Raw genomic sequence first — 57,671 nt, forward strand, 5'->3', positions numbered from 1 at the left:
CGATACGACAAGCGTGGCTACGTCTTCCTCGGCACCGCAACAGCAGCAGCCCTCACCATCTGGCTCCGCACATGATCGACCGGACAAGTCCTAGGCGAGGAAACCAGGCGAGAACGCCCAGGCGAGAACGGCCACGGCGTCGTGCGAAAGCCCCGGCACCCTTCACGGGTGCCGGGGCTTTCGCGTTCGGCCATCGGCCATCGGCCATCGACCGGTGACCGGCCTCGGGCTCTACCGCAGCTCCGGCGGCGGTGTGCGGTTCTTGTCGACCTTGTCCGTACGGACCAGCTCGGCCCAGACGATGTAGCGGTAGTCCGAGGTGTAGACCGGCGTGCAGGTCGTCAGGGTGAGATAGCGGCCCGGCTTGGTCTTCCCGGATTCCTTGGGGACGGGGCTGAGCACTTCCACGTTGTACTTCGAGGTCTTCGGAAGCTCCTTGTAGACCTTGTAGACGAACCAGGTGTCCCGGGTCTCGAAGACCACCGGATCACCGGTCTTGATCCTGTGGATGTTGTGGAACCGCGCGCCGTGGCCGTCCCGGTGCGCGGCCAGCGTGAAGTTGCCCTTCTTGTCCCAGGGCAGGGCGGACTTGACCGGGTCCGTGTAGTAGCCGGCGACCCCGTCGTTCAGCAGCGAGGTGCTCGTGCCCTTCTTGACCAGGATCTCCCCGCCGCCCAGGGCCGGGACATGGAGGAAGCCGATCCCGTCCTCCGAGTCGAAGGTCGGGGGGCCGCCGGCCTCGGGGTCCTCCCGCGCCCAGTTGTGGCGTACGTCATCGCCCTGGCGGGCGGCCTCGCGGTCGGCCAGGACGTTCGTCCACCACAGCGAGTAGGCGACGAACAGGCCGAGTACGACGCCCGCGGTGATGAGCAGCTCGCCGCAGACGCTGACCACCGCCGCGAGGGGGCTGCGGCGCCTACGGACGGGCGCCGCGGCGGACACCGGAGCCGCAGGCGCCGGAGCCCCGGACGCCGACGCCTCCGACGCCAAGGCCTCGGACGCCGGAGCCGGATCCTGGCCCGCGCCCCGGTCCGGCTTGTCCGGACCCGTGCCCTGGTCCTGGCCCCGGCCCCGGCCCTGCGGCGGCGGCGTTCCCGTCTGCTCACCGTTCTCGGTACTCGCTGCCACCGCGCCCGCCCCCGTCCCTGTCGCCCGACGTTGCCTGGCCCTGTCGTGATCCCGAGCGGCCTCAGCCGACGAGAGCGTCGGGCTTGCCCTCGCTGCGTGGCCGTTCTTCGACCATCTTGCCCCACACGATCATGCGGTACGTACTGGTGAATTCGGGCGTACAGGTCGTCAGCGTGATGTAGCGTCCCGGCGCCCTGAACCCGGACCCCGGCGGCACCGGACCGATCACGCTCACGTTCGAGGGTGAGGTCTGCGGCAGGATGCTGGTCATGTCGTACGTGTAGTACGCGTCCCGTGTCTCGACGATGATCTCGTCACCGGGCTGGAGCTGGTTGATGTAGCGGAACGGCTCCCCGTGGGTGTTGCGGTGCCCCGCCACCGCGAAGTTGCCCTGCTTCTCGGAGGGCATCGCGGTCTTCAGACCGCCCTCCGCGTAATGACCGACCATGCCGCGGTCGAGGACCTTCGCCTTGCTGATGCCCTCGGCGATCGGGACGACGACATCCAGCTTCGGGATATGCATGATGGCGAAGCCCTGCCCCGGCTCGAAGGCCCCGGGCTGCCGGTCCTTCGTCCAGCTCTCCTGGATCTTGTTCGTCTCCTTGCCCGCGTACTGGTCGGCCCGGATGTTCGTCCACCAGAGCTGATAGGTGACGAACAGGAGCATCAGCACGCCGAAGGTGATGAACAGCTCACCGACCGCCCGGCTCGCGACGACGGCCAGACTGTCCTTGGCGGCGCGCGCGGCCCGGCGGGCCTCGACGCGGGAGAGCGGCCGGGCGGGCGCCGGACCACCGGAACCCCCCTGCTCGGACCTGGCGGATCCGGTGGACCCGGCGGACCCGTCAGATCCGGCCGGCATGGCTGACGCGGCCGACGCGGTCTCGGGGCGCCTGCGGCCCCGCCCGCCCCTCGCCGCGGCCTTACGGCGCTCCGCACGGCCGCCCGTGAGGGATACGGACTCCTCCTGCCGGAACGGGGCCGTGGCGCCCTCCCCGCCCCCTGGCTCCGGCTCGGCCGCGCGACGTGTGTCCGCCGTACGCAGACCGACCGTCTCGTCGTCCCGCGCCGGGCCGGGACCGACCCCGGATATCGGCGCCGAAGGCGAGGGCGGCACCGACGGCGAGGGAGCCGGGCCGGGGGCAGTGCCGGGCGAAGAGGACCGGGACGGAGACGGAGAAGACGGAGCCGCAATCGGGGGCAGAGGGGCCGTCTGCGCGTCCGCGTAGTACGGCGGCGTACCCGGCCACTCGCCCTGCGGCCCCCGGGCCGCGGGCGGGGTCTCCGCCGCGTACTGCCGGTAGTAGTCGCCGGACCACTCCGACTCCGGGTCGGCCGGGGGTCCGGCGGCGGGTCCGGCGGGACGGGTCAACGGCTGCCGCGGTCCCTGGTCCGGCGATTCCTCCGCCGGTCGGCCCCGCCGCCGTCCCCGCCCCTGCTCCTGAACCGGCCCCCGCTGCCCCGGAAGCGGATCGTTCAGCGGGTCCGCCAGTCCCTCCACCGCCGCCTCGAACGCGGTCGCCTCGAACGCACCGGAGTTGTCGTACGCTCCCTGTTCGTACGGGCCTCCGTGACCGGCCTCGTGCTCGGGGCGGAGTGCGGTCACGCGAGCGCCTTGCCCACCACCGGCGCGAGGCCGGCCGACCGGTCCACCGCCCCCGGATCACCGCACCGCGCGAGCCAGTTGGCCAGCATCAGATGGCCGTGCTCGGTGAGCACCGACTCGGGATGGAACTGCACGCCCTCGACGGGCAGTTCGCGGTGGCGCAGGCCCATGATGATGCCGTCGGCCGTCCGCGCCGTGACCTCCAGCTCGGCCGGCAGCTCCGCGGGCTCCGCCGCGAGCGAGTGGTAACGGGTCGCGGTGAACGGCGAAGGCAGCCCCGCGAACACGCCCTTGCCCTCGTGCGTGACGAGGGACGTCTTTCCGTGCAGCAGCTCGGGGGCCCTGTCCACGACACCGCCGTACGCCACCGCCATCGACTGCATCCCGAGGCAGACGCCGAACACGGGCACCCCGGTCGTCGCGCAGTGACGCACCATCTCCACACAGATACCGGCCTGTTCGGGGGTGCCGGGGCCGGGGGAGAGCAGGACGCCGTCGAAGCCGTCCTGGGCGTGGGAGGTGGTCACCTCGTCGTTGCGCAGCACCTCGCACTCCGCACCGAGCTGGTACAGGTACTGGACGAGGTTGAAGACGAAGCTGTCGTAGTTGTCGACGACGAGGATCCGCGCGCTCATCCGGCCGCCCCCGATCCGTCGACCGTCACATCGTTGAAGGGCAGCAGCGGCTCCGCCCAGGGGAAGACGTACTGGAACAGCGCGTAGACGACCGCCAGCGCCAGCACGAGCGAGATCGCCGCGCGCAGCCACACGTTGCCCGGCAGATGACGCCAGATCCAGCCGTACATGCTGTCCCTTCCGTTCGGTACCGCCGCCGGGCGGTACGGCACCAGACTAAAGGGCGGCAGGGACACATGGGCGGCGCATGGGGCAGGTGTACAGAGGTTCGGGGTTGCTCTTCGTCACAGGCGTCACGCCCGTACCCTCGCCCGGAGACCCGGAGACCGCGGCCGTCCGGCCCTCGTCCGCCCCCGTCCCGCATCGCCGGGCGCCCGTTCCCGCTACTCGACCGGCTCCGCGTAGTGCAGCTCCACCGTGCCCGTGTACCCCGGAAGTGTCTCCTCGCCGTGCTCGTCGACCTTCCAGCCGAGCCCGTACGCCTTCACGTAGAGCTGGTAGTTCTGGATCGTCGGCGAGTCGGTGAGAGCCTTGCGCAGCCTGTCCTGGTCACCGACAGCGGTGATCTTGTACGGCGGGGAGTAGACACGGCCCTGGAGGATCAGCGTATTACCGACACAGCGCACCGCACTGGTGGATATCAGCCGCTGGTCCATCACACGGATGCCCTCGGCACCGCCCTGCCATAGGGCGTTGACGACGGCCTGGAGGTCCTGCTGGTGGATGACGAGGTCATTGGGCTGGGGCTCGGGATAGCCGGGGTTGGCGGTGGCGTTCGGCGGGGCGTCGTCGAGGGTGACGGTGAGGGCCCGCCCGGTGAGCTTCTTGGTGCCCGCCGCCTCCTCCAGGGCCCGCAGCCTGGCGTTCTCCGCCTCGGAGGAGCCGTCGTCACGGCTGACGAGCGCGTCGATCTCGCGCCGTACCGCCGCGGTCGTGTCGCCCAGTTCGGCGTTCTTCCCGTCCCGCTCGTGGATCAGGTCGGAGAGCTTCAACAGTGAGGCGTCCGTGCGGATGTTGGTGCCCTTGGCCGTGTTGAAACTGGTGACGAAGATGAGTCCCGCGAGCGCGAAGACGGCAGCCGTGAGCAGCCGGACGGGCCGTCGTCCCGGCCGGCGGACCGGCCCTGGGGGAAAGTCGGCAGAATTGCTCAACGTACCCTTATCTCCTTAGGCGCCGCGGAAGCACTACGCTAACGGACGCCCGGGAGCGGCGGTGTTCCCCCTGCTCTCCGCCCCGGCACCCCGTTACAGTTCCCTGCGCGGTCACGCAGCGCATCGACAGGAGAGTCCCTCGTGCCGAAGTCACGTATCCGCAAGAAGGCCGACTTCACGCCGCCTCCGGCCGCGAAGCAGGCGACGAACATAAGGCTGACCAACCGGAGCTGGGTGGCCCCGGTCATGCTGGCCATGTTCCTGATCGGACTGGCCTGGATCGTGGTCTTCTATGTGACCGAGGGCGATCTCCCGCTGGAGAGCTTCGGAAACTGGAACATCGTGGTCGGGTTCGGCTTCATCGCCGCCGGCTTCGGTGTCTCCACGCAGTGGAAGTAGCGGGTCCACCACCCGGTCGTCAAGCTCTGCCCCTACTTATCCACAGCGTTGTCCACAGCAGGGGAAAAGGTCAGACGATCTGTGGATAACTCCACGGTCCGTTGACACCGGTGTGATCGCGTCCACCCTTCCGATGACGTGCTCGCCCCTTGTCTCCGCTGGTCAGACCCACACCGGCGACAAGGGGCACGCATGTTCCCCACAGGATGCACAAGATCCGGCACACTCTGTGGACAACTGTGGAGTACGGGGCGTCCCCAGGGCGTCACGCTCGGCGCGGACAGCGGGTTCCCCTGAGACAGCGCAGGACAGGGCAGGACACCCCTGAAACGCCCGGACAGCCCGGGCTCAGCCCGGACAGCCCGGATCAGCCCTAAGAGCCCGGATCAGCCCAGGAGATCAGAACACCGGCGGCAGCGAGGCCGTCCTCGCCACGACCGTCAGGACCGTCGCGACCAGCACCAGCGCACAGGTGCCGTACTGCACCAGCGCCCGGCGCTCACGAGGCGCGTGCACCATCGCCACGGCGATCACCGTGCCCGCCACCAGACCGCCGACATGTGCCTCCCAGGCGATGCCGGACCAGGTGAAGGTGAAGAGCAGGTTCAGCGCGAGCAGCGCGAAGACCGGCCGCATGTCGTAGTTGAGCCGGCGCATCAGTACGGCGGTGGCGCCGAGCAGTCCGAAGATGGCGCCCGAGGCCCCCAGCGAGCCCTGGTTCGGCGCCGCGATGAGATAGGTGAAGGCGCTTCCCGCGAGTCCGGAGAGCAGATAGAGCGCCAGGAAGCGCACCCGCCCCAGCGCCGCCTCCAGCGGGCCGCCGAGCCACCACAGGCCCAGCATGTTGAAGCCGATGTGCCAGACCGCCTGGTGCAGGAAGATCGAGGTCAGCAGGCGGTACCACTGACCGTCCGCGACACCGACGAGCTGACCGGTCGCGGGATCGTAGGCACGGCCCACCAGATCGAGATCGTCCACGAGCCGGTACTGATCGCCCACGGCGAGCACCGCGATGAAGACCGCGACATTGATCCCCAGCAGAATCTTGGTGATCAGCCGGGGATCGGCCGCGATCGTGCCGCCCGCGAGCGTACGCGGCTGATGGGGCGCCGGACCGCGTCCAGGACCGGACCCCTGCCGGACGCACTCGGGGCACTGGAATCCGACGGAGGCGTCGACCATGCACTCGGGGCAGATGGGCCGCTCGCAGCGGGTGCAGCGTATGCCCGTCTCCCGGCCCGGATGCCGGTAGCAGTCGGGCAGGCCCTCGCTGACGGCGGGCTGGTCCTGGCCTCCGTGGCCGCCTGGCGGGTGGTCCATCGATCCCCTCGGGTCCTCGTGACGCGGGCGGCGGGCGGTGCACAGCGCACCGCCCCGCCCGTCCGGTATGTAACCACTACGGACGGGCAGGGCGGGAAGGTTCCCGGGAACCCCGGAACCATGCGGTCCGTGGGGGTCAGCGGGTCTCCACGACGACCGACTCGATCACCACGTCCTGCACGGGACGGTCGGTGCGCGGGTTGGTCTGGGTGCCGATGATGGAGTCCACGACCTTCTTGCCCGCCTCGGTGCTGACCTCGCCGAAGATGGTGTGCTTCCGGGTCAGCCAGGCGGTCGGCGCCACGGTGATGAAGAACTGCGAGCCGTTGGTCCCCGGGCCGGCGTTCGCCATGGCCAGCAGGTACGGCTTGTCGAAGGCCAGGTCCGGGTGGAACTCGTCCTCGAACTCGTAGCCGGGACCACCGGTGCCGTTGCCCAGCGGGTCCCCGCCCTGGATCATGAAGCCGCTGATCACACGGTGGAAGACGGTGCCGTCGTACAGCCGGTCCGTGGTCTTCTTGCCGGTCTCCGGGTGGGTCCACTCCCGCTCGCCCTGGGCGAGTTCGACGAAGTTCTTGACCGTCTTCGGCGCGTGGTTCGGCAGGAGCCGGATCTCGATGTCGCCGTGGTTGGTCTTCAGGGTGGCGTAAAGCTGCTCGGCCACGATCTGCCTTCCGTAAGTCTGCTCTGACTCTCACGATCCTCGCACGGAAGACCCGCGGGATGCCCGGCCGCTGCCCAGGAAAGGGGTTTGCGCCCGTCTTGGGGCGATTTCGGGGCCGGATGGAGGCAGGATGGAAGAAGGCATGCGAAAGTACGCCGGCTCAGGACACGAGCACGACGCGACAGGCCCGGCGGTACGTCACGCCGGGAGGGGAAGACGCTTGGGCAGCGCGTGGCACGGCCGTCCACAGACCCTGTGGACCGCACTCACGTCGCTCTCATGACCCGGATGCGCGCAGCGCATGCCGAGACCCGGTACAGCAGGCATGATCTCGAAAAGGGTGGACAGGCGACATACGGAACGCCACCGAGGAGGATGATCCCGTGACCCGCATGGACAGCGTGCGCGCCGCTACCGGTTCGGCGAAGGAGAGCGTGCAGCACGCCGCGGAAGTGGTGGCTCCCTACGCCGGTACGGCCAAGGAGCAGGCCGCTCTCTACGCACACGAGGCGCGCGTGAAGCTCGCCCCGGCAATGTCGAAGGCCGCTCAGCAGGCTCGGACTCAGTACGGCGCCCATGTGGCGCCCAGGGTGCCCCCAAAGGTCGATGTGGCGGCTCACCGGGCCGCTTTGCGGACCCGCCAGGCCGCCCGTCAGGCGGCGGACTTCACGGTGCCGAAGGTCGGGCACGCGGTGGCCACCGCACAGCCGGTCGCCGAGCAGGCCGCGGCACGTTCAGCGGCCGCCCTGGCGGCCCTGCGCGGGCAGATCACCGCGAAAGACATCCAGAAACTGGTGAGAAGGCGTGAGCGGCGGGCCCGGGCCGGACGGCTCGCCAAGGGCCTGGCGGCTCTCGGTGTGCTGGCCGGTGGCGCTTTCGCCGCCTGGAAGTGGTGGGACAAGCAGGCGAATCCGGACTGGCTGGTGGAGCCTCCGGCGGCCACCGAGGTCTCGGAGCGCGGCCCGCTGACGTCCGTCGACGGCAGCCATGTGGTCGATCCGCTCGATCCCGAGGTCCAGGAGAAGGCCCGGCAGGCCGAGGAGGAGGCCGAGGCGCGTCGGCGCGGCGACCGTCCCTGATCACATGGGCGGGCTGACCGCCCCGGATCACGCGGCCGGTCCGCGTGCCGTGCTCGCCGGTCCTGTCGGTGGGCCCGTGGTGACCGTTCTCGCTCCGGCTCGTGTCGCTCCGGGCACCCCACAGGTGTGCCGGGTGCGGCGGGTGCCGGGAGAGCGCGGGAACGCCGCAGGCTCACGCGGCGACGAGTGCGGCGTTCGCGGCATGCGCGGCGAATGTGTTCCCGCGCGACGCTTCGAGGTCGGCCGCGCTCGGCATGCCCTCGGGCAGATGACGGACCGACGGGGAGGAACCGTGCGCCTCGGCGTTGATCCGCTGCTTGATCGTGGGCGGCAGCGACCGGTCGCGTGGTGCCGTGGTCGCCCTGGGCACGGTGGTCCGTGGCGGGGCGGCCTCCGCCGCGTCGACGGGCTGCGCGGCGGCGGGCGCCGGCACGGGCTGCTCGGCCGGCTGCTGCACGGCGGTACCGGTGGCGGCGGCCGGGCTGGTGAGCCCCAGGGAGGCGAGCACCGCGAAGAACGCGGTGATGAAAACAGTCCACAGCTTCTTGACCTTGAAGGCGGCCATGACCCCTCGCTTTCGGGTTGGGCGATCTACATACCTTCCTCATGATGTGTACGCATCTCGAGAATCCGCGGAGCGACGCCGTTCTCGCGTAGCTCTTCGGATGAACACCACTCGTACGGTCCAACCGGTCCCGTAACACCCCGTCATGGGCGGACCGCGATCACCGGGCGAGAACGCCGAAAAGGGCGCCCCGACCTGCTTCAACAGGTCGGGGCGCCCTTGAGGTTGTGGAGCCTAGGGGAGTCGAACCCCTGACATCTGCCATGCAAAGACAGCGCTCTACCAACTGAGCTAAGGCCCCCGGAACGGGTCGGGTACGGCCGAGCGGCTGAGCACGGCTCGTCCATCACCGGGAACCAGAGTACCGGGTGTTCCCCGGGATCCCGCAAAAGGTTGGGACTCCCCGTGCGCGACCACGCTCCGTAAGATGCCCCACGAGGTTCGCAGCAGCGAAGCTGCCGCGATGGGGAAGCGATGGGGAGACGCACATGGACGCCGCACAGCAGGAAACGACTGCCAGAGCCAGAGAACTCCAGAGAAGCTGGTACGGAGAGCCATTGGGGGCGCTCTTCCGCCGGCTCATCGACGATCTTGGCCTGAACCAGGCCAGGCTCGCCGCCGTCCTCGGTCTCTCCGCGCCGATGCTGTCCCAGTTGATGAGCGGTCAACGCGCGAAGATCGGCAATCCGGCGGTGGTCCAGCGGGTCCAGGCGTTGCAGGATCTGGCCGGTCAGGTCGCCGACGGCAGCGTCAGCGCGGGGGAGGCCACCGACCGGATGGAGGAGATCAAGAAGTCGCAGGGCGGCTCGGTCCTCACCGGCACCAGCCAGACGACGAACAGTTCGGGAGCCCCGACCGTGCGCCGGGTGGTCCGCGAGATCCAGTCCCTGCTGCGCTCGGTCGCGGCGGCCGGCGACATCATAGACGCGGCGGACTCCCTCGCCCCGACCCAGCCCGAACTGGCAGAGTTCCTCAGGGTCTACGGCGCCGGGCGCACCGCGGAGGCGGTCGCCCACTACGAGGCGCACCAGAGCTGAGAGCCGGGGCCGGGAACCGGGGCTGAGAACCGGGACCGGGAAGCCGGGGAGCTGAGAAGCCGGAGCGGGAGCCGGGGGCGGCGGGCCGCCGGACGGGACGACTGGGAGCGAGCGCGGCGCAATGGGTGAGATCTTCGCGGGGCGGTACGAGCTGATCGACCCGGTCGGACGCGGCGGTGTCGGCGCCGTGTGGCGTGCCTGGGACCACCGGCGCCGGCGCTATGTGGCGGCGAAGGTCCTCCAGCAGAGCGACGCGCACACACTTCTCCGCTTCGTCCGGGAACAGGCGCTCAGGATCGATCACCCCCATGTCCTCGCCCCGGCGAGCTGGGCCGCCGACGACGACAAGGTGCTGTTCACCATGGATCTGGTGAGCGGCGGATCGCTGGCGCATCTCATCGGCGACTACGGACCGCTGCCGCCCCGCTTCGTCTGCACCCTGCTCGACCAACTGCTGTCCGGGCTGGCCGCGGTGCACGCGGAGGGGGTCGTGCACCGCGACATCAAGCCGGCCAACATCCTGCTGGAGGCCACCGGTACGGCCCGGCCCCATCTGCGGCTCTCCGACTTCGGCATCTCCATGCGCAAGGGCGAGCCGCGGCTGACGGAGACCAACTACGTGGTGGGCACACCGGGTTATTTCGCGCCCGAGCAGCTCGCGGGCGCCGAGCCCGACTTCTCCGCCGATCTCTTCGCGGTCGGTCTCGTCGCGCTCTATCTGCTCCAGGGTCAGAAGCCGGACTCCCGGGCCCTGGTCGAGCTTTTCCTCGCCCATGGCACCCCGGGGGCGCCCCAGGGCATCCCCGAGCCCCTCTGGCAGGTCCTGGCGGGCCTGCTCCAGCCCGACCCGCACGCGCGGTTCCGTACGGCCACGGGCGCGCGCAAGGCCCTGACGTCGGCCGTGGAACTGCTGCCCGAGCAGGACATCGACGACGAACTGGTCGAGGTCTTCGACCAGATCGGCCCGCTCCCCGCCACGTTCGGTCCCGATGGGCCCCTCATGGCATCGCCGTCGGCCGGCCGGCCACAGACCCGGCGGCCGGCGGACCCTCCGTACACCGGGACGGAGCCGTCGTACACCGGCCCGCGGACCGGTCCCCCGTCCGATCCGCACTCCGGCCCGCACGCCGATCCGTCCACCGACCCCCGTACGGCCTCTCCGACCGGCGGCGGGGCCTCCGTAGCGCAGCCGCCCGCCTCCCAGCCCATCACTCCGACCCCCACCCCCACCTCCATGTCGGAGACCGGCAGCTTCCATCTCCCCCCACCGCCCGGCCGGCGTGAACAGCCCCAGCCCCAGCAGCCGGAGCTGGAGCCGGGCCGGCCCGAGCCGAGCCGGCAGGCTCCGGCCCCTTCGCACCCGGTGCAGCCGTCGGCTCCCCCCGCCTCCCCGCCGGCGCATCAGGTCTCCCCCTACTCCCCGCCCCACACACCGCCGCCCGACCTGTCCCAGGCCCCGACCGCGGCGGCCCGGTACGAACAGCCCCACACCCGTCCGTATACCGCCCAGAGCCCCCAGGTCCCTCTTCAGCCGCAGCCGCAGCCGGTTCCGCACGCGCCGGCGGCGGTGCGCGCCCCGGCCCACCACGCGCCCAGGAAACGGCCGGGACCGCCCCCGAAGGTGACGGTCCCGGTTCTGCTGCTGGCCCTGGCCTGTTTCGCCGTGGGCTTCTGGGCGCTGACCCGGATCTGACCCCGGCTGCCCTGTCCCCCGGCTGTCCTGTTCTTCGCGGATCCGCTGTTCCCCGCGGCTCGTTACCAGGCCGAGGGCGGCCCGTACGAGCGCGTCGGCTGGGTGGGCGGCGTGGTCTGGGTCGGCATCTCCACCGTGCCCGTGCCCGTGCCCGGACCGCGTCCCCGTCGCCGCTCCGCCCGCCGTGCGAGCAGCGTCCAGACGCCGAGCCCCAGCACCAGCACCGTGCCCGCGCCGATCCCGCCCGCCGCGACCAGCGCCATCGTGCCGCCGTCCCCGCTCACGCCGCCCGGATCCCCCGGACCGCCGCCGCTCACCGCGAAGTCGCCCGCGGGCCCGTCGTACCCCGGACCGGCGGTGGCCCGCCCCTCGACGTTCACCTGCATCGTCAGCCCGTACGGCTTGTCACCGAACTCCTCGCCCACCTGGGGATTGAGACTGACCCTCAGGTAGTACCAGCCGGCGAAGCGCATCTCCTTGTCGCCCGTGCGGGAGCCGAAGCGGTTCTCGTACGCCACCGGCGGCAGCGGATCGAGCGCCGTCGTCTTCTGCTTGCCGTTGTACGACATGGAGCCGGTGCTGTCGACGAGTCCCCGCGCCGGGTTGTAGAGGGACATGGTCAGAGCGCCGCTCACAAAACCCCTGCCGTCGGAGCTGCCCAGATCCGCGCCGGCGAAGAGCTGCTGTCCCCAGTCCACCGGCACCTTGTAGAAGAGCGATTCACCCGGCTCGATCCGTGCCGTCCACTCGCCGTCGGCCAGTGCCTCGGCGTCGAAGAAGCTGGTGCCGCCCTCCCGCTCCCTCGGCGTGCCCCCGGCCGGGGCGGGGGAGGCGCTCGGCCACTCGGAAGGCGCCTCGGACGGGCCGCTCGCCGTGAGCCCCGGCTCCGTGACATGGCGGATCTCCAGCTCCCACGGCTCGGGCGTGGAGGTGTTCTCACCGGTCCGCTCGACGACGACGTAGTACGGACCGGCCTCCTGGCAGGAGCGCGCGCCGTTCTCGATCGTCCGGTACGCGTAGGCCGCGAGCGGCCGGGGGAACCGCCCGGCCGAGCCGAACTGCGCGTCGTTGGAGCTGCAGTCGCCGCCCCGGCGGTCCTGGAGCGAGACCTTGATCCGGTCCCCGTAGGCGACCGTCGTACCGAGCGGGGGCACGGCCACCGCCGAAACATAGGCGTTCGCCGTGGCGTCGAGATCCAGCCGGTAGACCAGCGTGCCGCCGGGCTCGATCGAGTCCCGGTAGGTGGCGCCCGAGTCCAGCGGACGCGCGTCACTCGTGGTCGCCGCTCCCTCGATCCGCCGCGCCTCCGGGTCGAAGACATAGGGACTGGGCTCCGCCGCCCAGGCCCGCTCCGGCACCGCCACCACGGCGCAGAGCGCCGCCACCGCGCACATCGCCGCCGCCCCGGCCGACGCCACCCGGCCCCTGCTGCGCTGCCACTTCACGCGCTTCCCCTCGCCCTCTCGGCCGCTCCGCGCCGCGGCGGGCGCGGCGCCCGTCCATCCTGCCCCGGCGGTCGCGCCGCTGTCCCCCCACACCCGCCCACCCACACGCTTTGCTCACGCAAGCGATCAATTCGCGCCAGTGAACCAATCGGCGGGCCCGAGCGGCACGAAGCCCCGGCCGCTCGGCGGCCGGGGCTTTCGTCTCAGGACTGTTGGGTCTTACACACCCGAACCTGCGGGCACGGAGTCGGTCGCCTCCGTCCACAGATCCTGCTCGGCGCGATCCGCCTGGATCTGGCGGTACACGAGGAGCCCGCCAATGGCGGCCAGTGCGATCAGGAGAAGCTTCTTCACCGCGCGACCTCGTCTTTCCTTGACGTAGGGGACTTCTGCCGCCCGACTATACACACCGACCGATACCGATCGGTGACCTGCCCGCAACCCAACTCCGGCCTTCATCGGGCAGAAAGAACAGCCGATCGGAAGAACCGCCAAATGCAATCGGCTCGTACGGATGTCTTCCGTACGAGCCGATTGTCGCGGTGGGGCTAACAGGATTTGAACCTGTGGCCTCATCCTTATCAGGGATGCGCTCTAACCAACTGAGCTATAGCCCCGCGCTGCCCCTGAAGATTAGCGCACTTCAGGGCCAGCCCCAAAATCGATACCCGCTGCTCACTCGTCCTCGGCGAGCGTGAGCTCCACACCGCCCACGAAGCCGGCCGACAGGTTGTAGATGAAGGCTCCGAGCGTCGCCAGCGCCGTCGCCAGAACCACGTCGATCACCGCGATGACCGACGTGAAGATGAGCACCCGCGGGAGCGACAGGAACGACTGGAGGTCGAAACCGTTGCTCTCGTTGGAACCCGTGGCCTCGCTGATCGTGCCGCCGACCGTCGAGAAGACGCCCATGGCGTCCATGACCATCCACAGCACCGCAGCGGCGACGACCGTGCAGACGCCCAGTGCGATGGAGAGCAGGAAGCTCACCTTCATCACGGACCACGGATCGGCCTTCGCCACCCGCAGCCGCGCCTTGCGCGTCCGCGGAGTCGTCCGCGCGCCCGTCCTCGGCCTGCGTACGGCCGAGGCCGCGGCACCGGCCGCGGGTGCGGCACCGGCCACGCCCTGCGGGGACCCCGGCTGTCCGGCCTGGGTCCCCCCGCCCGGCGAGGGATACGCCTGCGGCGGGTGATACGGCTGCGCGGCCGACTGCGACTGCTCAGCGCCATACGTTTCGTACGGGGGCTTGTGCCCCCGGGTATCGGTCACCGTTACCCCCTGGGAGTCCGTGGCAGGGCCACGGGCACCGTTCGCTCCGGAAGCGGCCGATCCGGCGCCCGTGGCTCCACTCACGCTCTACTCCTCGTGCTCCCCGGCCGAGGGCGGATTGCCCTCGGCGACGACCTCGGCCGTACCCGCCTCGTCGGTCCCCGGGTCATCGGTCCCGTCGACCTCTTCCGCTTCACGGCCGGCCTCGGCATTGCGAGCGATACCGACGACGGCATCGCGCTTGCCCAGATTGATCAGTTGGACGCCCATGGTGTCACGGCCCGTCTCCCTGACTTCGTTGACTCGCGTGCGAATCACACCGCCGCCGAGGGTGATGGCAAGGATCTCATCCGTTTCCTCGACCACCAGCGCGCCGACGAGCGATCCGCGGTCCTCCACAATCTTGGCGGCCTTGATACCGAGGCCACCACGACCTTGGACGCGATACTCGTCGACCGCGGTTCGCTTCGCGTACCCGCCATCCGTAGCAGTGAAGACGAACGTACCGGGCCTGACGACATTCATCGACAGCAGTTCGTCCCCTTCGCGGAAACTCATCCCCTTGACACCCGATGTGGCTCGTCCCATCGGACGCAGGGCGTCGTCCGTGGCGGTGAACCGGATCGACTGGGCCTTCCTGCTGATGAGCAGCAGGTCGTCCTCGGCCGACACCAGCTCGGCGCCGATCAGCTCGTCGTCGGCGCCCGCCTCCGTCTCCCGGAGGTTGATCGCGATGACACCGCCCGCCCTCGGCGAGTCGTAGTCCTTCAGCGGGGTCTTCTTCACCAGACCCGCCTTGGTCGCCAGGACCAGATAGGGGACGGCGTCGTAGTCCCGGATCGCCAGGATCTCCGCGATCTGCTCGTCCGGCTGGAAGGCGAGGAGATTGGCCACGTGCTGGCCCCGGGCGTCGCGGCCCGCGTCCGGCAGCTCGTACGCCTTCGCCCGGTAGACCCGGCCCTTGTTCGTGAAGAACAGCAGCCAGTGGTGCGTGGTCGAGACGAAGAAGTGGTCGACGATGTCGTCCTCCTTCAGCTTCGTACCCCGCACGCCCTTGCCGCCGCGCTTCTGCGAGCGGTAGTCGTCCGTCTTCGTGCGCTTCACATAGCCGCCACGCGTGATGGTGACGACGATGTCCTCCTCGGCGATCAGGTCCTCGATGGACATGTCACCGTCGAAGGGCACCAGCTTGGAGCGCCGGTCGTCGCCGAATTTGTCGACGATGACGGCCAGTTCCTCGCTGACGATCTGACGCTGCTTCTCCGGCGACGCCAGGATCGCGTTGTACTCGTTGATCTTCTGCTGGAGCTCGTCGTGCTCCGCGACGATCTTCTGCCGCTCCAGGGCCGCCAGCCGGCGGAGCTGCATCTCCAGGATCGCGTTCGCCTGGATCTCGTCGATCGCGAGCAGCCCCATCAGGCCCGTACGCGCGGTCTCGACCGTGTCGCTGCGCCGGATGAGCGCGATGACCTCGTCGATCGCGTCGAGCGCCTTGAGCAGACCGCGCAGGATGTGCGCCCGCTCCTCGGCCTTGCGCAGCCGGAACTTCGTCCGGCGGACGATGACCTCGATCTGGTGCGTCACCCAGTGGCGGATGAACGCGTCCAGGGAGAGCGTGCGCGGCACGCCGTCGACCAGCGCCAGCATGTTCGCGCCGAAGTTGGTCTGCAGATCGGTGTGCTTGTACAGGTTGTTCAGCACGACCTTGGCGACCGCGTCCCGCTTCAGGACGACGACCAGCCGCTGGCCGGTGCGGGAGGACGTCTCGTCGCGGACGTCCGCGATACCGCCGATCTTTCCGTCCTTGACGAGATCGGCGATCTTCTGAGCGAGGTTGTCCGGGTTGGTCTGGTACGGAAGCTCCGTGACCACCAGGCACTGGCGGTTCTGGATCTCCTCGACCTCGACCACCGCGCGCATCGTGATCGAGCCGCGGCCCGTGCGGTACGCGTCCTCGATGCCCTTGCGGCCCACCACCAGCGCGCCGGTCGGGAAGTCGGGGCCCTTGATCCGCTCGATCAGCGCGTCGAGCAGCTCCTCGTGCGTGGCCTCCGGGTGCTCCAGCGCCCACTGCGCGCCCGCCGCCACCTCCCGCAGATTGTGCGGGGGGATGTTCGTCGCCATCCCGACGGCGATGCCGGCCGAGCCGTTGATCAGCAGATTCGGGAACCGCGCCGGCAGGACCGTCGGCTCCTGGTTGCGGCCGTCGTAGTTGTCCGTGAAGTCGACGGTCTCCTCGTCGATGTCCCGGAGCATCTCCATCGACAGCGGCATCATCTTGCACTCGGTGTACCGCATGGCCGCGGCCGGGTCGTTGCCCGGAGAACCGAAGTTGCCGTTGGAGTCCACCAGCGGCATCCGCATCGACCACGGCTGCGCCAGGCGGACCAGGGCGTCGTAGATCGAGGAGTCGCCGTGCGGGTGGTACGTACCCATGACGTCACCGACGACACGGGCGCACTTGTAGAAGCCCTTCTCGGGCCGGTAGCCGCCGTCGTACATCGCGTACAGCACACGCCGGTGGACCGGCTTGAGACCGTCCCGTACGTCCGGCAGCGCGCGCGACACGATGACGGACATCGCGTAGTCGAGATACGAGCGCTGCATTTCCGTCTCGAGCCCGACGGGCTCGACGCGCGACGGGCCCTCCACGGCGGTGGCGGTCTCCGGGGTACCGGGATCGGGGACGGGTGTGTCAGGTGTGTCAGGGGTGTTCTCGTCGGCCATTGCTGGTCAGAGTTCCTTTCGGCCTTTTCGAATCCGTGAGCTGAGATCCGTCGGCTGTGACCGACTCAGATGTCGAGGAAGCGGACGTCCTTGGCGTTGCGCTGGATGAAGGACCGCCGCGCCTCGACGTCCTCGCCCATCAGCACCGAGAACAGGTCGTCGGCCTGGGCGGCGTCGTCCAGCGTGACCTGGCCGAGCACCCGGTGGTCGATGTCCATCGTGGTGATCCGCAGTTCCTCGGCGTTCATCTCGCCCAGGCCCTTGAAGCGCTGGATCGAGTCCTCGCGGATGCGCTTGCCGTTCTGCTTGCCCAGCTCGACCAGGGCGTCGCGCTCCCGGTCGGAGTACGCGTACTCGAAGTCGTCCCGGCCCCATTTGATCTTGTAGAGCGGCGGCCGCGACAGATAGACGTGCCCGGCCTCGACCAGCGGACGCATGAAGCGGAACAGGAACGTCAGCAGCAGCGTGTTGATGTGCTGGCCGTCGACGTCGGCGTCCGCCATCAGGATGATCTTGTGATAGCGGAGCTTCTCGATGTCGAAGTCCTCGTGCACACCCGTGCCGAACGCCGAGATCAGCGCCTGCACCTCGGTGTTCTGGAGGATCTTGTCGATCCGCGCCTTCTCGACGTTCAGGATCTTGCCGCGGATCGGCAGGATCGCCTGGTACATCGGGTTGCGGCCCGACTTCGCGGAACCGCCGGCGGAGTCACCCTCGACGATGAAGATCTCGCACTTGGACGGGTCGTTCGACTGGCAGTCGCTCAGCTTGCCCGGCAGCGACGCGCTCTCCAGCAGTCCCTTGCGCCGGGTGAGGTCACGCGCCTTGCGGGCGGCGACCCGGGCCGTGGCGGCCTGGATCGACTTGCGGATGATGTCCGCGGCCTCGTTCGGATTGCGGTCGAACCAGTCCGTGAGGTGCTCGTGGACGACCTTCTGGACGAAGGTCTTCGCCTCGGTGTTGCCGAGCTTGGTCTTCGTCTGGCCCTCGAACTGGGGCTCGCCCAGCTTCACCGAGATGATCGCCGTCAGACCCTCACGGATGTCCTCACCGGTGAGATTGTCGTCCTTCTCCCGCAGCAGCTTCTTCTCGCGCGCGTACCGGTTGACCAGACCCGTCAGAGCGGCCCGGAACCCCTCTTCGTGCGTACCGCCCTCGTGCGTGTGGATCGTGTTCGCGAACGAGTACACGCCCTCGCTGTACTGGGCGTTCCACTGCATCGCGATCTCGACGGAGAGCAGCCGCTCCTTGTCCTCGGCCTCCACGTCGATGACCGTCGGGTGGATCAGCTCGCCCTTGCGCGAGTTGAGGTACTTCACGAAGTCGACGATGCCGCCCTCGTAGTAGTACGTGACCGTACGGGCCGGCTCCTCCGCGGTGCCCTCGGTGACGTCCGCGCCCGCGACATCGGCGCCGACGACGGCCTTGGCCGACTCGCGCTCGTCCGTCAGGGTCAGGGTCAGGCCCTTGTTGAGGAAGGCCATCTCCTGGAAGCGGCGGGAGAGCGTCTCGAAGGAGTACTCCGTCGTCTCGAAGATGTCCGGGTCGGCCCAGAAGGTGACCGACGTGCCGGAGTCGCCCGTCTCCTCGTTGCGGAGCAGCGGAGCCGTCGGCACACCGAGCTTGTAGTCCTGCGTCCAGCGGTGACCGTCCCGCTTGACCTCGACCGCGACCTTCGAGGACAGGGCGTTGACGACCGAGACACCGACGCCGTGCAGACCGCCGGAGACGGCGTAGCCGCCGCCGCCGAACTTGCCGCCCGCGTGCAGCACCGTGAGCACGACCTCGATGGCCGGCTTGTTCTCGGACGGAACGATGTCCACCGGGATACCGCGGCCGTTGTCGATCACGCGCACCCCGCCGTCGGCGAGGATGGTGACGTCGATGGTGTCCGCGTGCCCCGCCAGGGCCTCGTCGACGGAGTTGTCGACGACCTCGTACACCAAGTGATGCAGTCCACGCTCACCGGTCGAGCCGATGTACATACCGGGCCGCTTGCGGACCGCGTCAAGGCCTTCGAGAACGGTGATGGCACTGCCGTCGTACGAGGCGGTCACCTCGCCGTTCTCCCCGGTGGTGGGGGACGGAGTCTTCTCATTGGGGTTGCCGGAATCGGCCACGAAGCGCCCTTTCTGGCACAGCACAGGCCGTTCTCCGAGCTAGCGGGAGCGGCTGCGTCGTTCGGCTTGTGTCGACGTGTCCCGCAAGCACAGCGGGATTTCCCATCAGTCTACCGGTAGCGCCGACCCGAATGGGGGTTTGCCGGTACCTGAGTCCGCATGTGCCGCCCTGAATGAGCGCCTGCCGACTCCCCATATTCGGGAAGGGGCTACAGGAGGCTCACACGGGCATTGAGCGCTTCGGGCTGTCAACCTCCCGCTACGGTGAGGGACAGCTCGGTCCCGGCGCACGCTCCCGCAGGTCACCGGGGTGTTCGGCGGGGATCGGAACCTGCGGGGAAGCCGGACGGGAGCGGGGGGCCGGGGCCCGGGCGATGGCGGGGCCGGGGGACGGAACGGAAGGCGTGGGGCGGCTGGGGCGGGGCCTGGGCGGGGTCGGGGGTGTCCTCCGTCACGGCGGATCGGCCCCCGGGTCAAGGCGGCTCCGCACACCCACCCGTACGGGTGCGGGCGGGTGCCGGCTCCCCGGTGCGCTCGCCTCCCCGTACGGTGACTTCCTGTGCGGGGGTTTCCTGTGCGGGAGCCTGTACGGGAGCTGTACGAGCCGCTGGCGCGCGGCGTACGGCCGGTCCCGGGACGCCGTCCCCCCCGGCCGTAAGGGTTCTCAGCCGTAGGTGTCGCCCGGCCCCTTGCTTCCCGGTGCGCGCAGACGGCCGTACCGCTGCGGTGGGCCACCGGGCCCGAGGACCTTGATCATCCGTACGGTGCCATGGCCCAGGTCCTCGTTCAGCCGGGCCACCAGCCGGGGCGCCAGCAGCCGCAACTGTGTCGCCCAGGCCGTCGAGTCGCACTGCACCGTCAGGACCCGCTCGTCCTTGCCCTCGTCGTACCGCTGCGGCACACAGTGCTTCGCCACGTCCTCACCGACGATCTGCGGCCAGCGGCCCATCACCCCGCCCACGGCGGCCGGTGTCTCCCAGCCCCGCTCCGTGATCAGCCGGTTGATCGCCGCGCCGAGGGGCAGGGGATCGCGTCCGTCCGCCCCCGCGCCCGAGCGCAGCCCGCCGCCCCGTCTCGCCTGTTTCCTCTGCTGTACGGCGGCCCCGCGCGCCCGCGCCTGCTCCTTGGCCGCGCGCAGCGCGACCCGCGCCAGATCCACACCGGAGGACTCGGGCACCGGAGGCCGCTCGGCGCCGGGCGGCCTGGGCGGCTCCGCGGGCTGCCCTGCCCCTGCGAGGCCGGTCATACGCGCTCCACCGCGCCGTCGGCCACCAGGAATCGGGCCCCCGCCAGCACTCCGGGCACATCGTCGTCCACCGCCGCGGTCACCAGCACCTGCTCGCCCGGAACCACCAGTTCCGCGAGCCGCTCCCGCCGTCGCGCGTCCAGCTCGGCGAACACGTCGTCCAGCACCAGTACCGGCTCGTTGCCCTCGGCGCGCAGCAGATCGTACGAGGCCAGCCGGAGCGCCAGCGCGTACGACCAGGACTCGCCATGGCTGGCGTACCCCTTCGCGGGCATCCGGCCCAGATTCAGGACCAGGTCGTCGCGGTGCGGACCGACCAGGGTCACGCCCCGCTCGATCTCCTGCTTGCGCACCCCGGCCAGGGCGGCCAGAAGCTGTGCGTACAGCTCGTCGCGCGTATGCGCGGACGCCGACGCGTCGGCGTGCCCGTCCGCGCCCGGGAGGCCGGCCGCGGAGGTGTCGGGGACGACGGCGTCCAGGGCGGAGGAGCGGTACTCCAGCGCCACCGGGCCGCCGCCGGGCGCCAGTTGCTCGTACGCCTTGTCCGTGAGCGGCTGGAGGACCGCGATCAGATCGATCCGCTGCGCCAGCAGTTCCGCGCCCACGCGCGCGAGATGCTGGTCCCATACGTCCAGCGTCGACAGATCCATACCGCGCCCGCCGTGCCGCCGCGCCATCGCCGCGGACTTCAGCAGGGTGTTGCGCTGTCGGAGCACCCGGTCGTAGTCCGAGCGCACCCCCGCCATCCGGGGCGAGCGCGCGGTGATCAGTTCATCGAGGAACCGGCGGCGCTCGCCCGGATCCCCCTTCACCAGCGCCAGATCCTCCGGCGCGAACAGCACGGACCGTACTATCCCCAGCACATCACGCGGTCTGACCTGCGAGGACCGATTGATACGGGCCCGGTTGGCGCGGCCCGGGTTCAGTTCGAGTTCGACCAGTTGCGAACGCTCGCCCTGGGTGACCGAGGCCCTGATCACCGCACGGTCCGCACCCATCCGCACCAGCGGCGCGTCGGACGACACCCGGTGGCTGCCGAGGCTCGCCAGATAGCCGACGGCCTCGACCAGATTGGTCTTCCCCTGTCCGTTCGCCCCCACGAAAGCGGTCACGCCCGGGTCGAGCGGGACCTCGACCCGGGCGTAGGAGCGGAAGTCGGCCAGCGACAGATGCGTGACGTGCATGGGTGTGCGTCGGCCTCCCCCGGCTCGGTGCTGTGCTTCGTCGGTCCGTCGCGGCCGCTCGTCCGCACGGACGGTCCGCTACGTCCTCGACGATCCGTTCACTTCTTCGGTTCGTTCGACTCCACCGCGTGGCCGCCGAACTGGTTGCGCAGTGCCGCCACCATCTTCATCTGAGGCGAGTCGTCCTGCCGGGACGCGAACCGGGCGAACAGCGACGCGGTGATCGCGGGCAGCGGCACCGCGTGGTTGATCGCCGCCTCGACCGTCCACCGGCCCTCGCCGGAGTCCTGCGCGAAGCCCCGCAGCCGGTCCAGGTGCTCGTCCTCGTCCAGGGCGTTGACCGCGAGGTCCAGCAACCAGGAACGGATGACCGTGCCCTCCTGCCAGGAGCGGAAGACCTCCCGGACATCGGTGACCGAGTCGACCTTCTCCAGCAGCTCCCAGCCCTCGGCGTAGGCCTGCATCATGGCGTACTCGATGCCGTTGTGGACCATCTTGGCGAAGTGGCCCGCGCCGACCTTGCCGGCGTGGACGGAGCCGAAGTCACCCTCGGGCTTGAGCGCGTCGAGGATCGGCTGCACCTGCGCCACATGCTCCGAAGTGCCGCCGTACATCAGCGCGTAGCCGTTCTCCAGGCCCCAGACACCGCCGGAGACACCGCAGTCGACAAAGCCGATGCCCTTGATGCCCAGCTCCACGGCGTGCTTCTCGTCGTCCGTCCAGCGGGAGTTGCCGCCGTCGACCACGACATCGCCCGCGGACAGCAGTTCGGCCAGCTCATCTATGGTCGCCTGGGTCGCGGCACCGGCCGGCACCATCACCCAGACGGCCCGCGGGCCCTTGAGCTTGCTCACCAGCTCCTGAAGGCTGTGCACATCGGACACGTCCGGGTTGCGGTCGTATCCGATGACGGTATGGCCCGCGCGGCGGATGCGCTCGCGCATGTTGCCGCCCATCTTGCCGAGACCGATGAGACCGAGCTCCATCAGGCATTCCTTAAGCGTTGAGGCGATTTCGTACCCGGATCCGAGCCTACGCCCGGACCCGGCCACTCACCTGTGGGGTCAGCCGCTCAGGCGTACCGGCATGATCAGGTACTTGTACGCCGCGTCCGCCTCCGCGTCGACGGCGGGACGGCCGCTGAGCAGTGCCGGCTTCGTGGAGGTGGTGAAGGAGAGCTGGGCCACCGGGGAGTCGATCGCGCTCAGCCCGTCCAGCAGGAAGGTCGGGTTGAAGGCGATCGAGATGTCGTCGCCGTCGAGCTGCGCGTCGACCCGCTCCACAGCCTGTGCGTCGTCGCTGGAACCGGCCTCCAGGATCAGCACGCCCTGCTCGAAGCTCAGCCGCACCGGGGTGTTCCGCTCGGCGACCAGGGCCACACGCTTGACGGCCTCGACGAACGGAGCGGTCTCGATCACCGCGACCGAGTTGAACTCGGTGGGGAACAGCGTGCGGTACTTCGGCAGATCGCCTTCGAGCAGCCGGGTGGTGGTGCGCCGCCCCGCGCCCTCGAAACCGATCAGCCCCTCGCCGGCACCGGACCCGGAGAGCGCCAGGGTGACGGTGTCGCCGTTGGTGAGCGCCTTGGCGGTGTCCAGCAGCGTCTTGGCGGGCACCAGGGCGACCGCGGAGATGTCCGGGGACTCCGGCTTCCAGAGGAACTCACGGACCGCGAAGCGGTAGCGGTCGGTCGAGGCCAGGGTGACCGTGTCGCCCTCGATCTCGATCCGTACGCCGGTCAGCACGGGCAGCGTGTCGTCACGGCCCGCGGCGATGGCGACCTGCGAGGCGGCCGAGGCGAAGACCTCACCGGGGACGGTGCCCGTGGCGGTCGGCATCTGCGGCAGCGCCGGGTACTCCTCCACGGGGAGTGTGTGGAGGGTGAAGCGCGAGGAGCCGCAGACCACCGTGGCCCGTACACCGTCCGTGGAGATCTCCACGGGACGGTTGGGCAGGGCGCGGCAGATGTCGGCGAGGAGCCGGCCGGAGACGAGGACCGTGCCGTCCTCCTCGACCTCGGCGTCCACCGAGACCCGCGCCGAGACCTCGTAGTCGAAGCTGGAGAAGCTGAGAGCGCCGTCCTCCGCCCTCAGCAGAAGGCCCGCAAGTACGGGCGCCGGCGGACGGGCCGGGAGGCTGCGGGCCACCCAGGCCACCGCCTCCGCGAGTACATCGCGCTCCACCCGGATCTTCACCGGAACCGCCTCCTGCTGTTGCTGGCTCGCCCTGCTGGCTTTCGTCGTCGGCTGTGATGCCGGGGACCAGTCTGACGTACGGCGCCGACAGTCGTTGCTGCCGCGGGTCAAGTCGGGACGACGGGCACCGGGCGCTCCGGGGCCGAGTTGTGCACAGGCCCCGCTTCCAAGCGGATTCACCGGTAACTCTAAGTGGGAGTAGTAGTAGGGCCTGTGGAAACCGTGGATAACGTCGTTTTCCCAGGTCAGACCCGATTTTTTGTCCACCGACCCTGTGGGTGGGCACGGTGGACAACTCGGCGGTTCTGTGGACGGCCGAAAGTTGTGCACACCCGATGCACAGGACACAGGTACTTCTCCCCAACCCTGTCCCCAGCTTTACCCAGGTTCCCCACAGCCCAATCGGCCTTGTTGGTGTGACGCCTTTCACTCGACTCAGCGATCCGGGATGTTTCGTTGCCGAACAGTGGACAGGGATGTGGACAGGCTGTGGGCAACGTGGGCCAGCCTGTGGGCCGCCGGTGGACAACCGCCGCCGCGCCCTGTGGACGAATTCTTCGTCCACAGTCTGTGGAGAGGCGTCAGCCACAATTCCACAGGGGCCTGACCTGGTCCGATCGATCTTCGGCGGGTGGGGCTGTGGACACAGTCTGGACAACTTCCCGGTCCCCAGGCTGTGGACGGGAGATCGCTCCCCGATCTGTGGAGAAGACCCCTGGTCCACCCCGGATTCGAACAGACCTGACGCCCCGCCGACACGCCGGCGGGGCCGCCTGGAGGCCCGCGGCACGGCGTCGGGAGCCCTCCAGGGCGCTCCCCGGGGCGCCTCCGGAGCGTCTGCGGAGCATTTTCAGGGCACTCCTGAGTCGCTTCCGGCGTCGCTTCCGGGGGTGCTTCCGGGCATGGGAAAGGGCGCCCGGGGACCGCGTCGTACGGTGTTCCGGGCGCCCTTCGTCGGCAGGCGTCGCGTCGGCCGTGCCGGGCCGGCCGGCCCGGCCGTGTCAGCCGTTCTTGATGCGGTTCGTGAGTTCGGTGACCTGGTTGTAGATGGAGCGCCGCTCGGCCATCAGCGCGCGGATCTTCCGGTCCGCGTGCATCACGGTCGTATGGTCGCGGCCGCCGAACTGCGCACCGATCTTGGGCAGCGAGAGATCGGTCAGCTCCCGGCAGAGGTACATCGCGATCTGCCGGGCCGTCACCAGCACCCGGCTCCGTGAGGAACCGCAGAGGTCCTCCACCGTCAGCCCGAAGTAGTCGGCGGTGGCCGCCATGATGGCGGCGGCGGTGATCTCCGGGGCCGAGTCCTCGCCGCCCGGGATCAGATCCTTGAGCACGATCTCGGTGAGACCGAGATCCACCGGCTGACGGTTGAGCGAGGCGAACGCCGTGACCCGGATGAGCGCGCCCTCCAGCTCACGGATGTTGCGCGAGATCCGGGAGGCGATGAACTCCAGCACCTCGGGCGGCGCGTTGAGCTGTTCCTGCACCGCCTTCTTACGGAGGATCGCGATACGCGTCTCCAGCTCGGGCGGCTGCACATCGGTGGTCAGCCCCCACTCGAAGCGGTTGCGCAGCCGGTCCTCGAGGGTGATGAGCTGCTTGGGCGGCCGGTCCGAGGACAGCACGATCTGCTTGTTGGCGTTGTGGAGCGTGTTGAAGGTGTGAAAGAACTCCTCCTGCGTCGATTCCTTGCTCGCCAGGAACTGGATGTCGTCGACCAGCAGAATGTCGACATCGCGGTAGCGCTTGCGGAAGGTGTCGCCCTTGCCGTCACGGATCGAGTTGATGAACTCGTTCGTGAACTCCTCCGAGCTGACGTATCTGACGCGCGTGCCCGGATAGAGGCTGCGGGCGTAGTGCCCGATGGCGTGGAGCAGATGGGTCTTGCCGAGCCCGGACTCCCCGTAGATGAAGAGCGGGTTGTACGCCTTCGCCGGCGCCTCGGCGACGGCGACCGCCGCCGCGTGCGCGAACCGGTTGGACGCGCCGATCACAAAGGTGTCGAAGAGGTACTTCGGGTTGAGCCGGGCGTGCGGCTCGCCCGGTCCCGGCGCGGGGGCGGGCTGGGCGCCGAGCGGTCCCGGCGCGCCGCCGCGCGGACCGCTGTGCGGACCTCCGCCGTGACCGCCTCCGTGGCGCCCCGGCGGGGGGTCCTGGAGGTCGTGCCGGTCGGGGCGCTGTTCGTACGGGGACGGATCGAGCCCCTGGGGGCCCCGGTAGTCGTGCTGCGGCTGCTGGGGGCGGACGGTGGCGTACGGATCGTGCTCCTGGTAGCCGCCGAGCCTCGGCTGCTGCCAGGACAGGTCCTCCTGGGTCCGCGGCCAGGAGCCGGGGTCGGGACGCTGCTGCTGGTAGTCCGGGTAGGCCGGGCGGACCGAGGGCATCCCGTCGTCCTGCGGCCGGTGTCCGTAGCCGTCGTAGCCGTCGCTCTGCCGCTGGTCGTCGCGCGGCGGTCCCTGGTAGCGGTGCTGCTGGGGCACGGCGGGGGCCGGCGGTGTGGGCTCGGCCGCCGAGTCGTCGACGGTGATGGCGATCCGGATGGGGCGGCCGCACTCATGGCTCAGGGTCTCGCTGATGAGGGGGGCGAGCCGGCCCTCCAGGACCCGCTTGCCCCACTCGTTGGGTACGGCGAGCAGGGCGGTGTCGGCCACGAGTGCGAGGGGCTGGCAGCGTTCGATCCACTGCTTGTCCTTGGGCTCGACGCCCTGCTGGCCCTCCCTGAGGAGCTGCTCCAGCACTCGTGGCCACACTGCGGCAAGATCGGCAGGTACATCAGCCACAAGGCACGCTCTCTCGCAGGTCCCACGAATGTGTGGTTCTCGGGACGGGGTGGGAAGACCGGCAGGAAATGAAGCCGGAGTTCAGCCACGGTAGTCAGGGCGACCCACGCGGTTCAAGTTGTTGTCCACAGCCTGTGCACAATGGAGTCCGGCACGGAGCTGGTTTGACCGGATGGCGTAGCCGCGCGTACCGTGACCAGGTCGAGTTGTCGATGGCTGCTGCCGCCTGCCTCCGATGGGCAAAGATCACGATCTGTGGTTGTGAAGCGGTGCACTCGGGCGTAAACGCGAGCTACTCGTGGGCGCACGGTGACAGCCAGGCGATGTCCCGCATCACACCCATCATTTCTGGAGCCCCCGAGTGAGCAAGCGCACCTTCCAGCCGAACAACCGTCGTCGCGCCAAGACCCACGGCTTCCGGCTGCGGATGCGTACCCGTGCCGGCCGCGCGATTCTCGCGTCCCGCCGTGGCAAGGGTCGCGCCCGTCTGTCCGCCTGATCATCATCAGGTCATGACGTGCTGCCTACCGAGAATCGGCTGAGGCGGCGCGAGGAGTTCGCGACCGCGGTACGCCGAGGACGCAGGGCCGGACGCCCGCTTCTTGTCGTCCATCTACGTAGCGGTGCCATGGACCCGCACGCGCCTGGGGAGAGCGCCTCCCCGACGCGTGCGGGTTTCGTCGTAAGCAAGGCCGTGGGCGGCGCCGTCGTACGTAACCAGGTGAAGCGCAGACTCCGTCATCTGATACGCGAACGATTGCCCGAGCTGCCCCCCGGTAGCCTGGTTGTCGTACGGGCGCTGCCCGGAGCGGGTGACGCCGACCATGCACAACTGGCCCGAGACCTGGATGCCGCTCTCCGGCGGCTGCTGGGAGGGGGCACGCGATGAAATACCCGCTACTGGCTCTGATCAAGCTGTACCAGTGGACGATCAGCCCGCTGCTGGGGCCCGTCTGCCGGTACTACCCGTCGTGCTCGCACTACGGATACACGGCCATCGACCGGCATGGCGCGGTGAAAGGCACGGCGCTGACCGCTTGGCGCATTCTGCGGTGCAATCCGTGGTCGCCGGGCGGTGTGGATCATGTCCCACCGCGTAAACGCCCACGATGGCACGAACTGCTGCGCAATACGTGGCGCGGCAGCAAGGACGGGCACTCCGGCGCTGGCGTGCCTTCCGGGGGATCGGCCCCCGACACTCCCGGTCCAGCCGCAGAGACCTCGCCCAAAGCTCAAGGAGCCTGATTAGTGGACACGATTGCCAGTCTCTTCAGTTTTATCACCACACCTGTTTCATGGGTCATTGTCCAGTTCCACGCGCTGTACGGGACGATCTTCGGCCCTGATACGGGTTGGGCCTGGGGACTGTCCATCGTGTCCCTGGTGGTGCTCATCCGGATCTGTCTGATTCCGCTCTTTGTGAAGCAGATCAAGTCGACCCGGAACATGCAGGTGCTCCAGCCGAAGATGAAGGCGATCCAGGAGCGCTACAAGAACGACAAACAGCGTCAGTCCGAAGAGATGATGAAGCTGTACAAGGAGACGGGTACCAACCCGCTCTCCTCCTGTCTTCCCATCCTGGCGCAGTCACCGTTCTTCTTCGCCCTCTACCACGTGCTCTCCAGCATCGCGAGTGGCAAGACGATCGGCGTCATCAACCAGTCGCTGCTGGACAGCGCGCGTCAGGCGCATATCTTCGGCGCCCCGCTGGCCGCCAAGTTCACGGACAGCAGTGACAAGGTCGCGTCCCTGAGCGCCTCCCTGACCGATGTACGCGTGGTCACCGCGATCATGATCGTTCTGATGTCGGCATCGCAGTTCTACACCCAGCGCCAGCTGATGACCAAGAACGTCGACCTGACGGTCAAGACGCCGTACATGCAGCAGCAGAAGATGCTCATGTACATCTTCCCGCTGATCTTCGCCGTCACGGGCATCAACTTCCCCGTCGGTGTGCTCGTCTACTGGCTGACCACCAACGTGTGGACCATGGGCCAGCAGATGTATGTGATCAACCAGAACCCGACGCCGGGCAGCAAGGCACAGGACCAGTACCTCCAGCGTCTGCTGAAGGGCATCACCTCCCACAGCGAGGTCCGGTCCCGACGAAAGCGCAATGTCGTCAAGGCGATCGTGGCCAAGGGGCCCGACCGCAACGACAACGAGCGCAAGTTCGTCAGCAGCCTGGCCAAGGTCGGTCTGGTCGCCCAGGCCGACGGCACGGTGATCAAGAGCGACACCGCCTCCGCCGAGACCGAGGCCGGCGGCGCGGTGAGGCGCCAGCAGCCCAAGCGCCAGACCAAGGCACAGCGGCAGGCCGCAGCCGCCGCCCAGCCGGGTACGGAGACAAAGGACTCCGAGGCCGCCGACGACCTGGCGAAGACCTCGTTGCAGAAGAAGGACGAGCCGCAGGACACCACGTCCAAGCCGACGGGCAAGCCCGCCGCCGGTTCCCCACGCCAAGCCAAGTCGGGGCAGCGTAAGGGCCAGCAGCGGCCCAAGCACCCGTCCAAGAAGTAAGAAGGAGTCCATCCGTGACGGAAGGCACCATCTCCGCCGCCGAGGGAGGCGACACCCTGACCCGCCTGGAGCAGGAAGGGGAGATCGCGGCCGACTACCTCGAAGGTCTGCTCGATATCGCTGATCTTGACGGCGACATCGACATGGACGTCGAGGCCGACCGGGCCGCGGTCTCGATCATCAGCGACTCGGGCGGCCGGGATCTGCAGAAGCTGGTGGGACGTGACGGTGAAGTGCTGGAGGCGCTTCAGGAGCTGACGCGGCTCGCGGTCCACCGGGAGACCGGGGACCGTAGCCGTCTGATGCTGGATATCGCGGGCTTCCGGGCCAGGAAGCGCACCGAGCTGGCCGAGCTGGGTGCCAAGGCCGCGGATGAGGTGAAGAGCACCGGTGAGCCGGTGAAGCTGAACCCCATGACGCCCTTCGAGCGGAAGGTCGTGCACGACGCGGTCGCCGCCGCGGGTCTGCGCAGTGAGTCCGAGGGCGAAGAGCCCCAGCGCTTCGTCGTGGTGCTCCCGGTCTGACCGGTCCATCGCATACCGGCCCCGTCTGTTTCGCAGGCGGGGCCGGTCTTTGTCAGCCTGTTAGTCGCCACCGGTCGGTGGTTCGGTATGGAAGGACGGTTTCCGTGACGGAGGCAGCAGAGCTTCCCCCTGCACCGGACGCTGCGCGTGCTGTCTTCGGTGAGTTCTTCCCGGAGGCTGTCCGCTACGCGGAACTGCTGGCGGACGCGGGGGTCAGGCGCGGCCTGATCGGTCCACGTGAGGTACCGAGGCTGTGGGAGCGGCATCTGCTGAACTGCGCGGTGCTCTCCGAGGTGGTGCCCGAGGGCGTGATGGTCTGCGACGTCGGTTCGGGGGCGGGGCTCCCGGGGATCCCGCTGGCACTGGTACGGCCGGATCTGAAGATCACGTTGCTGGAGCCGCTGCTGCGGCGGACCAATTTTCTTCAGGAAGTGGTCGAGCTGCTGGGCCTGGACCATGTGACGGTGGTGCGGGGCCGTGCCGAGGAGGTCCTCGGCACGCTTCAGCCGGTGCATGTGGTCACCGCGCGGGCGGTGGCTCCGCTGGACCGTCTGGCGGGCTGGGGGGTGCCCCTGCTCCGTCCGTACGGCGAGATGCTGGCGCTCAAGGGCGACACGGCCGAGGAGGAGATCAAGGGGGCCCGAGCGGCATTGAGCAAGCTCGGTGTCGTGGAAACCTCGGTGCTCCAGGTCGGAGAGGGTATCGTCGATCCGCTGGCCACGGTGGTGCGGGTAGAAGTCGGGGAGAGCCCCGGTGGGGTGCGGTTCGCGACGAAGCGGGCCAAGGCCGCCCGAGCCGGTCGTGCGCGGCGACGCCGCTGAGCCCTTCTGGCTGCGCCGCCTGCCGGTGGTGCTCCATACAAGCTCCCCTGCCCAGGCAGTGCGGAGTGTCGTGACCCGCTAGACCTGCGGCGCGTGCATCGTGTTTCACGTGAAACGTCGCTCACTGCTGCAGGGAATCATCGGCCGTGGCCGCGAGGCTTCCACCCCACGTGGCCGAAAGCCCCTCGTAAGAGGGGCGGGGTTGTCCACAGATGTGGATTCATCCACAGAACCACGGGCCTCGCTGGTTCACGACCCCGAAAGCATGGCAGGCTCTCTCCATTGCGAGTCTGAAGTCGAGGAGAGTGAATCCTTGCGGTCCGACGCCAACATCGCGGGACCGATGACCGATCCGGTCCCCGGTCCCCGCACCGAGTCGGCGGGGGAGGATGTTTCACGTGAAACACCGCCCCCGATGGACGACACCCCCATTGGCCGCGCTGCCCAACTGGCGGTGGAGGCCCTGGGCCGAGCCGGCGAAGGTCTGCCCCGGCCCGAGCAGACGCGTGTCATGGTCGTCGCCAACCAGAAGGGCGGCGTAGGGAAGACCACGACCACGGTCAACCTTGCCGCCTCGCTCGCGCTCCATGGCGCGCGCGTGCTGGTGATCGACCTCGATCCGCAGGGCAATGCCTCCACGGCGCTCGGTATCGACCATCACGCCGAAGTTCCCTCGATCTATGACGTCCTGGTGGAGAGCAAGCCCCTCTCCGAGGTGGTCCAGCCCGTCCCGGACGTCGAAGGCCTCTTCTGTGCTCCCGCCACCATCGATCTCGCCGGTGCGGAGATCGAGTTGGTGTCGCTGGTGGCCCGGGAGAGCCGGCTTCAGCGGGCGATCGAGGCATACGAGCAGCCGTTGGACTACATCCTGATCGACTGCCCGCCCTCGCTCGGCCTGCTCACCGTCAATGCGATGGTCGCGGGCGCGGAGGTGCTGATTCCTATCCAGTGCGAGTACTACGCACTCGAAGGACTCGGCCAGTTGCTGCGGAACGTCGACCTGGTGCGCGGGCATCTCAATCGGACACTGCATGTCTCGACGATCCTGCTCACCATGTACGACGGCAGGACCCGGCTCGCCTCGCAGGTGGCGGAGGAGGTGCGCAGTCACTTCGGCAAGGAGGTGCTGCGGACGAGCATCCCTCGGTCCGTACGTATCTCGGAGGCACCGAGCTATGGCCAGACGGTGCTGACGTACGATCCAGGATCCAGTGGATCCCTGTCCTATCTCGAAGCCGCCCGCGAAATCGCGCTGAGGGGGGTCGGGGTGCACTATGACGCCCAGCAGGCCCATGTGGGCAGCCAGAACAGTCAGCAGAGTATGTCGGAGGGGATCCAGTGAGCGAGCGACGTAGGGGATTGGGGCGTGGGCTCGGTGCGCTGATTCCTGCCGCTCCGCAGGAGAAGCCGGTGCCCTCTCCAGGAGCGGCCTCGGCGGCTCCCGGAGCGGGGCCGGTACTGACCGCGGACCGTGGTGTGGCCGCCGCCAAGGTGACCTCGCTGCCGCAGGCCGCCGTGGCACCGGAAGCGGAGACGGTGACACCGGAGTCCGAGGCGGTGCCCGAGCCGGCGGCCGCCGCCGGGGCACACTTCGCCGAGGTGCCGATCGGCTCCATCACGCCGAACCCCCGGCAGCCGCGTGAGGTGTTCGACGAGGACGCCCTGGCCGAGCTGATCACCTCCATCAAGGAGGTGGGGCTCCTCCAGCCCGTCGTCGTACGGCAGGTGGGACCGGAGCGCTATGAGCTCATCATGGGTGAGCGGCGCTGGAGGGCCTGCCGTGAAGCGGGGCTGGAGCGTATTCCGGCGATCGTCCGCGCCACGGACGACGAGAAGCTGTTGCTCGACGCGCTGCTGGAGAATCTGCACCGGGCCCAGCTCAATCCGCTGGAAGAGGCCGCCGCGTACGACCAGTTGCTCAAGGACTTCAAGTGCACGCATGACCAGCTCGCCGACCGGATCGGGCGCTCCCGCCCGCAGGTCTCCAATACGCTGCGGCTGCTCCGGCTCTCTCCCCCCGTGCAGCGCAGGGTCGCGGCCGGAGTGCTGTCGGCCGGTCATGCGCGGGCGCTTCTCTCGGTGGACGATTCTGAGGAGCAGGACAGGCTGGCGCATCGCATCGTGGCCGAGGGGCTCTCGGTGCGCGCGGTCGAGGAGATCGTGACCCTGATGGGCTCACGTCCGCAGAGTGCGCCCAAGGCGAAGGGACCGAGGGCCGGTGCCCGGCTGTCGCCCGCGCTGACCGATCTGGCGTCGCGTCTCTCGGACCGCTTCGAGACCCGGGTGAAGGTCGATCTGGGCCAGAAGAAGGGAAAGATCGTGGTCGAGTTCGCCTCGATGGACGATCTGGAACGGATTCTCGGCACGCTCGCTCCCGGCGAGGGACGCGTCCTGGACAAGGGACTCTCGGGGGAGGCCGGAGAGGACGACGACGAGAGCTGAGGCTCTCGCGCTGCTCACGGGCGAGCTGTGTTCCATGCTTACCGGAACACAGCCCGCCCTTTGCTGTCCCTCGGTGTGCCAGGGGGCTCTGGGTGGATACGATGCGTTCTGGTATGGCGCATCCACCTTGATGACCTCAGAAGGAGAGCGGGGGCCATGCGATCGGTGAGCCGCAGTCAACTGGTGTCGGCGGGGCTGAGTCTTGGAGTCATCGGCGGCTTTGTGGGCGGCCTGCTTCGGGAGCGGAGTGTGCTGCCAGCCGCTGGTGACAGGGCAGGCGAAGGAAGTGGAGAACAGCCTTCATGGGGCGTCGGCTCGTACCGCTCACGCTGGACAACCTTGCGGATCTCCCCCCGCGCTGTCGTGCGTGTGTCTTCTGGGAGCTCGATCCGGTCAGCGGGGAAGCGGCGGTAAAGGCCGGCAGGTCCGAGCCGGAGAAGGAAGCCTGGATCTCGGCCGTCCTGCTGGAGTGGGGGTCCTGCGGCCGTGTCGTGTACGTCGACGATCTGCCGGTGGGGTTTGTGCTCTACGCGCCCCCGGCCTATGTGCCGCGCTCCCTGGCCTTCCCGACGAGCCCTGTCTCTCCGGACGCGGCGCAGCTCATGACCGCCTGGATCAAGCCGGGCTATCAAGGACAGGGGCTTGGCCGCGTGCTGGTGCAGACCGTGGCCAAGGATCTGCTGCGGCGGGAATTCAAGGCGATCGAGGCATTCGGTGATACCCGCTGGAAGGAGCCGGCCTGTGTACTGCCCGCCGATCATCTGCTGGCAGTGGGCTTCAAGACCGTACGTCCCCACCCCAGGCATCCACGGCTGAGGCTGGAGCTGCGGACCACCCTCTCCTGGAAAGAGGATGTGGAGCTGGCCCTGGACCGGCTGCTGGGCGTGGTCAAGAAGGAGCCGGCACTGCGACCGCTCTGAGCGGAGCGCCGAAGCGCCGAAGAGAAACGGGTCCATTCCCCCGTCCGGGGGAATGGACCCGTTTCACGTGAAACATTGGAGCCGGCCGGCGGCTGCCGTGTGACTACTCGCCGATGAAGCTCTCCAGGTCACGCACGAGCGCGGCCTTGGGCTTGGCACCGACGATGGTCTTGGCGACCTCGCCGTTCTGGTAGACGTTCAGCGTCGGGATGGACATGACGCCGTACTTGGCTGCGGTGGCCGGGTTCTCGTCGATGTTGAGCTTGACGATCTCGATCTTGTCACCGTGCTCGGCCGCGATGGCTTCGAGCGACGGGGCGATCTGGCGGCAGGGTCCGCACCAGGCGGCCCAGAAGTCCACCAGTACGGGCTTGTCGCTCTTGAGGACATCCTGCTCGAACGACTCGTCGGTCACATGCTTCAGGTCGCCGGCCACGGCGGCCTCCTTCTGTTAATGGGGTGTGGGTCGGTAGGGCGGTCAGACGGTGGCGGTCTTCTCCGGCTCGGCGGCGTGCTCGCTGTCGCTGAGCGCGGCGAGGAAGCGCTCGGCGTCGAGAGCCGCGGAGCAGCCGGTGCCCGCGGCGGTGATGGCCTGGCGGTAGGTGTGGTCCACGACATCACCGGCGCCGAAGACACCGGAGAGGTTCGTCCGTGTCGACGGGGCGTCGACGGTGAGGTAGCCCTCGCTGTCCAGATCGAGCTGGCCCTTGAACAGCTCGGTCCGCGGGTCGTGGCCCACCGCGATGAACAGACCAGTCACCGGGAGAGCCGAGAGCTCACCGGTCTTGGTGTTGCGCAGGGTCAGACCGGAGAGCTTCTGGTCGCCGTGGATCTCCGCGACCTCGCTGTCCCAGGCGAACTTGATCTTGGGGTCGGAGAAGGCGCGGTCCTGCATGGCCTTGGAGGCACGCAGCGTGTCCCGGCGGTGGACGATCGTGACGGACTTGGCGAAGCGCGAAAGGAAGGTGGCTTCCTCCATCGCGGTGTCGCCACCGCCCACCACGGCGATGTCCTGGTCCTTGAAGAAGAAGCCGTCGCAGGTGGCACACCAGGAGACGCCGCGACCGGAGAGAGTGTCCTCGTTGGCCAGGCCGAGCTTGCGGTGCTGGGAGCCGGTCGTGACGATCACGGCCTTCGCCCGGTGCACCGTGCCCGCCGTGTCGGTGACCGTCTTGATGTCACCGGTGAGGTCGACGGAGATGACATCGTCCGGAACGAGCTCGGCGCCGAAGCGCTCCGCCTGCGCCCGCATGTTGTCCATCAGGTCCGGACCCATGATGCCGTCGCGGAACCCTGGGAAGTTCTCCACATCGGTCGTGTTCATCAGCGCACCACCAGCGGTGACGGCGCCCTCGAAGACCAGCGGCTTCAGCGATGCGCGCGCGGTGTACAGCGCGGCCGTATAGCCGGCGGGCCCGGAGCCGATAATGATCACATTACGGACGTCGCTCACGGGATTCTTCCTCGTCTCTGCAGACTGCCTACTGGGGCCGGATCAACGACTTTCACCCCATCCAACGGATCCTACGGGTCCCGCATTCCCCGAGGATCCCCGCAGCACGGCAGGTGCTGTCAGCGGCGAGGGTAGGCGTGCGTCAGCAGGACCTTTCCTTCGGTCGGGGAGGGGCTGCCCACGCAGGTGGCATCGACCACATACGCCTGGATCTGGCTGCTGTCGGTGGAGTGCGACAGGACCACCAGATAGGCCGGGCTGCCCTCGTACACGCCCTCCTGCGCGGCGAGAACCGGCTCGGTGCGGCCGATGCCCTGCTCGATACAGGGCGGCACCACGGCCATGGGCTGGAAAAGGGGTGAGTTCGAAGGGCCCCCGTCACGTGGAGAGCCGCCCTGCCTGCTCTCCGGCTGTTTGGCCCCGGGGTCCGCTGCCGAGCCGGAGGCCAGCAGCGTGTCCACACTGCTCTGGAGCCGGGCCTCGGTGAACTCTTCGCTGTCGCTCTTGGTGGCGCTCATCGTCGAGCCTGCCTGCTTGTCGGCGGTGTCGGTGCCCGAAGAGCTGATCGACTGGAGCAGCAGGACGCTCACCCCCACGGCTGCTGTGCCGAGAACAGCCCCCAGTACGGCCGTGCGGCGGCGACGGCGCGCCGCCACGGTACGGCCGGGCCCGGTGGCCGCCCTCGGTCGTCCGGCCGGGCGGTCGGCCCGTAGGGCGTCCATGGGTGAAGCATCCGGCGCGGAGGGCTCCGCTGGTGCTGCCGGAGAGTCTGCGGCGGAGGGAACGTCTGTGGCGGAGCGGGTGTCCGGCGTGGCGGATGTCCCGGAGGGGTGCGATGTTTCACGTGAAACATGAGCGGCCTCGTCGGGCGCGGTCGCATTCAGGAGCGCTTCCGCCGCCAGGGCGGCATCAATGCGCTCCGCGACATCGGTCGGCATGCGTGGCGGTCCCGGCAGGGTGCCGAGCAGCCCTCTGATCTCTTCGAGGGACTCATGAACATCGGCGCAGAGCGCGCAGCCGTCGAGATGGTTCCTTATATCGGCCGCACGGGCCGGTGGCAGCAGGCCTTCCGCCAGGTCGGAGATCTCCGAGACATCCGGGTGCTGAGTCATGTCGGCCGTCGATGTCATGCGCGCCCACCTCCGCCCTTCACTCCAGCAGGATCGCTCGGTCCTGAATCCCTTGGTGCTGATGCCGGTGGGACGGATGCCCCTGGCGTCCGGTTCCTTCCCCGGCTGGGATCGCTGTTATCCCTGCTGTCCGCGCGTAGATGAGTGAGCAGGGGAAGCAGTCTGGCCCGGCCCCGTGCGCAGCGGCTCTTCACCGTTCCGGTGGGGACGCCCAGGATCGCCGCGGCCTCCGCCACCGGGTAGCCCTGCATATCGACCAGCACCAGAGCCGCCTGCTGATCGACGGGGAGTTTGGCCAGTGCGGCGAGCAGCTCACGGTGGAGGTCCTGACGCTCGGCGGGGGCTTCCGCGGACTCGTGCGGCTCCAGGAGCTGCTCCAGCCGCTCCGTGTCGTCCATGGGAGAGGTCTTGCGGGAGGCGGCCTTGCGTGCGCGGTCGAGACAGGCGTTGACGGTGATCCGGTGCAGCCAGGTGGTCACGGCGGACTGGCCGCGGAAGGTGTGGGCCGCCCGGAAGGCGGAGACCAGAGCGTCCTGTACCGCGTCTGCTGCTTCCTCCCGGTCACCGAGCGTCCGCAGGGCGACGGCCCAGAGCCGGTCACGATGGCGTCGTACCAGTTCCCCGAAGGCATGGGGGTGGCCTGAGACATGAGCGCTCAGCAAATCCTGGTCACTTGAGTCGCCGAGTGCGACATCGTCCAACGGTGAGCCCCCTCCCCCGGTCCGGTCGGCTCCCCCGGATCCGGTCAGCCGGTGATCTTGATTTCCGAGATACCGCCCCGGAAGAGGGACGCGGATCCATCGCTGGGCAGTTCGGTGATGTGGATCAATACGTACCGGGTTCGCACGGGCTTGTCGAGCGTGCGCTTCAGGGTCTTTCCGACCGTCTCCAGCTTGGTGAGGCGCTGCGAGAAGTCCGAGAGGCCGGTCGGATCCGATGTGTCCGGGCCGGCGGCGAGGACTTCCGCGGTGTGACCGGCGCGGTACATGTCGAGGTCGATGCCGGACACGCTCCGTACGCTGCCGAGATCAACGACTATTCCGCTGCCGTCCTTGCGGTTCGGGAGGTTGCCGAAGTTGGCGGAGCCCCTGTACTGGAGCGTGATCCAGGAGGTGTCGGTCTTTCCGTCGACGGCGTTCGGGACGAGCTCGGGCTTTATCCCGGCCCCGCTGGGCATGAACTCCGTCGCGTCGGCGATCCGCAGGGGCTTCGCGGGTGTGAGGGCCTTGTCCCCGTCCCCGGTGGTCGTCTCGGTGGGAGGGGTCTCGTTCTGCGTAGTGTCCAGGAGGCGGTCGGCGACCTGCCAGCTCCCCAGGCCCAGGGCGGCGATCAGGAGTGCGGCGACGGTCCACTTGAGCGCCTTGCCGGTACGGCTCTGGAGCGGGGGCGGCGGGGGCGTCACCGGCGGGATGGGCACCGTTCCGAGACCGGCCTGTGTGCGTCCGTAGGTGCCCTGCTGGTAGGTGGTGCGCTGGTATTCGGGCGGAGCCGTGAAGGTCGGCTCGGGCCGGCGGATACGGGGCATCTCCGCGATCGCGGCGGCCAGCTCGTCCGGGGTGGTGCACGGCGGTTCCTGACGGGACGCGGTGGCGCCGTCATTGATCAGGGCCCGCATGGCGAGTTCCGAGAGACCGCGGTGGACTCCCGCGCGCACCTGGTCGGGGGCGATCAGCCCGACGCCCTTGGGGAGGCCGGAGAGACCGTAGGCATCGGTCTCGTACGGCCAGCGCTGCGTCAGCGCCGCGTAGAGGAGTGCTCCGATGGCTTCCGTGTCCGTGCGCTGCGGCCGGTCGGCGCGGATACCGCGCAGCGCGGCGTTCACGGCGAGACCGCGGATCCGGTACTGACCGCTGGACGTCCGCAGGACCGCTCCGGGGGTCAGCCGCAGATGGGCGAGACCTTCTCGGTGGGCCGCCGCCATGGCCTGGGACACCTGGCTCACCAGTTGATAGGCGTCATGGGCCTCCATCGGGCCCGAGGCGAGGAGAGCGGTGAGCTCCACGGCGTCCGGCAGCCACTCGTGGACCACATAGACGAGGTCGTTCTCCTCGACGGCGTCCAGGACCTGGACGAAGCGCGGGTCGCCGAGCAGCGCGGCGGAGCGGGCCGCGGCCAGCACGGAACGGGCCCGTGGGTGGTCGGCGGGGAGGAGATGCACACCGACGGCCCGGCGCAGCTTCTCGTCCACGGCACGCCAGCTGCTGAAACCGTCCAGACGGGTGACGCACTCCTCCAGCCGGTAACGTCTCGCGAGTTTGTGGCCGCTGTGCAGCTCGGGCGTCGCGATCCCCGGCACGGAGCTCTGACGCTCGCTGCCCGTGTCCGGGGCGGACTCCTCCGCCGTGTCCTGGGCTTTCGCCACCCCGTCGGCCGTGGCCTTGTCCGCCTTGGCGGTCAGCGGCTCATCGCCGCTGTTGTCGGCCACGTCGACGGCAGCCGTGCTACGTTCCGCCACCGTCGCTCCTGCCTCCCCATCCGTTGCGCGCTATCCAACAGCCAAGCCAATTGTGCCCACAGTCGGACGCTATGCACGACACGCGGCAGCCGACGATGGTTGTGCTCGGCCGCGCCGTTCTACCGGCCGAGGCGTCCGCGCACCATACCGACCAAGGAGTTCAGCTCTTCGATCCGCATCTTCCTCGCGGCGACGAAGAAGATGCCCAGCAGCACGACGCCACCGCCGACCAGTGCCACCAGCGAGGCCAGAGCGCCCCCGCCGAGCGCGTTGAGGACGACGTAGGCGACCGCGCCGGCCGCCAGGGCCCCGGGGACGGACGCCAGGCAGAGCCGGGCGTACGTACGCAGGACGCGGCCGCCGTCCAGATCCCCGCCCAGCCGGTTCCGCAGCCTGCGCCAGGCGATCCCGACGCCGACCGCGTAGGCCAGACCGTACGAGGCGGCCATGCCGACCACGGCCCAGCGTGCCGGCAGCACCACATAGCAGCCTGCCGACGCCGCGGCGTTGACGATGGCGACGATGACGGTGTTGTAGAAGGGGGTCCGGGTGTCCTCGTAGGCGTAGAAGCCACGGAGCACGACGTACTGGACGGAGTAGGGGATCAGTCCGAGGGCGAACGCCATCAGGATGAAGCCCATGGACCGTGCCGACTCCAGGCCGCTGGACGAGAACATCAGGATGGACATCGGAACGCCGAGCGCGAGAAACGCGAAGGCGATCGGGACGATGGCGACCGCCGAATTGCGCAGCCCCTGGGAGATGTCGTCGCGCACCGCGCCCGGGTCGCCGTCGTGGGCGGCGCGGGAGATCCGGGGCAGCAGCGCGGCCATGACCGAGACGGTGATGATGGCCTGTGGCATGCCCCAGATCAACTGCGCGTTGCTGTAGGCGAGGATGCCGGTGCCGTCCTTGCCGGAGGCTTCACCGGCGGCGGTGGCGAGCTGGGTCACGACCAGCACGCCGGCCTGGTTGGCGAGGACGAACAGCACGGTCCACTTGGCCAGCTTGACCGTCTTGCCGAGGCCGTGGCCCTTCCAGTCGAACCGCGGGCGGAACCGGAACCCGGTCTCGCGGAGATACGGGATCATCGCCAGGGCCTGGACGGCGAGGCCGAGGAGCGTGCCGATGCCCAGCAGCCGCACACCGTCCGGCGGGATCGTCCGGACGGTCATGTCCGAGTCGGCGGCGGTGCCGTACACCCAGATGAACAGACCGAACGTGGAGATCATGACGATGTTGTTGAGGACCGGGGTCCACATCATCGCGCCGAACTTCCCGCGGGCGTTGAGGATCTGACCCATCACCACATGCACGCCCATGAAGAAGATCGTGGGCAGGCAGTAGCGGGCGAAGGTGACCGCGACATTGTTGGCGGCGGGATCGCTGGCGATCGTGTCCGACATCAGCCGTACGAGCAGCGGTGCCCCGAACACGGCGAGGGCCACGATCGCGCCGAGCGCCACCATGACGAGGGTCAGCAGCCGGTTGGCGTAGGCGACGCCGCCGTCCTTGTCGTTCTTCATCGCCTGCACGAGCTGCGGTACGAAGACAGAGTTGAGGCCGCCGCCGACGGTGAGGATGTAGATCATCGTCGGCAGGGTGTAGGCGACGGTGAAGGAGTCACCGAGCAGCGCGGCGCCCAGGGCCGCGGTGATCACCAGGCTGCGGACGAAGCCGGTGAGCCGGGACACCAGCGTGCCGGCGGCCATCACGGCGCTCGACTTGAGCAGACCGGCGGCCTTGCCCTGCTTCTTCGCGGGGGGCGGCGGGGCGGGCGCGGCCACCGGTTCCGGCTCGGTGAGGGTCTGTCCCGTGCCCTGCTGGTCGCGGTAGAGATGCGCGAACGCGTCCTGCTCCGGGGCCTCGTCACCGGCCCAGGAGACAAGGTCGTCGACGCCTGTGTACTGGGTGGTCCTCGGGTCGTCCCCGTACGGGAGACGGCGGGAGGGGCCGGAGGGCTCGGGCGGCGGGGTCTGCGCCCAGACCCGGGGGTCCGGGGCGTGCCGCTGCGCGGGCGGCTGCTGGTACATCGTCTGCGGGTCCGGATAGGTGCCCGGAGGCGGCGGCGGATGCGAGGCACGGTCGTACAGCGCCTCGGTCACCGGATCCTGCGCGGAGAGGTCCTGCGCCCAGTAGGGGTCCTGGTTGTAGGCCTCCTGGACATAGGGATCCTGGGCAGGCGGCGCGGAAGGCGGAACCTGGCCTGCCGGATCGCCGCCCGCGCCCTGTCCGCGGTCACCGTCGTACGGCGCGTTCATGGTTACCCCACCTCATCGTCCCCGGCCGACCGGCCACGACATCGCTCAACGGTCCACTTTCTCACCCGTGCCCGACGCGTCCGCGCTTTCCGGTGCGGTGTCCGGTGTCGGGTCACTCGGCTGCTCGGGTTCCGTGTGCTCCGCGGCCCGCGAGCCGCCCGTGCGCTCGGCGTCGTCTAGGTCCTCCGCCCCGTCGGCGTCGGGCTCGCCGGCGGTGCCGGTGCCGTCGTCCGCGGGCCGGGCGGCGGCCCTCCGGGCCACAGCCCGCTTGCGCTGGCTGTACATCTTGACACCGGCGAGGACCAGCAGCAGCACACCGCCGGCGATCACGAGCATCACGGTGGCCGTGATCTCGGAGACCCTGACCTGGAAGGTCATGGAGCTGCCGTAGGGCTTGCCGTCCTCCGTGTAGAGCTGCGCGGTCACCTGGACCGGGCCGTTGGCATTGCCCGCGCCGGTGAACTTCACCGACTGGCTGTGCCCGCCGTCGATCCTGATGGGCCGCTCCGCCGTGCCCTTGCCGCTGTCGAGCTTGAGGCGCGTCGGCTTGTCGGACGTGAGGCGCAGTGTCAGATTCTGGACGCCCTGGACCAGCTTGTTCTGGACCGTCACCGGGATGGTCGCGCTGCGGCCGGAGAGGGTGAGGACGGACTTCGGGATGAGCTGCACCTCGTTGGTGAGGCTCCGGAGATACACCTCCACCGACTTGCGGTACGGCTTCGCCGCATCGCGGTCGCCGCGCCAGGACGTCGACACCGCACGGCCGATCGCGTTGCCGAAGGGGGCGGCCACCCGGTCGGGTGAGCTGAGGATGGCCTTGAAGTTGTCGAGGCGGCTCTGGGTCCGCTGGATGTCGAGGAACGCCTGGGTGGGCAGCTCCTGGCCGCGCAGCTTCTTGGGGTACCGGCCGGAGCCGGGAACCTTGGTGGTGGCGTCGGCGTCGGGCGTGGCCGAGGCCGCGGTGAGCAGGTCGGACGGTTCCGTCCAGCGCTCGGTGTCCAGTCCGCGCAGCGCCCGTGCCATGGACTGTGCCTGGGCCGCCGTGGGCATCCGCTGCGGGGCCACCACGATGCTGCGCTGGTTGTCGGGCTCCTGGAGGGTCAGGGCCAGCGACTGCGCGAGGAACTTCTGCACCGCGAGGGTGGAGCTGCCCGTCACCGTCATATCGCCCTGGAAGGCGGTGGAGAGCCGCGCGTCGGCGACCACGGCCGTCGTCCCGCCGCCGATGGGCCGTGCGGCGTCGGCGGTGTACGACAGGTTGTCCCGCAGGCTGTCGCTGCGGGTGATGACATTGTGGGCGCCCGCCGAGGTCGCCACATCGACGATCGAGGGATCGATCGCGCCGTCCACGGGCCAGGCGAAGTCGACGGACGGTTTCACATGGAGGACGGTCTCCACGGTCTTCCCGGCCACATCCGTGGCGGGCTGAAGATGGCTGAGCGCGCCGGAAACATCCTTGCCGCGGTGGGCCAGGGACGCCAGATCCGGATCCCCGAACGGCAGGGCGACGACCTTGCGGCCCTGTACCGCCTTCTCCAGCTCGTTGAGCCATTTGACGGCCATCGCCTGGTTGGTGCCCGGGACGGTGTCCTTGCCGTTCCTGACCTGGTAGTTCCGGGTCATCGCGTCGGCGGTCGCGAGCAGGTCGGGATCGATGACCCAGGTGACGGGAAGCTGGTTGCCGAGGGAGACCATCTGCTCCAGCCGCCCGCCGGGAGCCAGCTCCTCCGCGAGGTCGTCGTTCTCGAAGACAGGCGTCTGCTGATCGTCCGAGCCGGTCTCCGCGGAGAGATGGGTCGACGAGATCAGTGGCCAGAGGTAGGTGAACTCGGTCCTCTTCTCGGTGGCCTCGGGCTGCCAGGGCAGGAAGGTGTTCTGGATGCCCAGTATCTGGGCGTAGGGCGCCGAGGAGGTCTGACCGGTCAGTGAGACACCGAGCTGGTAGACGCCCTCGTCGTCGAGCCCGAGCTTGTTGACCGGTACGGAGAGGGTGAAGTCCTGGGGGATCCCGGAGGTGAGCTTCGGCAGGGTGACCCTGTACTTGCCGCCGAGCGGGGCCGTATCGCCGGTGGATCCGCCGGAGCGCGCCGCGGCGTCGTCGATGGCGGTCCTGCCGTACAGCCGCGGACCCACCCGCAGATCCACCTGGGCATCGGTGACGGTCTTCTTGCCCTTGTTGGTCACCGTGCCGGAGACGGTGAGGGTGTCGCCCTGCACCGGTGCCCCGGGGGTCAGTGTGTCGAGCGCCACAGAGACCGTACGCGATCCGGTGGCCGCCGGCGCGGTGGCGGCCGCGTGGGCCGCGGGAGCCGCTGTGCCGGCCAGGAGGCCCGCCAGGAGCGGCGCTCCGGCGACCAGGGAGGCTGTGCGCCGCAGCCACCGGCGGGCAGGAGAGTGAACCATCCCCTGGAAGTCTGCCGCCTCCGCCACGCGCTCGCCCGTCCCTTGCCATCGTTTGCTGCCGTCGGTGGTCTGTCGATTCCTGCGTCCACGCATGGTAACGATGTGCGCTGTGGCGAAGTGCTGGGGACTGCTCCACATGATCGGAAGAATCTCATGCGCCGCCGGAATCCCCCGCATCGGAGGCGGGAGAGCCCGAAACTGGGCCGCTCGGGGCAGCCACGGCACGTACCCTTTTCTGTTGTGCCGAACGCCAATGAAGTCAGTCCCAGCGCACTCAGTCAGGTGCAGCGCCGCGCGGTCAGTGAACTGCTGCGGGTTTCCCCCGTCGCCGATGATCTGGCGCGCCGATTCCAGGATGCCGGATTCGGTCTCGCTCTGGTCGGCGGCTCGGTCAGGGACGCCCTTCTCGGCCGGCTCGGCAACGACCTGGACTTCACCACCGATGCCCGTCCCGAGGACGTCCTGAAGATCGTCAGGCCCTGGGCGGACGCGGTCTGGGAGGTGGGGATCGCCTTCGGCACGGTCGGCATCCAGAAGGACGCTCGGGTGGGAGACGCTGATCAGCGCTTCCAGATCGAGGTGACGACGTACCGCTCGGAGGCCTATGACCGGACGTCGCGCAAACCCGAGGTGTCCTACGGGGAGTCGATCGAGGAGGACCTCGTACGCCGGGACTTCACGGTGAACGCGATGGCCGTCGCGCTGCCGCAGAAGGAGTTCATCGATCCGCACGGCGGGCTGGAGGACCTCTCCGCCCGGGTGCTGCGAACCCCCAGCACCCCCGAGGAGTCCTTCTCCGACGATCCGCTGCGGATGCTCCGGGCCGCGCGGTTCGCCGCGCAGTTGGACTTCGAGGTCGCCCCGGATGTGGTGGCGGCCATGGCGGCCATGTCCGGCCGTATCGAGATCGTCTCCGCCGAGCGGGTGCGTGACGAACTGAACAAGCTGGTCCTCTCCGCGTACCCGCGCAAGGGGCTGGCGCTGCTCGTCGACACCGGGCTCGCCGACCGGGTGCTTCCGGAGCTGCCGGCCCTCCGGCTGGAGAGCGATGAGCACCACCGGCACAAGGATGTGTACGAGCACTCGCTGACGGTCCTGGAGCAGGCCATCGATCTGGAGCAGGACGGTCCTGACCTGGTGCTGCGGCTGGCGGCTCTGCTCCATGACATCGGCAAGCCCAGGACGCGGCGGTTCGAGAAGGACGGCGGTGTCTCGTTCCACCACCATGAGGTCGTCGGCGCGAAGATGGTCAAGAAGCGGCTGACCGCGCTCAAGTACCCCAACGATCTGGTGAAGGACGTCTCGCGACTGGTGGAGCTGCATCTGCGCTTTCACGGCTACGGGACGGGCGAATGGACCGATTCGGCGGTGCGGCGGTATGTGCGTGACGCCGGCCCCCTGCTGGACCGGCTCCATAAGCTGACCCGCTCGGACTGCACCACGCGCAACAAGCGCAAGGCGAGTGCTCTCTCCCGCGCGTACGACGGTTTGGAGGAGCGCATCGCCCAGCTCCAGGAGCAGGAGGAGCTGGACGCGATCAGGCCCGATCTGGACGGCAACCAGATCATGGAGATCCTCGGCGTGGGCCCGGGGCCGGTGATCGGCGCGGCCTACACCTTCCTGCTGGAGCAGAGGCTGGAGAACGGGCCGATGGAGCGCGATGTGGCTGTGGCCGTCCTCAAGGAGTGGTGGGCCGCTCAGCAGTAGACGGCGTGGCGGGACGGTGCGATACGACGGAGGGCGGGTCATGTTTCACGTGAAACATGACCCGCCCTCCGTCTGTCTCCGGGTCCTTCGACGGCGATGTTTCACGTGAAACATCGCCGTCGGCGTGTGAGGGCGACGGCGACGGCCGCATAGAGAACGGCGACCGTGAGCACCAGTGGCACCGACCGGCCGTCCGGAGGCAGCATCAGCGCGGCGACCCCGGCCGCGCCGACGAAGGCCACATTGAAGAGGACGTCATAGAGCGAGAAGATCCGGCCCCGGAAGGCGTCGTCCACCCCCGTCTGCACCACCGTGTCCGTGGCGATCTTCGCGCCCTGTGTGATCAGCCCGAGAACGAAGGCGGCCACGAGGGTGGGTACAGGGGCGAAAGGCAGCCCCAGGGCGGGTTCGAGAAGGGCGGCCGCGCCGGCGCACAGCGCCATCCAGCCATACGGCCCGAGCCGGCCCGCCGCCCAGGGTGTCAGTACGGCGGCGACGAAGAAGCCCGCGCCGGAGACGGCCACGGCGAGTCCGAGCAGCGCCAGCCCGTCGGAGTCCCGGTCGGTCCAGGCGTACCGGCAGAGCATCAGCACCATCACGGTGAGCGCCCCGTAGCAGAAGCGCAGCACCGTCATGGCGGCCAGCGCGCGGGCGGCCGTCCGCCGTTCCCCGAGATGCCGTAGTCCGCCCGCGAGTCCGCGCGCGGTGGAGGCCAGGGCGGCCCTCAGCCGGGTGTGCGCGAGCGCCTGTTCGGGACCGAGCAGTTCGCGTGCCAGCAGAAGCGAGGTGAGGGCCGCGCACAGATAGAGGGTGGCGCCCAGCAGCATCACGGCGGCGTCGGAGTCCGCGACGGTCAGCCGTACGGCGAAGGCGAGGCCGCCTCCCGAGGTGGCGGCGAGCGTACCGGCGGTCGGGGAGAGGGAGTTGGCGAGGACGAGACGCTCGTCGTCGACCACGCGCGGCAGAGCGGCCGAGAGACCGGCGAGAACGAAGCGGTTGACGGCGGTCACGGACAGCGCCGACGCATAGAAGAACCAGTCGGGCACCGAGGCCAGGATCAGCAGCGCCGTACAGCTCGCCAGCAGGGCCCGCAGCAGATTGCCGTACAGGAAGACCTGGCGGCGCTGCCAGCGGTCGAGCAGCACACCGGCGAACGGGCCGACCAGGGAGTACGGCAGCAGCAGCACCGCCATGGCGGAGGCGATCGCGGTGGGCGAGGTCTGCTTCTCGGGGGAGAAGACGACGTAGGTGGCGAGCGCGACCTGGAAGACCCCGTCGGCCGCCTGGGACAGCAGCCGGACCGCCAGCAGCCGGCGGAAAGCACTGAGGCGCAGGAGTACGCGCAGATCACGTCCGACAGGCATGTGGGTCAGCGTCACATATGGCTCGACGGCAGATACGAGAAGGGTCACCGGACGGCTTGCCCGGAGACCCTTCTCGCAGGGAGGGGGACGAGCGTCAGCGCTCGACCTCGCCCTTGATGAACTTCTCGACGTTCTCCCGCGCCTGGTCGTCGAAGTACTGGACCGGCGGCGACTTCATGAAGTACGAGGAGGCCGAGAGGATCGGGCCGCCGATGCCGCGGTCCTTGGCGATCTTCGCGGCGCGCACGGCGTCGATGATGACACCCGCAGAGTTCGGGGAGTCCCAGACCTCGAGCTTGTACTCCAGGTTCAGCGGGACATCACCGAAGGCTCGGCCTTCGAGGCGGACGTACGCCCACTTGCGGTCGTCGAGCCAGGCGACATAGTCCGACGGGCCGATGTGGACATTGTCCGCACCCAGGTCGCGGTCGGGGATCTGGGAGGTGACGGCCTGCGTCTTGGAGATCTTCTTGGACTCCAGGCGCTCACGCTCGAGCATGTTCTTGAAGTCCATGTTGCCGCCGACGTTGAGCTGCATCGTGCGGTCCAGGACGACGCCCCGGTCCTCGAAGAGCTTCGCCATGACGCGGTGCGTGATGGTGGCGCCGACCTGGGACTTGATGTCGTCACCGACGATCGGGACACCGGCGTCGGTGAACTTGTCCGCCCACTCCTTGGTGCCGGCGATGAAGACCGGAAGGGCGTTGACGAAGGCGACCTTGGCGTCGATGGCGCACTGCGCGTAGTACTTCGCGGCGGCCTCGGACCCCACGGGCAGGTAGCAGACGAGAACGTCGACCTGCTTGTCCTTGAGGGTCTGGACGATGTCCACCGGCGCCTCGGGGGACTCCTCGATCGTCTGGCGGTAGTACTTGCCCAGACCGTCGAGCGTGTGGCCCCGCTGGACGGTGATGCCCGTGGTCGGCACATCGCAGATCTTGATGGTGTTGTTCTCGCTGGCGCCGATGGCGTTCGCGAGATCGAGACCGACCTTCTTCGCGTCGACGTCGAAGGCGGCCACGAACTCGATGTCCGACACGTGGTACTCGCCGAACTTGACATGCATCAGACCCGGCACCTTGCCCGCCGGGTCGGCGTCCTTGTAGTACTCGACGCCCTGCACCAGCGAGGCGGCGCAGTTGCCCACGCCGACGATGGCTACGCGAACCGAACCCATTCCGCTTGCTCCCTGTGTGATCTCAGTGTTTCTGATGAGACCCTGCGGAGATGCAGGGCCTCACGTGGTGGTGTCCGCGGACGGATCCGGCGGTCCGGGACGTCCCGGGGGCGTACCCCCGGAAGGCGCGACGTCCCGGTGCCGGGGCAGGCCATCCGCTTCCCCCGGTGTGTCTCCCCGTTCGGCGGGGCTCTCGGGGCCGGACCGTCGCTGGTCCCGTCCCGCCCGCTCGCTCTCGATGAGCTCGTTCAGCCAGCGCACCTCGCGCTCCACGGACTCCATTCCGTGGCGCTGAAGCTCAAGCGTGTAGTCGTCGAGGCGCTCGCGCGTACGGACCAGGGAGGCGCGCATCTTCTCCAGACGCTCCTCCAGCCTGCTGCGCCGCCCCTCCAGCACCCGCACCCGCACCTCGCGCTCCGTCTGGCCGAAGAAGGCGAAGCGAGCGGCGAAGTGTTCGTCCTCCCAGGCATCGGGACCGGTGTGCGACAGGAGTTCCTCGAAGTGCTCCTTACCTTCCGCCGTCAGCCGATAGACGATCTTGGCGCGGCGTCCCGCCAGCGAGGCGGCGAGTGCGTCCTCGGGAGCGCTGCCCGGTTCCTCGATCAACCAGCCGTTGGCGACCAGCGTCTTGAGGCAGGGATAGAGCGTTCCGTAACTGAAGGCCCGGAAGATCCCCAGCGAGGTATTGAGCCGTTTCCGCAGCTCATAGCCGTGCATGGGGGACTCGCGGAGGAGACCGAGGACAGCGAACTCAAGGATGCCCGAGCGTCTGCTCACCCTTCGCCTCCTCCACTGTCCGGGATCCTTATGCCGTTCTGATGTATCGACTCGATACATCCTGACGATAGAACGGAGATGCAGTTGGGACAAGTGGGGTCAAGGTGAACGGCGTCACATTGACAATTCTCATCGGGCAACTTGCCTGATTTGAGGTGAACTTCAGCTCTCGGAGGGTTTTGACCGTGCGTAGTCTGTGCGGCATGCAGAGCACCGGGAACCGAATGACGCCACTGAGCGTCAAGACAGTCGGCTTACCGGCTGTCTGCCGGATGAGCCCCCGACCGGGCTGGTCCGTATTCATTTCGGGGGGACCGGAACTCAACTGCCGCTTCCAGGCGTCCGCGCCTGCCCGAGGAGTAGTCGTTCGATGAGCGAGCACCGTCGCAAACAACCGCAGCCGCAGGGTGGCGGACGTGCAGCGGCCAGGCGTGCGGCCCAGCAGCCAGCAGGCCGCCGCGCTGCCCCTTCCCAGGAAACCGCTTCGGTTTCGCACTCCGACCCGTACGAGGAGGAGCGCCCCTACGGCGGGCGCGCCGAGGCCAGGCGCGCCGCCCAGCGGGGCGGACGCCGGCGCGCGCCGGACGCCGGGGGGCCGGGCCGGGGCGGAGCCGGCGGCGGCCGGCGAGGCGGCGGCGGGGGGGCCGAAGGCCCCGGCCGCGGCGATGAGCCGGGCAAGAAGCGGCTGATCGACTATCCGCGCTACGGCAAGTACGGCTGGCGCCGGTGGGTGCCGTCCTGGAAGCAGGGCACCGCTCTCGGCATCGGCTTCGTCGGCTCGGTACTCGCCGCGGGGACGATCGCGTACGCCGTGGTCCAGGTGCCCGACGACAGCAAGTCGTCGCAGGCCGAGAACAACGTCTACTACTGGGACGACGGCACCCAGATGGTCGCCACCGGTGGCGAGGTCAACCGGCAGATCGTGGGGATCGAGAGCATCCCCGAGTCGATGCAGTTGGCTGTCGTCTCCGCGGAGAACAAGTCGTTCTACGACGACCCCGGCGTCGATGTCATGGGTATCGGCCGGGCGCTGTTCAACATGGCCATGGGCGGTGACACGCAGGGCGGCTCGACCATCACGCAGCAGTACGTCAAGAACGCCCGTCTCGGCGACCAGAGCCAGACCCTCAGCCGTAAGTTCAAAGAGCTGTTCATCTCCATGAAGGTCGGCACCGACATGGGCAAGCCCGAGATTCTGGCGGGCTATCTGAACACCTCGTACTACGGACGCGGTGCCTACGGCATTCAGGCCGCGGCCCGTACGTACTACGGCAAGGACGCCGCGAAGCTGAATCCGAGCGAGTGCGCCTTCCTCGCCGCGCTCCTCAAGGGTCCGACCTACTACGACCCCGCGGGGGCCACCGAGATCGACGCGAACGCCACCGCTCAGAACAACACCGAGCGGGCCACGGAGCGCTGGTCCTGGATTCTCGGTGAGATGGTCAAGGACGGTCACCTCGACGCCGCCGAGCGCGCGAAGTACCCCGAGTTCCCGATGCCGGACCCGCCGAAGAAGAACGCGCAGCTCGGCGGGCAGATCGGCTATCTGGTCGACCTCGCCAAGGCGTACTTCGTCAACAACAACGACCAGGGCATCACGGCCGACCAGTTGACCACGGGCGGCTACGAGATCCACACGACCTTCAACAAGAAGAAGGTCGAGCAGCTCAGGACCGCGGTCGAGAAGGTCTACGACGCCAACATCGACCCCAAGAAGCGTCCGAGGACCGACACCCATGTCCAGTTCGGCGGCGCGTCCGTCGAGCCGGCGACCGGGAAGATCATCGCCATCTACGGCGGTCAGGACGCCACCAAGCACTTCACCAACAACGCCGACCAGACGGGTGCGCAGGTCGGCTCGACCTTCAAGCCGTATGTGCTCGCCGCGGCGATGGAGAAGGGTGTGCGCAATCCTCAGGGACTTCCGGACCAGGGACTGGACCAGCGCACTCCGGTCTCGCCGGACAAGACGATCTACAACGGCGACAACAAGCTGAAGATCAAGAACTACGACGGTTCGATCTGGACCAACGAGGAAGGGAAGGAGTGGCTGCAGACCAACGACGGGGACGAGTCGTACGGCGACATCAATCTGCGTGAGGCGATGAAGGAATCCGCCAACTCCCCCTTCGTCCAGCTCGGCATGGACGTCGGTATCTCGGCGGTACGGGACTCCGCGATCCGGGCGGGCCTTCTCGAAGGCTCTCTCACCAAGTCCGACGTGCCGTCGTTCTCGATCGGTATCTCCGACCCCAGCGCCATCCGCATGGCCGCCTCCTACGCCACGTTCGCGTCCAGCGGCAAGCAGCGCGATCCGTACTCCGTCACCGAGGTGAAGAAGGGCGGCAGGACCCTCTACAAGCACGAGGGAACGCCGAAGACGGCGTTCTCCGCCGCGGTCGCGGACAATGTCACGGACGTCCTGAAGACCGTGGTGGAGAAGGGCACCGGTACGAACGCCAAGCTCGAAGGGCGTGAGGTGGCGGGCAAGACCGGTACCACCGACGGCAACAAGTCGGCCTGGTTCGTGGGTTACACCCCGCAGCTCTCGACCGCCATCGACATGTACCGGATGGACGACGACGCGAACAACAAGAAGCGCGAGTTCCTTCAGATGTACGGCACCGGTGACCAGGAGTCCATCCACGGTGCGTCGTTCCCGTCCGAGATCTGGCACGACTACATGGCGGCGGCGCTGAAGAACGAGCCCGCGAAGGCGTTCCCGAAGCCCGAGCCGATCGGTGAGGCCTGGTACGGCGGCGGCGCCGCCAGCCCGACCCCGACGCCGAGCGAGACCCCGTCCGAGACGCCGTCCGAGACCCCCTCGGAGACGCCGTCCGAGACGCCGTCCGAGACCCCGCCGAGCCCGAGCGAGTCCTGCCAGCAGCTCTGGGACTGCGAGGACAACGGCGGCGGAGGCAACCAGGGCGGCGACAACGGCGGCGGAGGCAATCAAGGCGGGGACAACGGCGGCGCCGGCGGTGCCACCAACTCCCCGTCGAGCCCCGGCGCCGATACCGGCGGCCAGAACGGCGGCGACGGAGGCTTCTTCGGAGGCACCGGAGGGTAGTCCTCCCGCGGCGTCCGACGCGCCTGCTACGAGGGCCGTCGCACCGGTCACGCACAGACCCACTGTGCGTACCGTGCGGCGGCCCTCGCCGCGTCCATGGCCGCGTACGGCAGGATGGGCGCCATGCCGAGCACAGAAGAGACAACCGCGCACCAGGACCGGCCGGTCGTGTCCCCCACCCGGCGGGACGAGATCGCCGCGGCCGGCAGCGAGCTGATCGGGGGCCCGGTCGGACGCTGGGCCTGGCTCGGCGGCAGCCGGCTCACGCCCGTGCGGGTCGTCGCCCTCGTGGCGATCGGGATGTTCGCCCTGGGCATGGTGCAGAAGATGCCCTGTTACGAATGGGCCTGGTTCCGGGGCGCCAGCTCGCAGTACACCCACGCCTGCTACTCGGACATTCCCCATCTCTACCTGGGGCGCGGCTTCGCCGACAACCTGGTGCCGTACTTCGACCGGCTCAACGGCGACATGCAGTACCTGGAGTACCCCGTACTGACCGGCCTCTTCATGGAGGTCGCCTCCTGGCTCACGCCGGGCGGCTCCATCCAGTACCGCGAGCAGATGTACTGGATGGTCAACGCGGGGATGCTGATGATCTGCGCCGTGGTCATCGCGGTCTGTGTGGCCCGCACCCACCGGCGCCGCCCCTGGGACGCCCTGCTGGTCGCTCTGGCGCCCGCCTTCGCGCTCACCGCCACCATCAACTGGGATCTGCTGGCCGTGGCCCTCACGGCCGCCGCGATGCTGATGTGGTCGCGCGGCCGGACGCTGGCCTTCGGCATCCTCATCGGGCTCGCGACCGCCGCCAAGCTCTATCCCGTGCTGGTGCTGGGGCCGCTCTTCGTGCTGTGCTGGCGGGCCGGGAGGTTCCGGGAGTACGGGACGGCCCTGCTGGGCACGGCGGGTGCGTGGCTGGCGGTGAATCTGCCGGTGATGCTGCTGGCGCCCGAGGGGTGGAAGAAGTTCTACACCTTCAGCCAGGAGCGCCAGGTCGACTTCGGGTCCTTCTGGCTGATCATCACCCAGCGCACGGGCCAGTCACTGGAGGTCGACACCGTCAACACCTATGCGATGGTGCTGATGGTGCTGGCGTGCGCGGGCATCGGTCTGCTGGCCCTGACGGCCCCGCGCCGGCCGCGGTTCGCGCAGCTCGCCTTCCTGGTCGTCGCCGCGTTCATCCTCACCAACAAGGTCTACTCGCCGCAGTACGTACTGTGGCTCGTTCCGCTGGCGGCCCTGGCACGGCCACGCTGGCGGGACTTCCTGATCTGGCAGACCTGCGAGGTCATGTACTACCTGGGCATCTGGATGTACCTCGCGTACACGACCAGCGGCGACGCCCACAAGGGCCTGCCCGCGGAGGGGTACCAGCTCGCCATCGCCCTGCATCTGGCCGGGACGCTGTATCTGTGCGCCATGGTCGTACGGGACGCTCTGCTGCCCGAGCGGGACGGCGTGCGGACGGACGGTACGGACGATCCCTCGGGCGGCGTGCTGGACGGCGCGAAGGACGTGTTCGTCCTCGGACAGGCGCGACGGGCCCTGGAGCACACGGCCCGGACGGTGGAGGCGCCGCGCGTGGAGTGGGGAGTGCGGCCGCCCGGCGCGGCCTGAGGGACAGGGACGGCAGGGGCGGGGCGGGCCGGGGGCCCGGAGGGACGGGCTCGGCCCGGGGCGGCCCAGGAGGCTCGTGAGAGCTTTCTCCGGGCCGGCGCCGGGCCTTCGTGTTTCTTCCCCCGTTCCCGGCCCTGTGGGTGCTTCTGGCGCTCTCCTGCCGCTCTCCTGGGCTCCCCAGGTGCTCGGAGAGGGGCACCTGAGGGAGCGCCTGAGGGAGGACGCGGACGCGGGGGCCGCGGGGCGCACGCGGGGGCCGCGGGGCGGTCGGGTCAGCGGTCGACGAGGCGGTCGAACTGGGTCGTCGTATGGCGCAGATGGGCCACCAGCTCGTCGCCCACCTTGGGCTCGTCGGCGTCCGAGGGCACGAACAGGATCGACACCTGCATGTGCGGCGGCTCGGCGAACCAGCGCTGCTTCCCGGCCCAGACGAACGGGGCGAGATTGCGGTTGACCGTGGCCAGGCCGGCCCGAGCGACACCCTTGGCCCGGGGCATCACCCCGTGCAGGGCCTTGGGGGCCTCCAGACCGACGCCGTGGGACGTACCGCCCGCGACGACCACCAGCCAGCCGTCGGAGGCGGCCTTCTGCTGGCGGTAGCCGAACCGGTCGCCCTTGGCGACCCAGGTGACGTCCAGGACGGAGCCCCGGTACTCGGTGGCCTCGTGGTCGCCGAGCCACAGCCGCGTCCCGATCCGGGCGCGGAAGCGGGTCTGCGGGAACTGCTGCTGCAACCGGGCCAGCTCGCTGGAGCGGAGGTGGCTGACGAACATGGTGTGCAGGGGGAGCCGCGCCGCGCGCAGCCGGTCCATCCAGCCGATGACCTCCTCGACCGCGTCGGAACCGTCCGTACGGTCCAGCGGGAGGTGCAGGGCGAAGCCTTCCAGGCGTACGTCCTCGATGGCCGCGTGGAGCTGGCCCAGCTCCTCCTCCTTGACGCCATGGCGCTTCATGGAGGACATGCACTCGATGACGACCCGGGCGCCCACCAGCGCGAACACTCCGTCGACGGAGGAGACCGAGCGGATGACGCGGTCGGGCAGCGGGACCGGTTCCTCGCCCCGCCTGAAGGGGGTCAGCACCAGCAGGTCACCGCTGAACCAGTCCTTGATCCTGGCGGCCTCGTAGATGGTGCCGACGGCGAGCATGTCGGAGCCGAAGCGGGTGGTCTCGTCGGCGAGACGCTCATGGCCGAAGCCGTAGCCGTTGCCCTTGCAGACCGGGACGAGCCCCGGGAACTGCTCGATGACCGACTTCTGGTGCGCCCGCCAGCGCGCGGTGTCGACGTAGAGGGAGAGCGCCATGCCGGCCCGGAACCTTTCTCGTGGCTGCGGTGGAGGAAGGGTAAGGGTGATCTTGGGGGTCTTGAGGGCTTTACGGAAATGTCCACCGCGTCTGTCCGCCGCCCATCATCGCGGTTAACGGCGCGACATGTAGATGTCGAGGGCCTTGTGGAGGAGTTTGTTGAGCGGGAAGTCCCACTCGCCGATGTACTCCACGGCCTCGCCGCCGGTGCCCACCTTGAACTGGATCAGTCCGAAGAGATGGTCGGTCTCGTCGAGCGAGTCGGAGATGCCGCGCAGGTCGTAGACGGTGGCGCCCATGGCGTAGGCGTCCCGCAGCATGCGCCACTGCATCGCGTTCGAGGGCCGGACCTCACGCTTGTGGTTGGCGGACGCGCCGTAGGAGTACCAGACATGGCCGCCGACGATCAGCATCGTCGCCGCCGCGACGTTCTCGCCCTCGTGCCGGGCGAAGTAGAGACGCATACGGTTGGGGTCCTCGGCGTTCAGGACGGACCACATCCGCTGGAAGTACGAGAGCGGGCGCGGCCGGAAGTGATCGCGCTCGGCCGTGATCTCGTAGAGCCGCTGCCACTCGGCGAGGTCGTCGTAGCCGCCCTGGACGACATCGACGCCGGCCTTCTCCGCCTTCTTGATGTTGCGCCGCCAGAGCTGGTTGAAGCCCTTGAGCACATCGTCCAGCGAGCGGTTGGCCAGGGGCACCTGGAAGACATAGCGCGGCTGTACGTCACCGAAGCCGGCGCCGCCGTCCTCGCCCTGCTGCCAGCCCATCTTGCGCAGCCGGTCCGACACCTCGAAGGCACGCGGCTCGATGTGCGTGGCCTCGACATCGCGCAGGCGCTTGACGTCCGGGTCCTGGATGCCGGACTTGATGGCGCCCGCGTCCCAGCGGCGGATGACGACCGGCGGCCCCATCTTCACGGAGAAGGCGCCCTGGTGCTTGAGGTGCGCCAGCATCGGCTGGAGCCAGTCGTCCAGATTGGGGGCGTACCAGTTGAGCACCGGGCCCTCGGGCAGATACGCCAGATACCGCTTGATCTTGGGGAGCTGGCGGTAGAGCACCAGCCCGGCGCCGACGAGCTGCTCGTTCCTGTCGAACCAGCCCAGGTTCTCGGAGCGCCACTCCGTCTTGACGTCAGCCCATGCCGGGACCTGGCAGTGACTTGCCGCGGGCAGGCTCTGGATGTACGCCAGATGCTGCTCTCGGCTGATGGTCCTCAGGGTCAGGCTCATACGGGGCGCTCCTCGGCAGGTGTGTCCCCATGGATACAGGGGCTCCGGCTCTCGCGCCGAAGCCTACTGCGCCGATGGAGCGCCCGGTCTGGCCCTGTGCGCAGCGGCCGTCAGCCGATGACCCCGCCGAAGAGCCCGCCGTGCGACATTCCGAGGAAGAAGCCGACCGCCGAGGCACCCAGACCGAGGATGGTGAGGAAGCGTTCACGGGTCGTCACGGAGATGAACTGCCCGTACGCGCCCGCCAGGATCCCGATCAGTCCGGCCCATGAGCTGAGCAGATGCAGGTTGTAGAAGAAGGCGGAGAAGAAGGCGAGAAGTCCCAGCGCCAGCGTCACCGCGACCAGGGTGTCCTGGCGGGGATGGCGCTTGCCGTCCGTGGAGAAGAGAGAGGTGGCGGAGTTCGGTCGCGTTGCCTGTGCCATGTGGCACCTCCTGGCCATTGCCGGAAGGCGGCGCCTCGTAGCGTCGCACCCACCCGATGTGTACAGATTGCGGCCGGGGGCGGCCGGATTTCAAGCGGAAGCCACGGTGCGGGTAGTCTGTACCGTCTGCACCGGTGTCTGCCCAGGCCAGTACACGATCCCTCGCACCGCGAGCCGGATTGTCAGTGGCCGCCGATACCGTTGCTTACGCATCACGACCCTCCTGCCACGGAACGACCGTGGCCGCTGAGTCCAAAGGAGGTGGGTTCCACATGCGTCACTACGAGGTGATGGTCATCCTCGACCCCGATCTCGAGGAGCGCGCTGTCTCCCCGCTGATCGAGAACTTCCTCTCCGTCGTCCGTGAGGGCAACGGAAAGGTCGAGAAGGTCGACACCTGGGGCCGTCGTCGTCTCTCTTACGAGATCAAGAAGAAGCCCGAGGGCATCTACTCGGTCATCGACCTCCAGGCCGAGCCTGCGGTCGTCAAGGAGCTCGACCGACAGATGAACCTGAACGAGTCGGTCCTCCGGACCAAGGTCCTCCGTCCCGAGACCCACTGAGCACCTAGCTCAGAGGTCATCGGGTTCGAGTAGCAGCAAGCAGCCAGAAGCAATCCCCGCCGAGAGGTTCACCCATGGCAGGCGAGACCGTCATCACGGTCGTCGGCAATCTCGTCGACGACCCCGAGCTGCGCTTCACCCCGTCCGGTGCGGCGGTCGCGAAGTTCCGCGTCGCGTCCACTCCCCGCACCTTCGACCGTCAGACCAATGAGTGGAAGGACGGCGAGAGCCTGTTCCTGACCTGCTCGGTCTGGCGTCAGGCGGCGGAGAACGTCGCCGAGTCGCTTCAGCGAGGCATGCGCGTCGTCGTGCAGGGCCGGCTGAAGCAGCGGTCCTACGAGGACCGCGAGGGCGTCAAGCGCACGGTCTACGAGCTGGATGTCGAGGAAGTCGGCCCCAGCCTCAAGAACGCCACGGCCAAGGTCACCAAGACCACCGGTCGCGGCGGCCAGGGAGGCCAGGGCGGCTACGGCGGCGGCCAGGGCGGCGGCAACTGGGGCGGCGGCCCCGGTGGTGGTGGCCAGCAGGGCGGCGGCGGTGCTCCCGCCGACGACCCGTGGGCGACCAGTGCGCCGGCCGGCGGTGGCCAGCAGCCGCAGAGCGGCGGGGGCAATGGAGGCGGCTGGGGCGGAAGCTCCGGCGGCGGTTACTCGGACGAGCCGCCCTTCTAGGGCGGGCTCGTACCCCACTTCTTGATCACACAGGAGAAACACCATGGCGAAGCCGCCTGTGCGCAAGCCTAAGAAGAAGGTCTGCGCTTTCTGCAAGGACAAGACCCAGTACGTGGACTACAAGGACACGAACATGCTGCGGAAGTTCATTTCCGACCGTGGCAAGATCCGTGCCCGCCGCGTCACCGGCAACTGCACGCAGCACCAGCGTGACGTCGCCACGGCCGTCAAGAACAGCCGTGAGATGGCGCTGCTGCCCTACACGTCCACCGCGCGATAAGGGAAGGGTGACCGACTCATGAAGATCATCCTCACCCACGAGGTCTCCGGCCTCGGTGCCGCTGGTGACGTCGTCGACGTCAAGGACGGCTACGCTCGCAACTACCTGGTCCCGCGCGGTTTCGCGATCCGCTGGACCAAGGGTGGCGAGAAGGACGTGGCGCAGATCCGCCGCGCCCGCAAGATCCACGAGATCGCGACCATCGAGCAGGCCAACGAGATCAAGGCCCGCCTCGAAGGCGTGAAGGTGCGTCTGGCGGTTCGCTCCGGCGACGCCGGCCGTCTCTTCGGCTCCGTCACCCCGGCCGACCT

The 57,671-nt window shown here is 68.9% G+C and carries 51 protein-coding genes and 2 tRNA genes (1 of these 53 running past the window's edge); 20 read left to right on the forward strand and 33 right to left on the reverse strand.

The genetic code is table 11. From position 1 onward, the window contains the following. Window positions 1-231: 231 nt before the first annotated feature. The 5 genes from ACFYYH_RS32210 to ACFYYH_RS32230 form a co-directional block, all read right to left on the reverse strand. Window positions 232-942, reverse strand: a complete 711-nt coding sequence (locus ACFYYH_RS32210; RefSeq protein WP_388558819.1) for a class E sortase — start codon at window positions 940-942, stop codon at window positions 232-234. A gap of 247 nt (window positions 943-1,189) precedes the next feature. Beyond that, a complete protein-coding gene (locus tag ACFYYH_RS32215; protein WP_388558695.1) occupies window positions 1,190-2,734 on the reverse strand; it encodes a class E sortase in 1,545 nt (514 codons plus the stop codon). Next, a complete protein-coding gene (locus tag ACFYYH_RS32220) occupies window positions 2,731-3,369 on the reverse strand; it encodes an aminodeoxychorismate/anthranilate synthase component II (protein WP_388558698.1) in 639 nt (212 codons plus the stop codon). The genes ACFYYH_RS32215 and ACFYYH_RS32220 overlap by 4 nt, the downstream gene beginning before the upstream one ends. Further along, entirely contained in the window at window positions 3,366-3,539 is a 174-nt protein-coding gene (locus ACFYYH_RS32225) for a hypothetical protein (RefSeq protein WP_388558701.1), read from the reverse strand. Before ACFYYH_RS32225 ends, ACFYYH_RS32220 begins: the two co-directional genes overlap by 4 nt. A 213-nt stretch (window positions 3,540-3,752) precedes the next feature. Next, complete coding sequence (locus ACFYYH_RS32230; RefSeq protein WP_388558704.1) at window positions 3,753-4,520, reverse strand: DUF881 domain-containing protein; 768 nt, start codon at window positions 4,518-4,520, stop codon at window positions 3,753-3,755. 141 nt (window positions 4,521-4,661) lie between these two features. Here ACFYYH_RS32230 and crgA point away from each other — a divergent pair, with 141 nt between their 5' ends. Continuing rightward, a complete protein-coding gene (gene crgA, locus ACFYYH_RS32235; RefSeq protein ID WP_384178374.1) occupies window positions 4,662-4,919 on the forward strand; it encodes a cell division protein CrgA in 258 nt (85 codons plus the stop codon). Window positions 4,920-5,318: 399 nt separating this feature from the next. Here crgA and ACFYYH_RS32240 read toward each other — a convergent pair whose 3' ends face one another. Both ACFYYH_RS32240 and ACFYYH_RS32245 read right to left on the reverse strand, forming a co-directional pair. Beyond that, window positions 5,319-6,239 carry a rhomboid family intramembrane serine protease gene (locus ACFYYH_RS32240; RefSeq protein WP_388558707.1) on the reverse strand — a complete coding sequence of 307 codons (921 nt, stop codon included), beginning with the start codon at window positions 6,237-6,239 and terminating at the stop codon, window positions 5,319-5,321. Between the two features lie 136 nt (window positions 6,240-6,375). Beyond that, entirely contained in the window at window positions 6,376-6,903 is a 528-nt protein-coding gene (locus ACFYYH_RS32245) for a peptidylprolyl isomerase (RefSeq protein WP_093597646.1), read from the reverse strand. Window positions 6,904-7,286: 383 nt separating this feature from the next. Here ACFYYH_RS32245 and ACFYYH_RS32250 point away from each other — a divergent pair, with 383 nt between their 5' ends. Continuing rightward, on the forward strand, window positions 7,287-7,982 hold the full coding sequence (locus ACFYYH_RS32250) for a DUF5324 family protein (protein WP_388558711.1): 696 nt from the start codon (window positions 7,287-7,289) through the stop codon (window positions 7,980-7,982). A gap of 172 nt (window positions 7,983-8,154) precedes the next feature. On the opposite strand, the gene ACFYYH_RS32255 is transcribed toward ACFYYH_RS32250, so the two are convergent. Both ACFYYH_RS32255 and ACFYYH_RS32260 read right to left on the reverse strand, forming a co-directional pair. Further along, complete coding sequence (locus ACFYYH_RS32255; protein WP_388558714.1) at window positions 8,155-8,547, reverse strand: DUF6344 domain-containing protein; 393 nt, start codon at window positions 8,545-8,547, stop codon at window positions 8,155-8,157. A gap of 228 nt (window positions 8,548-8,775) precedes the next feature. Continuing rightward, window positions 8,776-8,848, reverse strand: a tRNA-Ala gene (locus tag ACFYYH_RS32260). Window positions 8,849-9,035: 187 nt separating this feature from the next. Between ACFYYH_RS32260 and ACFYYH_RS32265 the strand changes: the two genes are divergently transcribed. Together ACFYYH_RS32265 and ACFYYH_RS32270 are read left to right on the forward strand one after the other, a co-directional pair. Further along, window positions 9,036-9,584 carry a DNA-binding protein gene (locus ACFYYH_RS32265; protein ID WP_066955535.1) on the forward strand — a complete coding sequence of 183 codons (549 nt, stop codon included), beginning with the start codon at window positions 9,036-9,038 and terminating at the stop codon, window positions 9,582-9,584. A 121-nt stretch (window positions 9,585-9,705) separates the two neighbouring features. Beyond that, the gene (locus ACFYYH_RS32270) at window positions 9,706-11,277 is read left to right on the forward strand and encodes a protein kinase (RefSeq protein WP_388558716.1); all 1,572 of its coding nucleotides are present in this window, start codon (window positions 9,706-9,708) and stop codon (window positions 11,275-11,277) included. A 62-nt stretch (window positions 11,278-11,339) separates the two neighbouring features. Here the strand turns inward: ACFYYH_RS32270 and ACFYYH_RS32275 are convergent, their stop codons facing one another. The 11 genes from ACFYYH_RS32275 to dnaA form a co-directional block, all read right to left on the reverse strand. Next, window positions 11,340-12,722: a hypothetical protein gene (locus tag ACFYYH_RS32275; RefSeq protein WP_388558718.1), complete on the reverse strand. Its 1,383-nt coding sequence runs from the start codon at window positions 12,720-12,722 to the stop codon at window positions 11,340-11,342. A gap of 219 nt (window positions 12,723-12,941) precedes the next feature. Continuing rightward, window positions 12,942-13,076 (reverse strand): DLW-39 family protein, encoded by a 135-nt coding sequence (locus ACFYYH_RS32280; RefSeq protein ID WP_208857699.1) that lies wholly within the window; start codon window positions 13,074-13,076, stop codon window positions 12,942-12,944. 189 nt (window positions 13,077-13,265) lie between these two features. Further along, window positions 13,266-13,339 (reverse strand) — tRNA-Ile (locus ACFYYH_RS32285). A 58-nt stretch (window positions 13,340-13,397) separates the two neighbouring features. Beyond that, window positions 13,398-13,994 carry a DUF3566 domain-containing protein gene (locus ACFYYH_RS32290; protein ID WP_388558720.1) on the reverse strand — a complete coding sequence of 199 codons (597 nt, stop codon included), beginning with the start codon at window positions 13,992-13,994 and terminating at the stop codon, window positions 13,398-13,400. Window positions 13,995-14,081: 87 nt separating this feature from the next. After that, window positions 14,082-16,721 (reverse strand): DNA gyrase subunit A, encoded by a 2,640-nt coding sequence (gene gyrA / locus ACFYYH_RS32295; RefSeq protein ID WP_388558723.1) that lies wholly within the window; start codon window positions 16,719-16,721, stop codon window positions 14,082-14,084. 65 nt (window positions 16,722-16,786) lie between these two features. Further along, window positions 16,787-18,865 (reverse strand): DNA topoisomerase (ATP-hydrolyzing) subunit B, encoded by a 2,079-nt coding sequence (gene gyrB, locus ACFYYH_RS32300; RefSeq protein ID WP_388558726.1) that lies wholly within the window; start codon window positions 18,863-18,865, stop codon window positions 16,787-16,789. A gap of 640 nt (window positions 18,866-19,505) precedes the next feature. Then, on the reverse strand, window positions 19,506-20,087 hold the full coding sequence (locus ACFYYH_RS32305; protein WP_388558729.1) for a DUF721 domain-containing protein: 582 nt from the start codon (window positions 20,085-20,087) through the stop codon (window positions 19,506-19,508). Then, window positions 20,084-21,271, reverse strand: a complete 1,188-nt coding sequence (gene recF / locus ACFYYH_RS32310; protein ID WP_388558732.1) for a DNA replication/repair protein RecF — start codon at window positions 21,269-21,271, stop codon at window positions 20,084-20,086. The genes ACFYYH_RS32305 and recF overlap by 4 nt, the downstream gene beginning before the upstream one ends. A 98-nt stretch (window positions 21,272-21,369) precedes the next feature. Further along, a complete protein-coding gene (gnd, locus tag ACFYYH_RS32315; protein WP_388558735.1) occupies window positions 21,370-22,257 on the reverse strand; it encodes a phosphogluconate dehydrogenase (NAD(+)-dependent, decarboxylating) in 888 nt (295 codons plus the stop codon). 78 nt (window positions 22,258-22,335) lie between these two features. Beyond that, window positions 22,336-23,466, reverse strand: a complete 1,131-nt coding sequence (gene dnaN / locus ACFYYH_RS32320) for a DNA polymerase III subunit beta (protein WP_388558738.1) — start codon at window positions 23,464-23,466, stop codon at window positions 22,336-22,338. Window positions 23,467-24,467: 1,001 nt separating this feature from the next. Further along, window positions 24,468-26,246: a chromosomal replication initiator protein DnaA gene (gene dnaA, locus ACFYYH_RS32325; RefSeq protein WP_388558741.1), complete on the reverse strand. Its 1,779-nt coding sequence runs from the start codon at window positions 26,244-26,246 to the stop codon at window positions 24,468-24,470. Window positions 26,247-26,607: 361 nt separating this feature from the next. On the opposite strand from dnaA, the gene rpmH reads away from it, so the two are divergent. From rpmH to ACFYYH_RS32370, 9 genes are all read left to right on the forward strand, one after another. Next, the gene (rpmH, locus tag ACFYYH_RS32330; protein ID WP_003949374.1) at window positions 26,608-26,745 is read left to right on the forward strand and encodes a 50S ribosomal protein L34; all 138 of its coding nucleotides are present in this window, start codon (window positions 26,608-26,610) and stop codon (window positions 26,743-26,745) included. 18 nt (window positions 26,746-26,763) lie between these two features. Further along, complete coding sequence (gene rnpA / locus ACFYYH_RS32335) at window positions 26,764-27,135, forward strand: ribonuclease P protein component (RefSeq protein WP_363079888.1); 372 nt, start codon at window positions 26,764-26,766, stop codon at window positions 27,133-27,135. Further along, complete coding sequence (yidD, locus tag ACFYYH_RS32340; protein WP_388558745.1) at window positions 27,132-27,491, forward strand: membrane protein insertion efficiency factor YidD; 360 nt, start codon at window positions 27,132-27,134, stop codon at window positions 27,489-27,491. Before rnpA ends, yidD begins: the two co-directional genes overlap by 4 nt. A 3-nt stretch (window positions 27,492-27,494) precedes the next feature. Next, window positions 27,495-28,766, forward strand: coding sequence for a membrane protein insertase YidC (gene yidC, locus ACFYYH_RS32345; RefSeq protein ID WP_388558748.1), 1,272 nt, complete (start codon window positions 27,495-27,497; stop codon window positions 28,764-28,766). Between the two features lie 14 nt (window positions 28,767-28,780). Beyond that, on the forward strand, window positions 28,781-29,290 hold the full coding sequence (locus ACFYYH_RS32350; RefSeq protein WP_388558751.1) for a protein jag: 510 nt from the start codon (window positions 28,781-28,783) through the stop codon (window positions 29,288-29,290). Between the two features lie 104 nt (window positions 29,291-29,394). After that, window positions 29,395-30,111: a 16S rRNA (guanine(527)-N(7))-methyltransferase RsmG gene (rsmG, locus tag ACFYYH_RS32355; RefSeq protein WP_388558754.1), complete on the forward strand. Its 717-nt coding sequence runs from the start codon at window positions 29,395-29,397 to the stop codon at window positions 30,109-30,111. Between the two features lie 265 nt (window positions 30,112-30,376). Then, window positions 30,377-31,453: a ParA family protein gene (locus tag ACFYYH_RS32360; protein WP_388558757.1), complete on the forward strand. Its 1,077-nt coding sequence runs from the start codon at window positions 30,377-30,379 to the stop codon at window positions 31,451-31,453. After that, window positions 31,450-32,553, forward strand: a complete 1,104-nt coding sequence (locus ACFYYH_RS32365) for a ParB/RepB/Spo0J family partition protein (protein WP_388558760.1) — start codon at window positions 31,450-31,452, stop codon at window positions 32,551-32,553. Before ACFYYH_RS32360 ends, ACFYYH_RS32365 begins: the two co-directional genes overlap by 4 nt. Window positions 32,554-32,855: 302 nt before the next feature. Then, window positions 32,856-33,473, forward strand: coding sequence for a GNAT family N-acetyltransferase (locus tag ACFYYH_RS32370; RefSeq protein WP_388558763.1), 618 nt, complete (start codon window positions 32,856-32,858; stop codon window positions 33,471-33,473). Window positions 33,474-33,576: 103 nt separating this feature from the next. On the opposite strand, the gene trxA is transcribed toward ACFYYH_RS32370, so the two are convergent. From trxA to ACFYYH_RS32405, 7 genes are all read right to left on the reverse strand, one after another. After that, window positions 33,577-33,909, reverse strand: a complete 333-nt coding sequence (gene trxA / locus ACFYYH_RS32375; protein WP_217307651.1) for a thioredoxin — start codon at window positions 33,907-33,909, stop codon at window positions 33,577-33,579. Between the two features lie 42 nt (window positions 33,910-33,951). Then, window positions 33,952-34,926 carry a thioredoxin-disulfide reductase gene (gene trxB / locus ACFYYH_RS32380; protein WP_388558767.1) on the reverse strand — a complete coding sequence of 325 codons (975 nt, stop codon included), beginning with the start codon at window positions 34,924-34,926 and terminating at the stop codon, window positions 33,952-33,954. A gap of 119 nt (window positions 34,927-35,045) precedes the next feature. Beyond that, entirely contained in the window at window positions 35,046-36,056 is a 1,011-nt protein-coding gene (locus ACFYYH_RS32385; RefSeq protein ID WP_388558770.1) for an anti-sigma factor family protein, read from the reverse strand. Continuing rightward, the gene (gene sigM, locus ACFYYH_RS32390) at window positions 36,053-36,757 is read right to left on the reverse strand and encodes an RNA polymerase sigma factor SigM (RefSeq protein ID WP_388558773.1); all 705 of its coding nucleotides are present in this window, start codon (window positions 36,755-36,757) and stop codon (window positions 36,053-36,055) included. The genes ACFYYH_RS32385 and sigM overlap by 4 nt, the downstream gene beginning before the upstream one ends. Before the next feature lie 44 nt (window positions 36,758-36,801). Further along, on the reverse strand, window positions 36,802-38,511 hold the full coding sequence (locus ACFYYH_RS32395) for a protein kinase family protein (RefSeq protein WP_388558776.1): 1,710 nt from the start codon (window positions 38,509-38,511) through the stop codon (window positions 36,802-36,804). Between the two features lie 119 nt (window positions 38,512-38,630). Then, window positions 38,631-40,772: a murein biosynthesis integral membrane protein MurJ gene (gene murJ / locus ACFYYH_RS32400; RefSeq protein WP_388558779.1), complete on the reverse strand. Its 2,142-nt coding sequence runs from the start codon at window positions 40,770-40,772 to the stop codon at window positions 38,631-38,633. A gap of 45 nt (window positions 40,773-40,817) precedes the next feature. Beyond that, a complete protein-coding gene (locus ACFYYH_RS32405; RefSeq protein WP_388558782.1) occupies window positions 40,818-43,202 on the reverse strand; it encodes a DUF6049 family protein in 2,385 nt (794 codons plus the stop codon). A 213-nt stretch (window positions 43,203-43,415) separates the two neighbouring features. Here ACFYYH_RS32405 and ACFYYH_RS32410 point away from each other — a divergent pair, with 213 nt between their 5' ends. Next, window positions 43,416-44,882 carry a CCA tRNA nucleotidyltransferase gene (locus tag ACFYYH_RS32410; RefSeq protein ID WP_388558785.1) on the forward strand — a complete coding sequence of 489 codons (1,467 nt, stop codon included), beginning with the start codon at window positions 43,416-43,418 and terminating at the stop codon, window positions 44,880-44,882. A 101-nt stretch (window positions 44,883-44,983) separates the two neighbouring features. Here the strand turns inward: ACFYYH_RS32410 and ACFYYH_RS32415 are convergent, their stop codons facing one another. The 3 genes from ACFYYH_RS32415 to ACFYYH_RS32425 form a co-directional block, all read right to left on the reverse strand. Beyond that, window positions 44,984-46,246, reverse strand: a complete 1,263-nt coding sequence (locus tag ACFYYH_RS32415; protein ID WP_388558788.1) for an MFS transporter — start codon at window positions 46,244-46,246, stop codon at window positions 44,984-44,986. A gap of 94 nt (window positions 46,247-46,340) precedes the next feature. Further along, window positions 46,341-47,423, reverse strand: a complete 1,083-nt coding sequence (locus ACFYYH_RS32420; RefSeq protein WP_388558791.1) for an inositol-3-phosphate synthase — start codon at window positions 47,421-47,423, stop codon at window positions 46,341-46,343. 60 nt (window positions 47,424-47,483) lie between these two features. Further along, a complete protein-coding gene (locus ACFYYH_RS32425) occupies window positions 47,484-48,200 on the reverse strand; it encodes a helix-turn-helix transcriptional regulator (protein WP_388558794.1) in 717 nt (238 codons plus the stop codon). 370 nt (window positions 48,201-48,570) lie between these two features. Between ACFYYH_RS32425 and ACFYYH_RS32430 the strand changes: the two genes are divergently transcribed. Both ACFYYH_RS32430 and ACFYYH_RS32435 read left to right on the forward strand, forming a co-directional pair. Next, window positions 48,571-51,270 (forward strand): transglycosylase domain-containing protein, encoded by a 2,700-nt coding sequence (locus tag ACFYYH_RS32430; RefSeq protein ID WP_388558797.1) that lies wholly within the window; start codon window positions 48,571-48,573, stop codon window positions 51,268-51,270. Window positions 51,271-51,393: 123 nt separating this feature from the next. After that, complete coding sequence (locus ACFYYH_RS32435) at window positions 51,394-52,884, forward strand: glycosyltransferase family 87 protein (protein ID WP_388558800.1); 1,491 nt, start codon at window positions 51,394-51,396, stop codon at window positions 52,882-52,884. Between the two features lie 272 nt (window positions 52,885-53,156). Here the strand turns inward: ACFYYH_RS32435 and ACFYYH_RS32440 are convergent, their stop codons facing one another. The 3 genes from ACFYYH_RS32440 to ACFYYH_RS32450 all read right to left on the reverse strand — a co-directional run bounded on the left by ACFYYH_RS32440 (window position 53,157) and on the right by ACFYYH_RS32450 (window position 55,846). Further along, entirely contained in the window at window positions 53,157-54,188 is a 1,032-nt protein-coding gene (locus ACFYYH_RS32440; RefSeq protein ID WP_388558803.1) for an alanine racemase, read from the reverse strand. A 114-nt stretch (window positions 54,189-54,302) separates the two neighbouring features. Continuing rightward, window positions 54,303-55,421: a lipid II:glycine glycyltransferase FemX gene (locus ACFYYH_RS32445; protein ID WP_388558806.1), complete on the reverse strand. Its 1,119-nt coding sequence runs from the start codon at window positions 55,419-55,421 to the stop codon at window positions 54,303-54,305. Window positions 55,422-55,531: 110 nt separating this feature from the next. Further along, window positions 55,532-55,846, reverse strand: a complete 315-nt coding sequence (locus tag ACFYYH_RS32450; RefSeq protein WP_388558809.1) for a hypothetical protein — start codon at window positions 55,844-55,846, stop codon at window positions 55,532-55,534. A 272-nt stretch (window positions 55,847-56,118) separates the two neighbouring features. Here ACFYYH_RS32450 and rpsF point away from each other — a divergent pair, with 272 nt between their 5' ends. The 4 genes from rpsF to rplI form a co-directional block, all read left to right on the forward strand. Beyond that, window positions 56,119-56,409, forward strand: a complete 291-nt coding sequence (gene rpsF, locus ACFYYH_RS32455) for a 30S ribosomal protein S6 (protein WP_006604399.1) — start codon at window positions 56,119-56,121, stop codon at window positions 56,407-56,409. 74 nt (window positions 56,410-56,483) lie between these two features. Continuing rightward, window positions 56,484-57,080: a single-stranded DNA-binding protein gene (locus ACFYYH_RS32460; RefSeq protein ID WP_388558812.1), complete on the forward strand. Its 597-nt coding sequence runs from the start codon at window positions 56,484-56,486 to the stop codon at window positions 57,078-57,080. Window positions 57,081-57,123: 43 nt separating this feature from the next. Beyond that, complete coding sequence (gene rpsR, locus ACFYYH_RS32465; protein ID WP_003967857.1) at window positions 57,124-57,360, forward strand: 30S ribosomal protein S18; 237 nt, start codon at window positions 57,124-57,126, stop codon at window positions 57,358-57,360. A gap of 18 nt (window positions 57,361-57,378) precedes the next feature. Continuing rightward, window positions 57,379-57,671, forward strand: partial view of a 50S ribosomal protein L9 gene (rplI, locus tag ACFYYH_RS32470; protein ID WP_388558816.1) — the 5' portion only. Its footprint extends 154 nt past the window's final position; the window shows 293 of its 447 coding nt (coding positions 1-293); the start codon lies at window positions 57,379-57,381; its stop codon lies off the right edge, out of view.

It is taken from the genome of Streptomyces sp. NPDC002018, from assembly GCF_042890865.1.
Taxonomy (GTDB): domain Bacteria; phylum Actinomycetota; class Actinomycetes; order Streptomycetales; family Streptomycetaceae; genus Streptomyces.

Bases quoted from the DNA above. Each gene is read 5' to 3' on its own strand.
- ACFYYH_RS32415 (WP_388558788.1), bottom strand. From the start codon at position 46,246: ATGCCTGTCGGACGTGATCTGCGCGTACTCCTGCGCCTCAGTGCTTTC.
- ACFYYH_RS32305 (WP_388558729.1), bottom strand. From the start codon at position 20,087: ATGACCGGCCTCGCAGGGGCAGGGCAGCCCGCGGAGCCGCCCAGGCCG.
- ACFYYH_RS32385 (WP_388558770.1), bottom strand. From the start codon at position 36,056: ATGACATCGACGGCCGACATGACTCAGCACCCGGATGTCTCGGAGATC.
- ACFYYH_RS32370 (WP_388558763.1), top strand. From the start codon at position 32,856: ATGGGGCGTCGGCTCGTACCGCTCACGCTGGACAACCTTGCGGATCTC.
- ACFYYH_RS32450 (WP_388558809.1), bottom strand. From the start codon at position 55,846: ATGGCACAGGCAACGCGACCGAACTCCGCCACCTCTCTCTTCTCCACG.
- ACFYYH_RS32430 (WP_388558797.1), top strand. From the start codon at position 48,571: ATGAGCGAGCACCGTCGCAAACAACCGCAGCCGCAGGGTGGCGGACGT.
- murJ (WP_388558779.1), bottom strand. From the start codon at position 40,772: ATGAACGCGCCGTACGACGGTGACCGCGGACAGGGCGCGGGCGGCGAT.
- ACFYYH_RS32225 (WP_388558701.1), bottom strand. From the start codon at position 3,539: ATGTACGGCTGGATCTGGCGTCATCTGCCGGGCAACGTGTGGCTGCGC.
- ACFYYH_RS32265 (WP_066955535.1), top strand. From the start codon at position 9,036: ATGGACGCCGCACAGCAGGAAACGACTGCCAGAGCCAGAGAACTCCAG.
- ACFYYH_RS32255 (WP_388558714.1), bottom strand. From the start codon at position 8,547: ATGGCCGCCTTCAAGGTCAAGAAGCTGTGGACTGTTTTCATCACCGCG.
- recF (WP_388558732.1), bottom strand. From the start codon at position 21,271: ATGCACGTCACGCATCTGTCGCTGGCCGACTTCCGCTCCTACGCCCGG.
- gnd (WP_388558735.1), bottom strand. From the start codon at position 22,257: ATGGAGCTCGGTCTCATCGGTCTCGGCAAGATGGGCGGCAACATGCGC.
- ACFYYH_RS32240 (WP_388558707.1), bottom strand. From the start codon at position 6,239: ATGGACCACCCGCCAGGCGGCCACGGAGGCCAGGACCAGCCCGCCGTC.
- yidD (WP_388558745.1), top strand. From the start codon at position 27,132: ATGAAATACCCGCTACTGGCTCTGATCAAGCTGTACCAGTGGACGATC.
- ACFYYH_RS32445 (WP_388558806.1), bottom strand. From the start codon at position 55,421: ATGAGCCTGACCCTGAGGACCATCAGCCGAGAGCAGCATCTGGCGTAC.
- rpsF (WP_006604399.1), top strand. From the start codon at position 56,119: ATGCGTCACTACGAGGTGATGGTCATCCTCGACCCCGATCTCGAGGAG.
- ACFYYH_RS32440 (WP_388558803.1), bottom strand. From the start codon at position 54,188: ATGGCGCTCTCCCTCTACGTCGACACCGCGCGCTGGCGGGCGCACCAG.
- ACFYYH_RS32460 (WP_388558812.1), top strand. From the start codon at position 56,484: ATGGCAGGCGAGACCGTCATCACGGTCGTCGGCAATCTCGTCGACGAC.
- ACFYYH_RS32220 (WP_388558698.1), bottom strand. From the start codon at position 3,369: ATGAGCGCGCGGATCCTCGTCGTCGACAACTACGACAGCTTCGTCTTC.
- rpsR (WP_003967857.1), top strand. From the start codon at position 57,124: ATGGCGAAGCCGCCTGTGCGCAAGCCTAAGAAGAAGGTCTGCGCTTTC.
- gyrA (WP_388558723.1), bottom strand. From the start codon at position 16,721: ATGGCCGACGAGAACACCCCTGACACACCTGACACACCCGTCCCCGAT.
- ACFYYH_RS32435 (WP_388558800.1), top strand. From the start codon at position 51,394: ATGCCGAGCACAGAAGAGACAACCGCGCACCAGGACCGGCCGGTCGTG.
- ACFYYH_RS32420 (WP_388558791.1), bottom strand. From the start codon at position 47,423: ATGGGTTCGGTTCGCGTAGCCATCGTCGGCGTGGGCAACTGCGCCGCC.
- ACFYYH_RS32360 (WP_388558757.1), top strand. From the start codon at position 30,377: ATGGCAGGCTCTCTCCATTGCGAGTCTGAAGTCGAGGAGAGTGAATCC.
- ACFYYH_RS32270 (WP_388558716.1), top strand. From the start codon at position 9,706: ATGGGTGAGATCTTCGCGGGGCGGTACGAGCTGATCGACCCGGTCGGA.